44 protein-coding genes and 3 pseudogenes (2 of these 47 running past the window's edge) are annotated in these 57,671 nt (G+C 67.0%); 26 read left to right on the top strand and 21 right to left on the bottom strand.

Going from position 1 to position 57,671, the window contains the following annotated elements:
* Together ACQ860_RS23220 and ACQ860_RS23215 are read left to right on the top strand one after the other, a co-directional pair.
* A pseudogene (locus ACQ860_RS23220) lies at positions 1 to 1,446 on the top strand (sulfatase-like hydrolase/transferase); it begins 676 nt to the left of the window's first position.
* 68 nt (positions 1,447 to 1,514) lie between these two features.
* Entirely contained in the window at positions 1,515 to 3,857 is a 2,343-nt protein-coding gene (locus ACQ860_RS23215) for a cytochrome c3 family protein (RefSeq protein WP_431305669.1), read from the top strand.
* A gap of 15 nt (positions 3,858 to 3,872) precedes the next feature.
* Here ACQ860_RS23215 and ACQ860_RS23210 read toward each other — a convergent pair whose 3' ends face one another.
* The gene (locus ACQ860_RS23210) at positions 3,873 to 4,655 is read right to left on the bottom strand and encodes a hypothetical protein (protein ID WP_431305668.1); all 783 of its coding nucleotides are present in this window, start codon (positions 4,653 to 4,655) and stop codon (positions 3,873 to 3,875) included.
* A 232-nt stretch (positions 4,656 to 4,887) separates the two neighbouring features.
* On the opposite strand from ACQ860_RS23210, the gene ACQ860_RS23205 reads away from it, so the two are divergent.
* Both ACQ860_RS23205 and ACQ860_RS23200 read left to right on the top strand, forming a co-directional pair.
* Positions 4,888 to 7,335 (top strand): arylsulfatase, encoded by a 2,448-nt coding sequence (locus tag ACQ860_RS23205; RefSeq protein WP_431305667.1) that lies wholly within the window; start codon positions 4,888 to 4,890, stop codon positions 7,333 to 7,335.
* Positions 7,336 to 7,863: 528 nt separating this feature from the next.
* Positions 7,864 to 8,502: a helix-turn-helix domain-containing protein gene (locus ACQ860_RS23200; protein WP_431305808.1), complete on the top strand. Its 639-nt coding sequence runs from the start codon at positions 7,864 to 7,866 to the stop codon at positions 8,500 to 8,502.
* 146 nt (positions 8,503 to 8,648) lie between these two features.
* Here ACQ860_RS23200 and ACQ860_RS23195 read toward each other — a convergent pair whose 3' ends face one another.
* Positions 8,649 to 9,047 carry a hypothetical protein gene (locus tag ACQ860_RS23195; RefSeq protein WP_431305666.1) on the bottom strand — a complete coding sequence of 133 codons (399 nt, stop codon included), beginning with the start codon at positions 9,045 to 9,047 and terminating at the stop codon, positions 8,649 to 8,651.
* A gap of 636 nt (positions 9,048 to 9,683) precedes the next feature.
* Between ACQ860_RS23195 and ACQ860_RS23190 the strand changes: the two genes are divergently transcribed.
* The 7 genes and pseudogenes from ACQ860_RS23190 to ACQ860_RS23160 all read left to right on the top strand — a co-directional run bounded on the left by ACQ860_RS23190 (position 9,684) and on the right by ACQ860_RS23160 (position 19,207).
* Positions 9,684 to 10,547, top strand: coding sequence for a hypothetical protein (locus tag ACQ860_RS23190; protein WP_431305665.1), 864 nt, complete (start codon positions 9,684 to 9,686; stop codon positions 10,545 to 10,547).
* 162 nt (positions 10,548 to 10,709) lie between these two features.
* The gene (locus tag ACQ860_RS23185; protein WP_431305664.1) at positions 10,710 to 10,889 is read left to right on the top strand and encodes a hypothetical protein; all 180 of its coding nucleotides are present in this window, start codon (positions 10,710 to 10,712) and stop codon (positions 10,887 to 10,889) included.
* Between the two features lie 555 nt (positions 10,890 to 11,444).
* On the top strand, positions 11,445 to 16,220 hold the full coding sequence (locus tag ACQ860_RS23180) for an FG-GAP-like repeat-containing protein (RefSeq protein WP_431305663.1): 4,776 nt from the start codon (positions 11,445 to 11,447) through the stop codon (positions 16,218 to 16,220).
* A gap of 92 nt (positions 16,221 to 16,312) precedes the next feature.
* A complete protein-coding gene (locus tag ACQ860_RS23175; RefSeq protein ID WP_431305662.1) occupies positions 16,313 to 16,846 on the top strand; it encodes a hypothetical protein in 534 nt (177 codons plus the stop codon).
* A gap of 41 nt (positions 16,847 to 16,887) precedes the next feature.
* Entirely contained in the window at positions 16,888 to 17,928 is a 1,041-nt protein-coding gene (locus ACQ860_RS23170) for a TIGR03032 family protein (RefSeq protein WP_431305661.1), read from the top strand.
* Positions 17,929 to 17,983: 55 nt separating this feature from the next.
* Positions 17,984 to 18,155: pseudogene (locus ACQ860_RS23165) on the top strand (IS3-like element ISMamg1 family transposase); the annotation flags it as partial.
* A 93-nt stretch (positions 18,156 to 18,248) separates the two neighbouring features.
* A protein-coding gene (locus ACQ860_RS23160) for an IS630 family transposase (RefSeq protein WP_431302838.1) occupies positions 18,249 to 19,207 on the top strand; the annotation gives its coding sequence in 2 pieces (ribosomal slippage) (positions 18,249 to 18,600 and positions 18,600 to 19,207; 960 coding nt in all).
* A 169-nt stretch (positions 19,208 to 19,376) separates the two neighbouring features.
* On the opposite strand, the gene cysN is transcribed toward ACQ860_RS23160, so the two are convergent.
* A complete protein-coding gene (gene cysN / locus ACQ860_RS23155; protein ID WP_431305660.1) occupies positions 19,377 to 21,236 on the bottom strand; it encodes a sulfate adenylyltransferase subunit CysN in 1,860 nt (619 codons plus the stop codon).
* Entirely contained in the window at positions 21,236 to 22,132 is an 897-nt protein-coding gene (gene cysD / locus ACQ860_RS23150; protein WP_431305659.1) for a sulfate adenylyltransferase subunit CysD, read from the bottom strand. The genes cysN and cysD overlap by 1 nt, the downstream gene beginning before the upstream one ends.
* A gap of 678 nt (positions 22,133 to 22,810) precedes the next feature.
* Here cysD and ACQ860_RS23145 point away from each other — a divergent pair.
* From ACQ860_RS23145 to ACQ860_RS23110, 8 genes and pseudogenes are all read left to right on the top strand, one after another.
* Entirely contained in the window at positions 22,811 to 23,158 is a 348-nt protein-coding gene (locus ACQ860_RS23145; RefSeq protein WP_431305658.1) for a hypothetical protein, read from the top strand.
* Positions 23,159 to 23,642: 484 nt separating this feature from the next.
* A complete protein-coding gene (locus tag ACQ860_RS23140) occupies positions 23,643 to 24,143 on the top strand; it encodes a site-specific integrase (protein ID WP_431305657.1) in 501 nt (166 codons plus the stop codon).
* A 39-nt stretch (positions 24,144 to 24,182) separates the two neighbouring features.
* Positions 24,183 to 24,329 (top strand): annotated as a pseudogene (locus ACQ860_RS23135) (IS3 family transposase); the annotation flags it as partial.
* Between the two features lie 232 nt (positions 24,330 to 24,561).
* Entirely contained in the window at positions 24,562 to 25,248 is a 687-nt protein-coding gene (lexA, locus tag ACQ860_RS23130; protein WP_431305656.1) for a transcriptional repressor LexA, read from the top strand.
* A gap of 657 nt (positions 25,249 to 25,905) precedes the next feature.
* A complete protein-coding gene (locus ACQ860_RS23125) occupies positions 25,906 to 27,036 on the top strand; it encodes a TRAP transporter substrate-binding protein (protein ID WP_431305655.1) in 1,131 nt (376 codons plus the stop codon).
* Positions 27,033 to 29,933, top strand: a complete 2,901-nt coding sequence (locus ACQ860_RS23120) for a response regulator (protein WP_431305654.1) — start codon at positions 27,033 to 27,035, stop codon at positions 29,931 to 29,933. The genes ACQ860_RS23125 and ACQ860_RS23120 overlap by 4 nt, the downstream gene beginning before the upstream one ends.
* Positions 29,914 to 30,741, top strand: a complete 828-nt coding sequence (locus tag ACQ860_RS23115) for a response regulator transcription factor (RefSeq protein ID WP_431305653.1) — start codon at positions 29,914 to 29,916, stop codon at positions 30,739 to 30,741. Before ACQ860_RS23120 ends, ACQ860_RS23115 begins: the two co-directional genes overlap by 20 nt.
* Before the next feature lie 112 nt (positions 30,742 to 30,853).
* Positions 30,854 to 31,915: a glycosyl hydrolase family 8 gene (locus ACQ860_RS23110; protein ID WP_431305652.1), complete on the top strand. Its 1,062-nt coding sequence runs from the start codon at positions 30,854 to 30,856 to the stop codon at positions 31,913 to 31,915.
* Between the two features lie 64 nt (positions 31,916 to 31,979).
* On the opposite strand, the gene ACQ860_RS23105 is transcribed toward ACQ860_RS23110, so the two are convergent.
* On the bottom strand, positions 31,980 to 32,804 hold the full coding sequence (locus tag ACQ860_RS23105; protein ID WP_431305651.1) for a Bug family tripartite tricarboxylate transporter substrate binding protein: 825 nt from the start codon (positions 32,802 to 32,804) through the stop codon (positions 31,980 to 31,982).
* Positions 32,805 to 33,079: 275 nt separating this feature from the next.
* On the opposite strand from ACQ860_RS23105, the gene ACQ860_RS23100 reads away from it, so the two are divergent.
* Genes ACQ860_RS23100 through ACQ860_RS23085 form a run of 4 tightly spaced genes read left to right on the top strand, consistent with a single transcriptional unit; the run spans position 33,080 to position 38,689 of the window.
* Positions 33,080 to 34,729 (top strand): hydantoinase B/oxoprolinase family protein, encoded by a 1,650-nt coding sequence (locus tag ACQ860_RS23100; protein ID WP_431305650.1) that lies wholly within the window; start codon positions 33,080 to 33,082, stop codon positions 34,727 to 34,729.
* Positions 34,726 to 36,750 (top strand): hydantoinase/oxoprolinase family protein, encoded by a 2,025-nt coding sequence (locus ACQ860_RS23095; RefSeq protein ID WP_431305649.1) that lies wholly within the window; start codon positions 34,726 to 34,728, stop codon positions 36,748 to 36,750. Before ACQ860_RS23100 ends, ACQ860_RS23095 begins: the two co-directional genes overlap by 4 nt.
* Entirely contained in the window at positions 36,747 to 37,325 is a 579-nt protein-coding gene (locus tag ACQ860_RS23090) for a cysteine hydrolase family protein (RefSeq protein WP_431305648.1), read from the top strand. The genes ACQ860_RS23095 and ACQ860_RS23090 overlap by 4 nt, the downstream gene beginning before the upstream one ends.
* Positions 37,322 to 38,689, top strand: coding sequence for an FAD-dependent oxidoreductase (locus tag ACQ860_RS23085; protein WP_431305647.1), 1,368 nt, complete (start codon positions 37,322 to 37,324; stop codon positions 38,687 to 38,689). The genes ACQ860_RS23090 and ACQ860_RS23085 overlap by 4 nt, the downstream gene beginning before the upstream one ends.
* A 482-nt stretch (positions 38,690 to 39,171) precedes the next feature.
* Here ACQ860_RS23085 and ACQ860_RS23080 read toward each other — a convergent pair whose 3' ends face one another.
* The 11 genes from ACQ860_RS23080 to ACQ860_RS23030 all read right to left on the bottom strand — a co-directional run bounded on the left by ACQ860_RS23080 (position 39,172) and on the right by ACQ860_RS23030 (position 50,161).
* Complete coding sequence (locus ACQ860_RS23080; RefSeq protein WP_431305646.1) at positions 39,172 to 39,765, bottom strand: PilZ domain-containing protein; 594 nt, start codon at positions 39,763 to 39,765, stop codon at positions 39,172 to 39,174.
* 11 nt (positions 39,766 to 39,776) lie between these two features.
* Complete coding sequence (locus ACQ860_RS23075; protein WP_431305645.1) at positions 39,777 to 40,934, bottom strand: methyl-accepting chemotaxis protein; 1,158 nt, start codon at positions 40,932 to 40,934, stop codon at positions 39,777 to 39,779.
* Between the two features lie 67 nt (positions 40,935 to 41,001).
* Entirely contained in the window at positions 41,002 to 41,358 is a 357-nt protein-coding gene (locus ACQ860_RS23070; protein WP_431305644.1) for a response regulator, read from the bottom strand.
* An 8-nt stretch (positions 41,359 to 41,366) separates the two neighbouring features.
* Entirely contained in the window at positions 41,367 to 41,600 is a 234-nt protein-coding gene (locus ACQ860_RS23065) for a hypothetical protein (protein ID WP_431305643.1), read from the bottom strand.
* A 2-nt stretch (positions 41,601 to 41,602) separates the two neighbouring features.
* The gene (locus ACQ860_RS23060; RefSeq protein WP_431305642.1) at positions 41,603 to 43,795 is read right to left on the bottom strand and encodes a chemotaxis protein CheA; all 2,193 of its coding nucleotides are present in this window, start codon (positions 43,793 to 43,795) and stop codon (positions 41,603 to 41,605) included.
* On the bottom strand, positions 43,792 to 44,178 hold the full coding sequence (locus ACQ860_RS23055) for a response regulator (protein WP_431305641.1): 387 nt from the start codon (positions 44,176 to 44,178) through the stop codon (positions 43,792 to 43,794). Before ACQ860_RS23055 ends, ACQ860_RS23060 begins: the two co-directional genes overlap by 4 nt.
* The gene (locus ACQ860_RS23050) at positions 44,175 to 45,038 is read right to left on the bottom strand and encodes a CheR family methyltransferase (protein WP_431305640.1); all 864 of its coding nucleotides are present in this window, start codon (positions 45,036 to 45,038) and stop codon (positions 44,175 to 44,177) included. Before ACQ860_RS23050 ends, ACQ860_RS23055 begins: the two co-directional genes overlap by 4 nt.
* Entirely contained in the window at positions 45,035 to 45,610 is a 576-nt protein-coding gene (locus ACQ860_RS23045) for a HEAT repeat domain-containing protein (protein ID WP_431305639.1), read from the bottom strand. The genes ACQ860_RS23050 and ACQ860_RS23045 overlap by 4 nt, the downstream gene beginning before the upstream one ends.
* 3 nt (positions 45,611 to 45,613) lie before the next feature.
* Positions 45,614 to 46,690, bottom strand: coding sequence for a chemotaxis-specific protein-glutamate methyltransferase CheB (cheB, locus tag ACQ860_RS23040; RefSeq protein WP_431305638.1), 1,077 nt, complete (start codon positions 46,688 to 46,690; stop codon positions 45,614 to 45,616).
* Positions 46,691 to 46,697: 7 nt separating this feature from the next.
* Complete coding sequence (locus tag ACQ860_RS23035; RefSeq protein WP_431305637.1) at positions 46,698 to 48,191, bottom strand: chemotaxis protein CheW; 1,494 nt, start codon at positions 48,189 to 48,191, stop codon at positions 46,698 to 46,700.
* Positions 48,192 to 48,205: 14 nt separating this feature from the next.
* The gene (locus tag ACQ860_RS23030; protein ID WP_431305636.1) at positions 48,206 to 50,161 is read right to left on the bottom strand and encodes a methyl-accepting chemotaxis protein; all 1,956 of its coding nucleotides are present in this window, start codon (positions 50,159 to 50,161) and stop codon (positions 48,206 to 48,208) included.
* A gap of 587 nt (positions 50,162 to 50,748) precedes the next feature.
* Here ACQ860_RS23030 and ACQ860_RS23025 point away from each other — a divergent pair.
* The 3 genes from ACQ860_RS23025 (at position 50,749) to ACQ860_RS23015 (ending at position 53,170) form a co-directional block, all read left to right on the top strand.
* On the top strand, positions 50,749 to 51,003 hold the full coding sequence (locus ACQ860_RS23025) for a thiamine pyrophosphate-binding protein (RefSeq protein ID WP_431305635.1): 255 nt from the start codon (positions 50,749 to 50,751) through the stop codon (positions 51,001 to 51,003).
* 239 nt (positions 51,004 to 51,242) lie between these two features.
* The gene (locus ACQ860_RS23020) at positions 51,243 to 52,487 is read left to right on the top strand and encodes a thiamine pyrophosphate-binding protein (protein ID WP_431305634.1); all 1,245 of its coding nucleotides are present in this window, start codon (positions 51,243 to 51,245) and stop codon (positions 52,485 to 52,487) included.
* Complete coding sequence (locus ACQ860_RS23015) at positions 52,484 to 53,170, top strand: GntR family transcriptional regulator (RefSeq protein ID WP_431305633.1); 687 nt, start codon at positions 52,484 to 52,486, stop codon at positions 53,168 to 53,170. Before ACQ860_RS23020 ends, ACQ860_RS23015 begins: the two co-directional genes overlap by 4 nt.
* A 27-nt stretch (positions 53,171 to 53,197) precedes the next feature.
* On the opposite strand, the gene ACQ860_RS23010 is transcribed toward ACQ860_RS23015, so the two are convergent.
* The 5 genes in view from ACQ860_RS23010 to ACQ860_RS22990 are tightly spaced (at most 27 nt apart) and all read right to left on the bottom strand, a layout consistent with a single transcriptional unit that may run on beyond the window.
* Positions 53,198 to 54,685 carry a tripartite tricarboxylate transporter permease gene (locus ACQ860_RS23010; protein ID WP_431305632.1) on the bottom strand — a complete coding sequence of 496 codons (1,488 nt, stop codon included), beginning with the start codon at positions 54,683 to 54,685 and terminating at the stop codon, positions 53,198 to 53,200.
* Between the two features lie 12 nt (positions 54,686 to 54,697).
* Positions 54,698 to 55,180: a tripartite tricarboxylate transporter TctB family protein gene (locus ACQ860_RS23005; protein ID WP_431305631.1), complete on the bottom strand. Its 483-nt coding sequence runs from the start codon at positions 55,178 to 55,180 to the stop codon at positions 54,698 to 54,700.
* Positions 55,180 to 56,127, bottom strand: a complete 948-nt coding sequence (locus ACQ860_RS23000; protein ID WP_431305630.1) for a Bug family tripartite tricarboxylate transporter substrate binding protein — start codon at positions 56,125 to 56,127, stop codon at positions 55,180 to 55,182. Before ACQ860_RS23000 ends, ACQ860_RS23005 begins: the two co-directional genes overlap by 1 nt.
* Before the next feature lie 11 nt (positions 56,128 to 56,138).
* Positions 56,139 to 57,083: a Bug family tripartite tricarboxylate transporter substrate binding protein gene (locus ACQ860_RS22995; protein WP_431305629.1), complete on the bottom strand. Its 945-nt coding sequence runs from the start codon at positions 57,081 to 57,083 to the stop codon at positions 56,139 to 56,141.
* 27 nt (positions 57,084 to 57,110) lie between these two features.
* Positions 57,111 to 57,671 carry the 3' portion of an SDR family oxidoreductase gene (locus tag ACQ860_RS22990; protein WP_431305628.1) on the bottom strand. Its footprint extends 198 nt past the window's final position, so 561 of the gene's 759 nt are visible here — the last part of the coding sequence; its start codon lies off the right edge, out of view; it ends in the stop codon at positions 57,111 to 57,113.

The raw sequence follows: 57,671 nt of genomic DNA, 5'->3' as shown, positions 1-57,671 counted from the left end.
TGGTCCAGACTCTCCGATGACCAGAAGCGGTTGTTCATGCGCCAGGTGGAAGTCTATGCCGCCTTCCTCGCCTACACCGATCATGAACTCGGGCGCGCCATCCAGGCGGTGGAAGATGCCGGGCAGATCGACAACACGCTGATCATCTACATCAGCGGCGACAATGGCGCCCCCTCCGAGGGCCGGCTCAATGGCACGCCGAATGAAGTGGCCTATTTCAACGGCATCGAGACGCCGGTCGCGCGGCAGCTCGAACTGCTTGATGCCTGGGGCAGCGACCGCACCTATAACCACATGGCCGCCGGCTGGGCCTGGGCCTTCAGCACGCCCTATCGCTGGGTGAAACAGGTCGGCTCGCATTTCGGCGGCATGCGCAACGGCATGGCCATCTCCTGGCCCGCGCGCATCACCGACCGCGGCGGCATCCGCCACCAGTTCCATCACGTGACCGGCGTGGTGCCAACCATCCTGGACGCGATCGGCATTCCCAAGCCGAACAGCGTGAACGGTGTGCCGCAGCGCCCGATCGAGGGCGTCAGCATGGCCTATACCTTCGACCGCGCGAATGCCGCTGCCGCCACACGCCGGCGCACGCAGCACTTCGAGATGTTCGGCCATCGCGGCATCTATCATGATGGCTGGTACGCCAACACGACGCCGCCGAACCCGCCCTGGGACAGCGCTTCGCAGCCGCCGGCGGACGTGATCAACGGCTATGCCTGGGAGCTCTACAATCTCGCCGAGGACCCGACGCAGTCGTGCAATCTTGCGGAACAGCATCCTGACCGGCTGCGCGCCCTGCAACAGCTCTATCTGGTGGAGGCCACGCGCTATGGCGTGCTGCCGATGGACAATTCGACGCTGCCCCGCCTGCTGGTCCAGCGCCCCGGCTTCTCGGCCGGCCGCACGGAATTCACCTATAGCGGCACGGGCGTGGGCCTGACCTCGGACAGTTCGCCCCCGATCCTCAACCGCGCCTACCGCGTCACGGCGGAGATCGAGGTTCCTGCGGGCGGTGCGAACGGCATCCTGGCCGCGCAGGGTGGACGCTTCGGCGGCTACGGCTTCTATCTCCGGGAGGGGCGCCCGGTCTGGACCTGGAACTTCCTCGACATCGAGCGAACGAAGTGGGAGTGGACGGAGGCGCTTCCCCCTGGCCGCCACAACATTGTCTTCGAGTGGCGGCCTGACGCGTCGGGGCCACCCGGAGGGCTCGGCGGGGTTGGCACGCTCTCGGTCAATGGCCGCAGCGTGGCCGAGCGCCGCAAGGAGCGGAGCATCCCCTTCTACATGCAGTGGGATGAGCCCTTCGATGTCGGGCAGGACACCGGCACGCCCGTGGATGACCGCGACTATCAGGTGCCCTTTGCCTTCACCGGCACCTTGCGCAGCGTGCAGTTCAGTCTTGGCGTCAGCACACTCCCTCAGCCTGCAGCTCGAAATTGAAGCAACACTCGCCATGACACGGCCCCGCATGGAAACATGCGGGGCCGTGATCGGTTCCGGTGCCCAAAATGAAGTCTTTTCCGCCTTTGCGTGACACGCGCCTCGCACTGCTGGCCGGCCTTGCGGTGCTGATTGCCCTGCCCTTCCTGCTCGCCGCGCTGCTGGTCAACCCATCCGAGCCACGCGCCATGGAAAGGGCGCGCCAGGGCTTCGTCGGCTCATCCACCTGCGCTTCATGTCACGCAGCGCAAGCCGCCGACTGGCGCGAGAGCGACCACGCGCGCGCCATGGCGGTGGCATCACCCGAAAATGTGCTCGGCGACTTCTCGGGCGTGGCCGCCACAGATGGTCGCCACACCGCGACCTTCCGGCGCGAGGGTGACCGCTACGTGATCCGCACCGATGGTCCAGACGGATCGTGGATGGATTTCACGATCACCGAGACCTTCGGCGCCGATCCGCTTCAGCAATACCTTGTGCTCTTCCCCGATGGCCGTCGCCAGGGGCTCCCCTGGGCCTGGGACAGCCGGCCGCGCGAGCAAGGCGGCCAGCGCTGGTACCATTTGATGGCCGATGATCCCCTGCCCGCCGGTGACCCGCTGCACTGGACCGGCCGCGAGCAGAACTGGAACTTCATGTGCGCCTCCTGCCACACGACCGGGCTGGTGCGCGGCTACGATGCGGCCAGGAATCGGTATGACACGAGCTGGACCGAGATCAGCGTCGGCTGCGAGAGTTGCCATGGGCCGGGTGCCGCGCATGTGGCCTGGGCACGGGCCGGTGCCCGCGCGGAAGACCCCCATCGCGGACTGTCCGTCCGGCTCCGTGACCGTTCCGGCGGTGCCTGGCGCTTCGCCGCGAATGACCCGCGCGGCATGGCGCGCTGGGAGGGACCGCCGCGTCAATCCACCGCAGCGCAGGTCGAGACCTGCGGCGCCTGCCACGCCCGCGCCCGCCCGCTTGTCGCGGACCCGCTGCCCGGCGCGCGCTTCCTGGACACCCATGCGCCGATGCTGCTCGAGCGCGGCGAATATCACGCCGATGGCCAGATCCAGGGTGAGGTTTTCGAATGGGGTTCCTTCGCGCAATCCCGCATGAGCCGGGCCGGCGTAGTCTGCGCCGACTGCCACGACCCGCATCGCGGCTCGCTGCGCGCCGAGGGAAACGCGGTCTGCACGCAATGCCACCTGCCCGCCCGCTTCGACACGGCGGAGCATCACCGCCATGCGGCCGGGGGCGCGGGCGCGCAATGCGTCTCCTGCCACATGCCTGCCGTGACCTACATGGGTGTGGACCGGCGGCGTGATCATGCCTTCAGCATCCCGCGTCCCGATGTCGCGGCGCAGATCGGCGCGCCCGACACCTGCACGTCCTGCCACACGGACAGGCCGCAGTCCTGGGCCTCAGAGCGGATCGCGGCGTGGTTCGGGCCACGCCGGCGCGATGATCCGCATCCCGCGCTCGCCATAGCCGCTGGGCGGAGCGGCGAGACGGGCGCCGATGCGCTGCTGGCCGCCGTCGCCAACAACCGGGCGCATGCGCCGATCCTGCGCGCCACCGCCGTCTCTCTCCTGCCCATGCCGCCTTCACCCGCCACGGCGCAGGCGATCGGCGCCGCGCTGCTCGACCCCGAGCCGCTGGTGCGCGCGGCGGCGCTGCGCACGCTCGAGGGCCTGCATCCGCGGAACCGGCTGCACGCCGCACGCTTCCTAGCCGATGAGACGCGCTTCGTTCGCATCGAGGCGGCGCGCGCGCTCGCGCCCGTGCCGCTTGAGGCCCTTCCAGAAGCCACTCGCCCGGCTTTCACGCGGGCCTGGGCGGAGCTGATCGCCAGCGAGCGCGTGGCGGCCGATCGACCGGAGGCGCATGTGAACATCGCGGCGCTACTCGCCGCGCGCGGCGACATGGCGGGCGCCGAGGCCGCCTATCGCGATGCGCTGGCGCGCGATGCCGCGCATCTGGGCGCGCTGGTGAACCTCGCGGATTTCGAGGCGGGGCGCGGGCGCCCCGCGGCCGCCGAGGCGGCGCTACGCCGCGCCGTCGCCGCCCATCCCGGCGAGGCCGAGGCACATCACGCGCTGGCGCTGGCCCTCGCGCGCCAGGGGCGCGCCGCGAATGCGGTCGCGCCCCTGGCGGAGGCGGCGCGCCTACGGCCCGATGAGCCGCGCCATGCCTATGTGCAGGCGATCGCGCTGAACCAAGTGCGCCGGACGGAGGAGGCTGTGGTGGTGCTGCGCGGCAACCTGGAACGCCATCCGCGCCATCGCGACAGCCTGGTCGCGCTCGCCACCATCGAGCGGGAACGGGGGAATGTCACAGAAGCCGAGCGCCTCGCTGCCATTGCGGCCGCGCTCAACCCGGCGGATCGCGAGGCCGCCGCGTTGCTCACGCAGCTGCGGGCACGGCGGTAGCGCGGCGCGCGCTGTTCAGAAGCGGTAGCTGGCGCCGATGATCGGGCCCGAAAGATCGATCCCGATATTGGCGCGCCCCTTCTCGTAATCGATGTGGATGTGGCGGTAGCCGATGGACGCGCTGAGCCGCTCGTTGATCCGCCAGTCCAGCGTGCCCATGGCCTGCCAGGTGAATTGCGCCCCGACGCCGAACCCGCCCATATCGCCATAGGCCGTGAAGGAGAGACTGTCGGTCAGGCGCAGGACGCCGCGCGCTGAGAGGATGGGATCGAGCCAGTTCGTCGTGCTGTCGCGGCTGCGTGCGGGCAACAGGCCGGCATTGTAATTGATCGCGGTGTTGAACCACCAACCGCGCACGCCGCCGCCAAGTTCGATGCGCCCGCTCTGAGCCTCGGCGATCGTGTAGAGGCCGATGGCGGTGAGCTCGGCCGATTGCGTCCGAGCGCTGCCGCCGCTCCAGGTGCCGTGCGATGCGCCCGGCACCGGGATGCCCTGTTGGAGGTTGAGGTAGAGCGTGTCCACCACCACGCTGACATTGCCGCGTCGTGCCTCGAACAGCCCCATCGCGGAGAATTTCAGCGTCTGGAAGATGTCGCCGAAGCTCGCGCTGAAATCCACCGAGCCGGCGGGGACGGAGATGTCGCCGCTCATGCCGGAGAACCAGACATAAGGGGAGAGCACCATGTTCCACTCGTTGGTGGTGGGCACAGGGGCTTGCGCCATCGCGGGCGGCGCCGCGAGGAACATCCCGCCGATCGCACCCGCCATCACCCATCCGCACCGACGCTGTGTGTGCATTCCCATTCTTCCTTCTTTTGATCTTGCTCAGTGCTGGACAACGCCCCCACGATAGTCTCAACGCGCGTCCTATCACAAGGCGCGAAGAACAAGCTAAGGAACGTCACGGCATGTCGGGAAATCTTTACAATCGTGGGAAGATTTCTTTGTCTGAATCGTCTGGAAAAGGAGCGAACGTGCCATGAATTATTTTACCCCGTACGCAGGCTTTTTTCTTCCAGGCGTCGCCCGCGTGGCGCGTGTCGCGGGGCGGGCGATGGCCAGCGCGCTGCTGACCGCGGCCTGCCTCACTACAGTGCCCCGGCCCGGTGCGGCGCAGGAGCTACGCGGCACACGAGGTTCGCCGACGGCGCTGGAGTTTCCGGACTCGCGCGTGCTGCCGCAGGCGCCCGCACCTTTCACCGGCACGATCAACCCGACGGCGCGCGACAGCGTACCCGCCTGGCCGCCCACCCTCGCCGCGCCCGAGCTCGCGCCCAACGTCCTGCTCATCATCACCGATGATGTCGGCTTCGGCTCGCCCTCCACCTTCGGCGGCGTCATCCCGACGCCAGCACTCGAGGAGATCGCGCAGGCCGGGTTGCGCTACACGCAATTCCACACCACCGCGCTCTGCTCGCCCACGCGCGCCTCGCTGCTGACGGGACGCAACCCGCACTCGGTCGGCTTCGGCGCCGTGGCCGAGCTATCCACCGGCTTTCCCGGCTACAACGCGATCATCGGCGCGGACACCGCCACCATCGCCGAGACGCTGCGGCAGAATGGCTATGCCACCGCCTGGTTCGGCAAGAACCACAACACGCCGCCCTGGGAGACGAGCCCGGCGGGCCCCTTCACCCGCTGGCCCACCGGCCTGGGCTTCGACTTCTTCTACGGCTTCATAGGCGGCGAGACGAACCAGTGGGAGCCCGGCAACCTCTACCGCAACACGACGCGCATCCTGCCCTTTGAGGGACGGCCCGGCTGGAACCTGACGACCGCCATGGCGGAGGAAGCCATCGCGCATATCCGCCTGCTGACCGAGGTAACGCCGAACCGTCCCTGGTTCATCCACTACGCGCCCGGCGGCGCGCATGCCCCGCATCACCCGACACCCGAATGGATCGCGCGCTTCCGCGGCCAGTTCGACGAGGGCTGGGAGGTGCTGCGCGAGCGCATCTTCGCGAACCAGCAGCGCCTGGGCGTGCTGCCGCCCAACGCCGTGCTTCCGCCCTGGCCGGACACGCTGCCGCGCTGGTCGAGCCTCTCGGCCGAGGAGCGGCGCCTCTTCGCGCGCCAGGCTGAGGTCTTCGCCGCTTATCTCGCCTACACCGACCACGAGATCGGCCGCGTGATCCAGGCGGTGCGCGACGCGGGGCAGATGGACAACACGCTCATCATCTACATCAGCGGCGACAATGGCGGCAGCGCGGAGGGGCAGTTGCGCGGCACGCCCAACGAATTCGCCTTCTTCAACGGCGTCGAGATCCCAGTGGAACGGCAGCTTCCCTTCCTGGAGGCCTGGGGCGATGACACCACCTACCCGAACCTCGCCGTGGGCTGGACCTGGGCCTTCGGTACGCCCTATCGCTGGACCAAGCAGGTCGCCTCGCATTTCGGTGGCACGCGCAACGGCATGGCGATCTCCTGGCCGGCCCGCATCACTGATCGCGGCGGCGTCCGACATCAATTCCATCACGTGACCGACATCGCGCCAACCATCCTGGAGGCGACGCGCATCCCTGAGCCGCGCTCGGTCAATGGCGTGGCGCAGCGGCCGATGGAGGGCATCGGCATGGCCTATACCTTCGATGCCGCCAATGCCCTCGCGCCGTCGCGCCGCCGCACGCAGCATTTCGAGATGCTCGGCCATCGCGGCATCTATCACGAGGGCTGGTATGCCAATACGACGCCGCCCACGCTGCCCTGGGAGAGCAGCGGGCACGCGCCGGAGGATGCGCTGAACGGCTACACGTGGGAGTTGTACAACCTCATCGAAGATCCGACCCAGGCGCGCGACCTCGCGGCGCAGCAGCCCGAGCGTCTGCTCGATTTGCAGCAGCGCTTCCTGGTGGAGGCGGCGCGCCACCAGGTGCTGCCGCTCGACAACTCCAGCCTGCCACGCCTCATCGCGCCCCGCCCAGGGCCGGCGGCCGGGCGCCGCGAATTCATCTTTCGCGGCCTGGGTGGCGGGCTGCCGGCGAATGCCGCGCCCTCCTTGCTGAACCGTGCCTATCGCCTGGAGGCGGAAATCGAGGTGCCGGCCGCTGGCGCGCACGGCGTGATCGCGACGCATGGCGGGCGCTTCGCCGGCTGGGGCTTCTACCTGCTGGAGGGGCGGCCGGTCTTCACCTGGAATCTGCTCGACCTGGAGCGCATCCGATGGGAGGCACCGGAGGCGCTGCCGCCGGGGCGCCACAGCGTCGTTTTCGAATTCACGCCCGATGCGGCCGGGCCGCCGGTGGGGCGCGGTGGAACGGGTACGCTCCTCGTGAACGGCCGCGCCGTCTCGCGGCAGGCCATGGCGCGCAGCCTTCCCTTCGCAGTGCAGGGCGACGAGAGCTTCGACATCGGGCACGACACCGGTTCGTCGGTAGACATGCGCGACTACCGGCCGCCTTTCGCGTTCACCGGGCGGATCGAACGCTTCGCGGTGACGCTGGGGGATTCGACGCTGCCGACGTCGGCCCCGCGGGACTAAAGCCGAGGGCTCCGTTGCCGCATGGGGCGCGCCCAACTATCGAGGCGCGTCCCAGGAACACCAGAGCAAGTTAGACTCCGGTTCCCACCGCTGCTCCAGTATCTCCCCGAACAACCAATCACCATGTATCAGGCGGCGCCGTGAACCGCAGGTTTCCTGGGGTTTTGCCGCGACGGCTTGAGGGTTGGAGAATGCAACGAGCCCGGAAATGTCTCTCCGGAGGCCCGAAAGTCTCCGAAGCTCGGGAGTAGCCCGATTTAACCTTCAAGCCTTATCTTCTTGATTCGGCGAAAATTTCTTTGCGCTGATCTTGGGAGCTTTTCGCAAGCCGACCGCCTATCGGTCGCCCCTCGGAGCGCGAATACATTCAAGTCGTCCCCGACCTTTCTCAGTAGGTCCAGTCCACATGGCGCACGGGCAGCCCGTTGAGCTGGTCGCGCCGATGCTCCCAACCAGGCAGAAACTGATCCACCAGTGCCACGAAACCTGAATTATAACGAATCATTCTGACGGAGACTCACGAAGGGGATTCCCCGACGCGGCTGTTTTCTGATTCAAGGTGGCGGGCATCGGAACATCGCCATAGGACAGCCGCTTCCCCTTCGCCATGACTTTGACGTTTGGGCGCTTCGAGCGGCGGCGAGGCGGTCCAAAGATGCGGCGCAGGTTCGTCGGCTCCTGACGCTGGCGGCGATCTACGATGGCGCCTCCCGCAGCGAAGCCGCGCGGGTCGGCACCGTGACGCTGCAGATCGTGCGGGATTGGGTGATCAAGTTTAACGCCCAAGGGCCCGAGGGCCTGCTGGATCGCAAGGCGCCGGGCCAACCACCGACGTTGACCGAAGCCCACCGCGCGGCCCTGGCCGCCTTTCAGCCACCGCCGCGTGTTGTCGAGGTCGCCTGGGGCCGCAACTGGTCGCCGCTCTCCAACATGGCTGGCAGCGTCCCCGCCGCGGACCGCCAGCGGCTCGAGGCCGCGCAATCCATCGCCCGGGCGGAGAGCGCGCTGGTCACCAGCCGAGTGGCACGGCAGCGCAGCCTGACGCTCCCCGGCCTCTACGCGACGGAGGCGGCTGCCCGCAGCACGGGCCGCACGCTGGCGCGACTGGGTCGAGCGCGGACCACGGCTCGTGGCCGTCACCACCGACCGCTACCTCGGCCAAATTGAGATCGGCCAGATCGGCCGCATCGCCTACCCGGCCTATGGCGTGGACGCCGGCCTGACAGGGGTCGTCGTAGGCTGGCGCGAGGCGCTGGCCGGGCGGCGCGTCGAAATCATCCTCGCAGGATCAGACCGATGCCCGGTGCCTTCCTCTACGACGAGCGGGTGCGCGACGCCGTCGCACTCACCGCGCTGACGCCGGCCGCGGCCGGCATGCCCGCGGCCAATCTGCGCGATCCGCAGCCGCGGCTGCGCGCGCGCTTCACCGGCGGGGCGGCGTCCATCCTGATCGACTTCGGCGCCGCGACGCCGGTGGAGGCCGTGCCGCTGATTTCCACCAACCTCACCACCAGCGCAACCGCGCGCTGGCGGCTCGGGACGCTGGAGGCCCTCGTGGATGCGACGCCGCTCGTCGGGCTCGACTTCCTGGCCGCCACGCCTTCAGCCATGACCGGCTGGTCCGGCACGCGCGGCGGCGCCGGGACCGGCGAGGCGACGTTCTTCAACGCCGCCGGCGACCTGGCCATCGCCACCGGCTCGGAATGGCGCATCGCGCACGACCCGGCCACGCTCACCCCCCCTCGGGCTGCTGGTCGAGCCGGCGCGCACCAACAATTTACGCAATCCGCGCGGCGCAGGGGCCGTCGCCGGAAACCCCGGCACCGCGCCGACCAACTGGGCCAGCGCCGAGGCCAACGGCATTGCTGCGTAGATTGCAGGCTTTGGCACCGAGAACGGCATGCCCTACGTCGCCCTGCGCTTTACTGGAACCGTCCCCTCCGGCACCGGCAGCGGCACCGTCTGGTTCGAGACCACCACCGCCATCGCCATCGTGAACGGCGACAGCTTCGCTCACTCCTACTTCGCCAAGCTGGAGTCGGTGGTCGTCGGCGGCATCGCCAAGCACCAAGCGGGGATCGCCGAGCTGACCAGCACCGCGACGTTGGTGCGGCAGCGCTTGGAGAACCAGGCGGTCCCGGGCACAGGGCGGCTCGCTGCGGAACGTGCGGTGCAGGTGATGACCCTCTCAGGTGGCGCCACGGTTGCGCGTATCCGGCCCTTTGCGGTCTTTAGCTTCAACGCCGGCACCCACGACGTAACCATCCGCGTCGCGCTGCCCCAGCTCGAGCTAGGCACCTTCCCGACCATGCCCATCCTGCCCGCCGCGGGGGGCGCCAGCGGCGGCGATGCGGGCGGTGGATGGCGGCTCACTCACCGTGGCGGTCTCCGGCGCCGTGACACTGAATGCCGAGCAGGTCACCACCGCCACCGCGGCCACTGGCTTTGTCGGGCACGTCAGCCTCGACAACGGCAGCAACGTCGACGCCGTCCAGCTGCGCGTCACCGCCGCCAGCACGACCAGCGTCAGCCTGGCCCATCGCGTTGTCCGCTCCAGTGCGACCCAATTCCAGCAGACCGTAGCGCGCATCACCGGCGTCGCGACGCGGGGCACGATTGCCGCGGCGACCAACGATGCGGCCGTGGCCGAGAACGGCACCCTACTGGGGTCGTCGGCTTCCGTCGTGATGTCGCCGTCGAACCGGCTCGACATCACCGCTGGCGAGCGGCGGGTCTTCTACCGGGTGGTCCGAGTCTACGCCGCGCGGCTCACCAATGGCCAGGTGATCGCGCTGTCCGCCACCGGCTCCTCCATCGACGCGACGGCGATCGCACACGACACCGGAGCGGTGCCCGCGAACACTGGCGACGAGGCCAACGGCAATGTCATCCTGCTGCGGAGCAGCCCAGCGACGGCGCGCTACCTGCTGGTCGATGTCGCCGACGCCTCGCTCCCCGCCATCGACGTCGGCATCGTCGCGGCGGGCCCACTCTGGCGGCTCGGGCGCGGCATGGCCTACGGCCTGCGGGAGGGGCGCGTCGTCCTCGACCAGCGCGACCGCAACCCGCTCACTGGCGCCGAGTTCGTCGTGCCCGCGCTGGCCAACCCGCGCTTTGCGGGCTTCACGCTGCCGGCGCTCTCGCGCGCGGAGGCCACAGAAGCGCACCGAGACCTCGTGCGGCGGCTCGGTGCGGCGCGGGACGCGCTTTAAATCCCGGAGACCGGGGACAGCCGGGCGGAGACGAACCGGCGTGCCATCTAGGGCGCGGTGAACCAGCCGGGCGAGGAGGCCGCCGGCGCGCGCGGGAGCTTCCCACTGCTGAACCGGGCCTTCCGGATTCTCGAGCGGCTATAGGGGACAGGGGACCAGACAATGAGCGAGGATGATGTCGCGGCGAGGCTCGCCATGCACGAGGCGGTCTGCGCCGAACGCTGGAAACAAGCTAAAGACAGGCTCGGCAGGATTGAAATGGTGTTCGCGGCGATCGTGCTGTTGCTGCTGGTCGGCGAGGGCAGCGTTGTCGCGTTGCTGCGGCGGTTGATCGACGGATAGGCGGGCCCAGCCGCGCCGCCATGCCCCATCCCTCTCGGCTGGCCCTATGACGGCCGGCCTGATGAGCAGCAGCGGGTTCGCCACCTGAACCGCCCCGGGTTTGCAAGGCAGATCGGAGGCGATGCGTTGCAAGGCATTGGGGCCCGCACTGCATCAGCACCGATCAGAAAAGCGGCCGTATATGTTAATTTTGTCTTGGCAACCTTGGTCTTGATCACTTGCGTCCGGCTATCGTCATGGGTGTCTCTCGTGAAGCAGTCAAGGCGCTGCGTTGCGCCCCTGGCGCAACGATCCGGTCTCCAATCCCACCGATACTAATTGACCGCCGGTACGGATCAAAATATCTACATTCAATACAATGAAGTTACATCGAAGCGTACCTTTTCGGCATAAATGATCTTAATTCCCGCGACTGCAAGGGCTCGAAGCCCCGACATCGCGATTACGATGAAGTCGTAGGGGCTACCCGAGGTTCCAACTCGCGCCGTCTCTTCACTTCCCCGTTGGGCTATCGGCCCGATCAATCACTCGAGTTCCGGAAGAGGTTAGGCAGCGATGAGCGGTACAATCACGGGTAGGGCCGGCAGGAACGATCTGCTGCGCGGGACGTCATTGGCCAACTCCATCGACGGGTTGAGCGGGAACGACACGCTCATTGGTGGCGGCGGCGATGATAGACTGACGGGCGGCGTCGGCAACGACACCTTCGTCTTCGAAAGCACGCTCCAGCGCAACGGCTTCGACGTCATCACCGACTATCAGTACAGCGCATCGGCGAGCGGACAACGAGACGTCCTCGACCTCACCGCCGTGCTCACCCGGCTCCCGGCGAATAGCCGGATCGCCGACTACGTGCGGGTGACGCAGGACGGCAACGGCGCCTTGCTCTGGATCGACCGCGACGGCGCCGGGGGCGCCCAGGCACAGGCCTTTGCTCGCCTCGAGGGCCTCAAGGCCGGTGATCTCGTCCGCATCAACATCGGCGGCAGCGAGCGTGAAGATACGCGCGGCTTCACCCTGTCGGTCCAGCCCCCGCCCAACCAGGCGCCGAGCGTCACCTCCGGCGCGACGGCGAACTTCGCGGAGAATGGCAGCGGCACCGTCTACACCGCCACCGGGACAGACCCGGAAAACACTGCCCTGACCTGGACGCTGGGCGGGGCAGATGCCGCGCTGTTCAACATCAATGCCGCAACCGGCGTGGTGACGTTCAAGACGGCGCCGAACTTCGAAGCGCCCACCGATGCCGGCGCCGACAATGTCTACAACATTACCGTAACCGCCTCCGATGGCAGCAACTCCAGCGCTGCCAGGGCGGTCGCCATCACCGTCACCAACGTCAATGAGGGGCCGAGCGTCACCTCTGGCGCGACGGCGAGCTTCGCGGAAAATGCCAGCGGCACGGTCTACACCGCCATCGGGACAGACCCGGAAAACACTGCCCTGACCTGGACGCTGGGCGGCGCGGATGCCGCGCTGTTCGACATCAATGCCAGCACCGGCGTGGTGACCTTCAAGACGGCGCCGAACTTCGAGGCGCCCGCCGATACCGGCGCCGACAATGTCTACAACGTCACCGTCACCGCCTCCGATGGCACGCTCTCCAGCGCGGCGCAGGCCGTCGCCATCACCGTCACCAACGTCAATGAGGGGCCCAGCGTCACCTCCGGCGCAACGGCGAACTTCGCGGAGAATGCCAGCGGCACGGTCTACACCGCCACCGGGACCGACCCTGAGAGCAACGCCCTGACCTGGGTATTGGGCGGGGCGGATGCCGCGCGGTTCGACATCAATGCCAGCACCGGCGTGGTGACCTTCAAGACGGCGCCGAACTTCGAGGCGCCCGCCGATGCCGGCGCCGACAATGTCTACGACATCACCGTCACCGCCTCCGATGGCAGCAACTCCAGCGCGGCGCAGGCCGTCGCCATCACCGTCACCAACGTGAATGAGGGACCGACCGTCACCTCCGGCGCAACGGCGAGCTTCGCGGAGAATGCCAGCGGCACCGTCTACACCGCCACCGGGACCGACCCGGAGAACAACGCCCTGACCTGGACGCTGGGCGGCGCGGATGCCGCGCTGTTCGACATCAATGCCAGCACCGGCGTGGTCACCTTCAAGACGGCGCCCGACTTCGAAGCCCCGGCCGATGCCGGCGCCAACAATGTCTACAACATCACTGTCACCGCCTCCGATGGCACGTTCTCCAGCGCGGCGCAGGCCGTCGCCATCACCGTCACCAACGTCAATGAGGGGCCCAGCGTCACCTCCGGCGCAACGGCGAGCTTCGCGGAAAATGCCAGCGGCACCGTCTACACCGCCACCGGGACCGATCCGGAGAACAATGCCCTGACCTGGGTGCTGGGCGGGGCGGATGCCGCGCGGTTCGACATCAATGCCAACACCGGCGTGGTGACGTTCAAGACGGCGCCCGACTTCGAAGCCCCGGCCGATGCCGGCGCCAACAATGTCTACGACATCACCGTCACCGCCTCCGATGGCAGCAACTCCAGCGCAGCCCAGCCTGTCGCCATCACGGTGACGGACGTCAGCGAGGGGCCCGCGATCACCTCCGGCGCTGCCGCCACGGTGTCAGAGAACATGACGGGCACGGCCTATCAGGCGGCCGGAACCACCGGCGTCTGGTCCCTGAGCGGCACCGATAGGGCGCTGTTCAACATCGATGCCGCCACTGGCGCTGTGACCTTCAAGGAGTCGCCCGACTTCGAAGCGCCGCTGGATGCCGGCGTCGACAATATCTACGACCTCACCGTCACGCTGACGGCTGGTACGCAGAACGTCACCAAGGACGTCACCATCACGGTGACGGACGAGAATGAGGCGCCGGTCATCACGTCAGGCTCGGGCTCGGGCCAGCCCTTCACGCTGGTCAATTCCATCCTGCCGGCCGATGTGCGTGCGACCAGCATCGCGCGCCCCGTGCTCGTGGACCTCGACGGCGATGCGCGGCTCGATCTGGTGGTCGGCGATGGCCTTGGCGTCCTGCATGCCTTCCGCAACACAAGGGATGGCTTCACTCCCTTCGCCAACAACCCGTTTGCCAGCATCAACCTGGGTTCGGGAACGACCGCGGTGTCGACCGCACCAGCCTTCGTTGATCTCGATGACGATGGCGATCTGGACCTTGTCGTTGGCACCTCTGTCCCCTCTGCAACCAACCCGTCCACAACTGTCGGTGACCTGCTTTCTTACGAGAACACGGGTAGCGGCTACGTGGCTTTCGCGACCGATCCCTTTGCCGGGGTCGACTTCCCCACGACCTCGGACAACCCCGCGCCGGCCTTCGCGGATCTGGACAATGACGGACGGCTGGATCTGGTCATCGGCACCGCTGACGGGTCACTGCGGGCTTTGCGCAACACGGATGCCGGCTTCGTCGCCTTCGCGGTCGACCCCCTGGCCAGCCTAAACAATGGTGCGTTGGCATCAGTCGACGACACGACGCCCACCTTCGTCGATCTCGATGGCGACACCGATCTCGATCTGGTGGTCGGCCATGGTCTGGGTGGGGCGGGATCGAAATATGGTGCTTATGGAGCCGGCGCGCCCCCAGCCCTGTTTGCCTTTGAGAATAAAGGTGCCGGAGGCTTCGCGCCCTTCACCCAGGATCCCCTCGCCAATATCGGCGTCCCGGCACTCGGAACCGCGCCCACCTTCGGTGACATCGACGGCGACGGTGCACTCGATCTCGTGGTTGGCACGAAATACGGCGGCCTCCGCAGCTTTGAGGCAACCAATGCCGGCTTCGTGTCAACCGATCCCGCCAATCCTCTGGCCGACGTTTTCGGCTCGCTGCAGTTTGTCGATCTCGATAATGATGGGGATCTCGACATCTTCTCGGATCGTCTGCTGGGTAACAGCACTATTCCGGGAAACGTCATCGCCCTGGAAAACACAGGCACCGGCTACGACGTCTTTGCCGCAGACCCGTTCGCCAATGTCTTGCTGCCATTTGTCGGCGCCACCGTGTTTGGCGACATTGATGGTGATGGCGATCTCGACGCCCTTCTGACCTCGTCTTACTCCGGCTTCGGACGCGTGGTCGAGAACACAGCAGGCTCCTTCGCGGCCTTTGCTTCCGACCCGCTCGCGGGTGTCGACATCAACAATCTCATGGGCGGTGTGCTGGTCGATATCGACAGTGACGGTGCTCTTGATATTGTTGCCTTCCGCGAAAGCACGGTCGGGGCACCCGCGGCGCTTGTCGCTTTCCGCAACGTCGGCGGCACCTTCGCCAACTTCGCGGTTGATCCCTTCGCGGGTGTTTCCGTCGCCGGGGGCGCCAGTCCCATTCCCGTCGCCGCGGTGGACCTGGACGGCGACGACGATACGGACATCATCATGTCCAATGGGAAATATGGCGAGCTGTCCTCGCTCGAGAATGTGGATGGCAGTTTCCAGGAGTTTGCCGGCGGCGACCCGTTGCAGGGCGCCTCGGTCGGCCTTTTCGGCAAGCCCACCTTTGCCGACCTGGATGGCGACGGCGACCTGGATCTGATCGTCGCGGGCGATGGCCCATTGGGGTCGGGCGCACCGCGGTTGTTCGAGAACACCGGCGCCGGCTTTGTCGCCACCGTGGACCTCGGAGGCATCTCCAGTGGCGTCATGACACGCTATGCCGTGGCGGATGTGAATGGGGATGGCGAGTTGGACGTCGTGGCGACCGAGTGGTTCGGCCAGTCACGCGTCTATGAGCGGACCTTCGTGGACTTCAGGGAAAATGCCACCGGCAGCATTTACCTGGGAACGGCGACCGATCCGGAAGGCGATGCCATCACCTGGTCGATCTCCGGCACTGATGCCCTCCTGTTCGACATCAACACGACGACGGGCAATGTGACGTTCAAGGCGGCGCCGGACTTCGAAGCGCCGGGCGATGCGGATGGCAATAATCGCTACGAACTGACGATCACCGCATCGGATGGGACGCTCTCGACCGACAAGGCGATCATCCTTGCGGTCGCCAATGTGAACGAGGTCTCGACCATCACTGGCAATAGGACCGGTAGTGTCGCCGAGGATGGGACGCTGACGGCAACCGGACAGTTGACGGTCACGGACCCCGATGTGGATGCGGCGCGCTTCGCTCTGCTGGGCGCGGAGGGCTCCGGGACCTATGGCGATCTCGACCTGGATCCGGTGAGCGGCCAATGGACCTATTTGCTGCGCAACACCGCAGCGAATGTACAGGCCCTGAATGACGCCGAGTTGGTCTTCGACACCTTCGACATCTGGTCGCAGGACCGCACGGCGAGCGTACAGATCTCGATCGGCATCGCAGGCGCAAGCGATATCGTGCCCGGGTAGTCTTGCCTTTTGCCGGAGGCCGGCCCGCATGGCCTCCGGCAGTTTGCAGTCACGTTCGTACAACCGGGTCCTTGGGGCCACAGGATTTTTCAATGCAGCTTCTGGCGCGCGTCGCCCTGCCGGAACCGGCGGCCTCCACGCTGGCGTTACGGCAGCCGCAGTTCATGGTGATGCGGTGCGTGAACCTGGCTTTCGGCCTCGGCCTGGTGCTCCCGCTTCTCGCGCGCAGCCAGCCCTTCTCTCGTGCGCCACTTGGACTTCGGGTGCCGCTGACAGCGGGCGAGCTGAGCCGTGGGCACCACCTGCTCGTGGTCGAAGGCACCCAACCGGTCGGCTATCTCGGCTGGGCGGCATGCACGCTCGATCAGGGCCGCCGCTACCTGGGACCGGAGGGCATCCGGGCGCTCGATCAGACGGCGATTGAGGGCGAAGCCATCGCATTGCAGACCGTAGCGGCGCTCTCCCCCGCGGCCTCCAGCATTCTGCGCACGGCGATGCGCGCGCTTCATCCAGGGTCCCCCTACTTCGGCCGGCGCGTCAGCGGGACGGGCCCTCAGGATGCGAACCGGATCGCCCGGCAGGGCATCATCCGACCCCTTGCCGGCGCTGCTGCGGACGGCGCATGAGCGAAAAGCCCGGCACAGTGCAGCCTGAGGCTAGGGGCCCCATGCTCACCGCTTCGCCCGGCTTCGCGGGTTGGATGGCGGAGCAGCATGTCAGCTTCGCGGTCAGCAGCTACCAGGCAGGTCGCATCTTCTTCATCGGACGGCGGGCTGACAATAGCCTCCGCGGCCATGAGCGCGCCCTGGAACACTGCCAGGGCATATGCACGGATGGCCAGACTCTCTGGGCCAGCAGCCGCTCGATGCTCTGGCGCTTCCAGAATGCGGTTCCCCCTGGAAAGGTCACCCAGACCGGTGCCGACCGGTTGTTCATGCCCCGGGAAGGCCGCGTTATGGGCGGCCTGGACATTCATGACATGGCAGTCGGCCAGATGGCGGGAATGACGGGATCCGGGCCGATCTTCGTCGCGACGCGCTATAATTGCTTAGCAACGATCAGCGAGACGATGAGCTTCCGTCCGCTCTGGCGCCCACGCTTCATTAGCGCCATCGTCCATGAGGACCGCTGCCACCTGAACGGGATGGCCATGAGCGAGGGGACTCCTGCCTATGTGACGGCCATTGCGGCCTCAGACGTCGCCGATGGATGGCGGGCGCAGCGCAGGGAAGGCGGCGTGCTGATCCACGTGCTGAGCGGCGAAACGGTCGCCACGGGTCTTTCGATGCCGCATTCGCCACGCATCTGGAATGGCCGGATCTGGCTGCTGAATTCGGGCCATGGCGAGTTGGGCTGGATTGAGCCTGAATCAGGACGCTTCAGGCCTGCAGCCTTTTGTCCCGGATATGCTCGAGGCCTGGCCTTTGCCGGCCGCTTCGCCGTGGTCGGGCTTTCCCGGCCGCGCGGCGAGGGAACGTTCCAGGGGCTTCCCCTCGACGAGCAACTGCAGCGTCGCCAGGAGACGCCGCGCTGCGGTCTTCTCGTCATCGACACCGAAACGGGAGCCGCGCTGCACTGGCTGCGGTTCGAGCATACGATCGAGGAACTCTACGACGTGGTTGCCATGCCAGGCGTCACCCAGGCCGAGGCGATTGGCTTCCGCGGCGAGGATTTGGAGCGCCTGATCCTGCCGGAGGCGATGCCCTGAAGCGCCTACTCGAAGAGGAAGGACGGATCCGATCGCTGACCAAATTCGATTGGATCACAAGCCGGCGGAAGCGATGCTCGACATCGCCGTCCTGAAGGCCATCTCTACAAAAAATGGTGACGCCCGGCGCGAAGCGGAACGCGGTCGCGCACGCCCGTGAATGCCACGGGCTGAGCGAGCGCCGGGCGTGTGATCTGATCGGCATTACCCGGCGGGTGGCGCAGTATTAGAGCGTCATCCGGTCTGACTGAATCGTGGGGATTCCCGGAACGGCTGTTTTCTGATTCACGCTGTCTTCCGGAGCGTGGAGGCCGGGCTGGATGTCGAAGGCGCTCTCACTGGATCTACGGCAGCGCACGCTGGCTGCGGTGTTGGAAGAAGGCCTCACGCACCGCCAGGCGGCCGAGCGGTTCAAGGTCAGCGCAGCCAGCGTCAGCCGCTGGCGTACCCTTGCCGCCGAGGGTGCGGTGCCGATGCACGGTCCGCTTGGTGGTGATCGGCGCAGCCATGTTGTGGAGGCCGAGGCTGAGACGATCCTCGAAGTGTTTCACGCGCAGCGCGACATGACGCTGCTGGAACTGCGCGTAGCCCTTGCCGAACGGGGCCTGCGCTTCGGCTACGGCACGCTTTGGCGCTTCTTCGACCGTCGCGGCTACACGCGCAAAAAAAGACCGCGCACGCAGCCGAGCAGCAACGCCCCGACGTCCTGAGCCGGCGCGAAGCCTGGTTCGAGGCGCAGCTCGACCTCGATCCTGAGCGCCTGATCTTCGTCGACGAGAGCTGGGCCAGCACCAACATGGCCCGACGCCATGGCCGCTGCCCGCGTGGCGAGCGCCTGCGCATGGCAATCCCCCACGGCCATTGGAAAACCACCACGCTGATCGCCGGGATGCGCAGCAGCGGCGTGGTCGCGCCCTTCGTGATCGACAGCCCAGTCAACCGGCTCATCTTCGAAGCCTGGGTGGAGCAAGCGCTCGTGCCGGAACTGCGGGCCGGCGACATCGTGGTGATGGACAACCTCAGCAGCCACAAAGGCCCGGCCGTGCGGGCCCTCATCGAGGCCAAGGGTGCGCATCTGCTCTACCTGCCGCCCTACAGCCCGGACTTCAATCCAATCGAGAACCTGTTCGCCAAGCTGAAGGCGCTGCTGCGCCGCGAGGCTGCGCGGACCATCGACACCCTGTGGAACGCCATCGGGCGCATTCTCGACCGCGTCACCCCGCGCGAGTGTCAGCGCATGTTCGCCGCAGCAGGGTATGATCCAGATGGATGGGATTAAGCTCTAGCCGAGCCGGGCGGACGATGCTGGCCTGCGGCAGCGGCTGCGAGAACGGACTGCCGAGCGTCGGCGATTGTGGGAGCAAGAGAGCGCCATGAACAGCTAAAAAGGAATGCAGGCACCGTAACGATAGGCAGATCTTTCCTAGCGAAACGCCCCTCCTTTTGCATTACTGCCCTATCTGCGAGCGGATATGGGCAAGGACGATCTCAGCTGCGGCCTCGGGCGTTCCGCTCTGTATGCCTATGCAAATCTCCGGGCTCTCCGGCGTCTCGTAGACGCTAGAAATCCCAGTGAAGTTCTGGATCTCACCTTTGCGGGCCTTGGCATAAAGCCCCTTCGGGTCACGCCGTTCGCACTCCTCGATGGGGGTGTCCACGAAGACCTCTATGAATTCGCCGTCGGCCAGCATCTCCCGCACCATGCGCCGCTCCGCGTGGAAGGGGGAGATGAAGGCGCAAAGCACGATCAGCCCAGCATCTACGAAGAGCTTCGCCACCTCCCCCACACGGCGGATATTCTCGACGCGGTCGGCATCGGTGAAACCGAGGTCGCGGTTGAGCCCGTGGCGAAGATTGTCGCCATCCAGCGAATAGGTGTGCCGCCCCTCGGCGTGCAGCGCCTGCTCCACCAGCTTAGCGATCGTGGACTTGCCCGAACCCGAGAGGCCGGTGAACCACACCACCAGCGGCCTCTGCCGGGTGAGCGCAGCGCGCGCCCGCTTGTTCACCGGAAATTCTTCGGTGGAGATATTGGTGGCGCGGCGCAGCGCGAATCTGGTCATGCCCGCGCCGGCCGTGCGGTTGGTGAAGCGGTCCACCAGCACGAAGGCACCCGTAGCGCGGTGCTCCGCATAGGCATCAGCCGGCACGCGACTCGCCAGCGCGAGGTTGCATAAGCCAATCTCGTTAAGCTCCAGCTTCTTCGCTGGCGCCTTCTCCAGCGTGTTCACGTCCAGGCGATGCTTGATCGCCGTCACCGAGGCGGTGGTCCAGAGATGGCCGAAGCGGGCGAGATATTGCCGCCCCGGCAGCATCGCCTCTTCGTCCATCCACAGGATGTGCGCGGCCAACTGGTCCGCAATCTCGGGCCGCTCGCCGGGCGGGGCGAGCAGGTCGCCACGCGCGACATCCACCTCGTCGGCCAGGCAGATCGTCACCGCCTCGCCCGCCGTGGCGGTTGCCTGGTCGCCATCCGGCCCCAGGATGCGCGCGACGCGGCTTTGCCGCGCCGAAGCCGCGACCACCACGCCGTCCCCGAGCGCGATCTGCCCAGAGGCGACGGTGCCCGAGAAGCCACGAAACTGGGGATTCGGGCGGTTCACCCACTGCACAGGGAAGCGAAAGGGTTTCTCCGCCTCGCCCTGATCCACCTCCACATGCTCCAGATGACCGAGCAGCGCGGGGCCGCGATACCAGGGCGTGTTCTCGCTACGCGTCGTCACATTGTCGCCGAAGCGCGCCGAGACGGGGATCGGCGCCAGCGTGGCAAAGCCTAGGCCCGCGGCGAAGCGCGTCCAGTCCTCCACGATGCGGTCAAAGGTCGCCGCGTCGAAACCCACCAAGTCGATCTTGTTCACCGCCAGCACGACGTGGCGGATGCCGAGCAGCGAGCAGATGGCGGCGTGCCGCCTGGTCTGGGTGAGAATGCCTCGGCGCGCGTCGCACAGGATGATGGCGAGGTCGGAGTTGGACGCGCCGGTCGCCATATTGCGCGTGTACTGGTCATGGCCAGGCGTGTCGGCGGCGATGAAGCTGCGCCGGGGCGTGCCGAAGAAGCGGTAGGCGACGTCGATGGTGATGCCCTGCTGGCGCTCGGATTCCAGCCCGTCCACCAGCAGCGCGAGGTCGAGCTCCTCGCCAAGCGTACCGTGCCTGCGGCTGTCCTTGGCGATGGTCGCAAGCGTGTCCTCCATGATCAGGCGGCTATCATGGAGTAGCCGGCCGATCAGGGTAGACTTGCCGTCATCCACCGACCCGCAGGTCAGGAAGCGCAGGAGCGAGCGCGCGGCGCCGGCGGTCCCGTCCATTAGAAATAGCCCTCACGCTTCTTTCTCTCCATCGATGCGTCCTGGTCCTTGTCGATCAGGCGGCCGGCGCGTTCCGAGACGCGGCTCTGACGCAGTTCGAGGATCACCTGTTCGATGGTCTCGGCGCGGCTTTCATGGGCGGCGGTCAGCGGCCAGTCGCCCATCGTGCGGAAGCGGATCCATATCTGCTCGATCTTCTCACCGGAGGCGAGCGGCATGCGGTCATCGTCGCGCATGAGGAGCGCACCGTCGCGGCGCAGGACGGGCCGGGGCGCAGCGTAATAGAGCGGCACGATCGGAATGCTCTCGACGGCGATGTAGTCCCACACGTCGAACTCGGTCCAGTTGGACAGCGGGAAGACCCTCATGCTCTCGCCCGGGTTCATGCGGGTGTTGTAGAGGCCCCACAGTTCGGGGCGCTGGTTGCGAGGCTCCCAGACGTGGCCGGCGGTGCGGTGGCTGAACACGCGCTCCTTCGCCCGGGCCTTCTCCTCGTCGCGGCGGGCGCCCCCGATCGCGGCGTCGAAGCCGTGCCAGTCTAGCGCCTGCTTCAGTGCCTCCGTGCCCATCACATTCATGTGAAGCTGGCTACCATGTTCGATCGGGTTAATGCCGCGCGCCAAGCCCTCCGGGTTGGTATGCACAATGAGCTCCAGCCCGAGTTCCGCCGCACGGCGGTCGCGGAAATCCAGCATCGCGCGAAAATCCCAACCGGTGGCGATGTGCAGGCATGGAAAGGGCTGGCGCCCCGGCGCGAAGGCTTTGAGCGCCAGGTGAAGGACGACCGAACTGTCCTTGCCGATTGAATAGAGTAGGACCGGGTTACGGAAACTCGCCGCGGTTTCTCGCAGAATCCCAATAGCTTCGGCCTCAAGTCGCCGTAAATGCGGGGGCATCACACAAACTCCGGGTCTCACCTTCAGCACCTCCGAACCGAGAGCAACGTTTATGGCCAAAGACTCATACATTCATTCGCTTCGGCGTGGCTGTCGTTCGACTGCTTACATTCTTCTTGTGCGTCAGCGCCATCCGCCCAACCACGGCAAGACCTTGTCCAACCCGCCTTCCGTGAGGGCGAGATCCTTCCCTTGCCCGCGCGCTCACGCCGGATTGCGCGCCCGGCGGCCATACGGCGCCGCTCGGCCTGTGCTGTGTGCCCGCCGGCACGCTGCCAGGATTTCCGGAAGGCATGGCGATAGGGCAGCACGGGTCCTGGAACCGCAGCAGGCTCAGCGGCTACAAGCTCGCGTTCTTACCATTCAAGAATGGCCGCCCATTGAGCCCGGCGGGTGATACTCTGACCGGCTTCTTGGCACCGGACGAGAAGGTCTCGTATGGGTGCCCCGCTGGCGCGTCACCGGTGTCTGATCGCCAGGTACCCAATGCCGCAGGGAGCAATGGGGTATGCATCGGGCACGCCTCAGCCAGCGAGGCGCGTCTGACGAACACCAGAGCAGGTTAGATTCCGGTTCCCACTCCCGCTCCAATCCGAACATATTGAAATTCCCTCATAGATTTGGTGCTGTTGACCGGCATAGCTTATCGGTGGCTTCCGTCGTGCGGTAGTTTTCCGCGTGGCGGTTTACAAGCGAGGGGGAAAGAAGGGCGTCGCCTTCGTGTGCGACTTCGTTGTCGCGGGGCAGCGCGTCAACCAAACCATTCCAGGTGTCTGCAACCTCAGAGCGGCAAAGGCCGCTGAGGCTCGGATGCGGACTGAGGTCGCGGCGCGAATCAACGCGTCCGGCACTCTGGTGAAGATGAGCCTCGAGGTAGCGATAGAGCGATACGTCGTGGAACGCCTCATGCCCCGGTCTAAGCCGGCAGCGGTCGCCAGTCACCTCATCTATCTCGGCATGATCCGGAACTATTTCGGACCGTCACGGCCAGTTTCCGCGATCAACAACGCGGCCTGTGCCGAATGATGGGGTGCCCTTTTGGCCGGGCGGGGTGATGGCAAGGGTCCCGTCAAGGCGAACACCGCGAAGCGATACCTGGGGCAGCTCAAGGCGGTCCTGGCCTTCGCCGCTGAGGCAGGCGCCGGCAACACGGTCCCGATATTTTTCCCGACAGTCGCGGATGACGCGCGGGTTCGCTGGCTAACGACAGAGGAGAAGGATGCCCTTCTGGCTGCCTCCCCGCCCCTGCTTCAAGACATGATCGTGTTTGTCATCGAGACGGGCGCTCGCAAGGGAGAAAAGACGGACCTGCGGCGGCGCGACGTGCATTTGGAGCAGCAGCCCCGCAAGATGGCGCGACTCCACTTCACGTAGGGCGGCGAGCCCCGGGGCATCCCCATGTCGAAGTGGCTTCGCGCCTTGTTGGAGCTATTGAAGGAAGGGGCGCAGGACACAAGGCCCGACACCCCCGTTTTCCAGTGGCAAGCGCGAGGGCCGAAATCTGGCCCCAATGGGTGACTTCAAGAAGTCTTGGGCGGCTGCACTGAAGGCGGCCGGGATCGTGGATTTGCACTACCACGATCTGCGGCACACCTTCGCGTCGCGCTTAGCGCAGCGGGGCGTCCCCCTGCTTCAGGTCGGCAAGCTGTTGGGACACAGCTCGCTTCGCATGACGCAGCGATACGCCCATCCCGCACTGGAAAACCTTCGTGACGCGATTGCTGCTTTGGCCAGAGCCCGTGACGCTGCATCAGGCTTTCTCGCTACGAGCGGGCGTCCCTCGCCTTTGCGCCAAGACCGGAGAGGTCAATGCGAGGTCGGGCCGCGCCGGCCGATCGGACAAGGGCCTCCTGGCGTTCAGGCTGCACGGTCGCCCCCTGCATCAAGCTCTGAAGGGCGCCCCGTGCGAAGCGGGGGCTGCGCGGGCCAGCCGCGTAGCCTCGAGGAAGAGGCAGCCGGTCCAACTGCCGCGGGGAGATGCGCAGCAGCTCGGCGGCCTCTTTCCGCGTGAGCCAGGCCGCCTCAGAGGCCATCGCCGTCCAAGGCGCCCTCGCTCGAGGCCGTGGAATTCGCCACCCTCGAGCAGGTAGCCTGATTCAACCATCGGCGGCTGTTAAAGCCCATCGGAAACATCCTGCCGGCCGAAGCGGAGGCACTCTACCAAGTAGGACAGGACAATCGGCCACTGGCAGCGTGACTCAAACCAAACTGCCTCCGGCGAACCCGGGGCGGTTCACCTCACGCCACGTGGGAGGGCTTCGCAGGATGTTGAGTAGGCCAGTTGGCGGGATGAGCCCGACCGCGGCAATCAGTTCCGAAAAAACTCTGTTTGACCTCCGGACAGAACCTTTATAGAACAAAGGGGATGTTTATGGTTTGTACCGCAGAGAGGCAGTTCGCCCCTGCCAACGCATGAAAGTCTTCGTAGCATGCTTACCCGCAAGCAGCATGAGTTACTCATGTTCATCCATCATCATCTCGAGACGACAGGGTTTTCTCCGTCTTTCGATGAGATGAAGGACGGTCTCGATCTAAGGTCAAAATCCGGTGTCCACAGACTCATTACTGCTTTAGAAGAACGAGGCTTCCTGCGCCGTCGAGCCCATAGGGCACGAGCTCTCGAAGTTGTTCGCCTGCCAACACAAAAGTTTGCAGCTGATCGGCAGACCAACTCCACCCAATCCATGCGGACGATCGAGCCTTTTGCAGATTCGTTTGTGGATAGACGGCCCCTCAAGATTCCTCTTCTCGGGAATATTGCAGCTGGTAACCCGAAGGAGGCAATCGGTGAGACGACTTCTTATATCGATGTCCCCTCCGACCTCCTTCACTCAGGGCCGCACTATGCGGTCAAGGTCAGTGGGGATTCGATGTGCGATGCGGGCATACTGGATGGCGACATTGCCATCATCCGCCTAGGCTCAAACTTCGATAACGGTGACATCGTGGTCGCCCTGGTCGACAAAGCGGAAGCGACGCTGAAGAAAATCAGGAAGAGAGGCAACTCTATCGCACTTGAACCCTGCAATCCGCTCTATGAGACAAAAATCTTCGGGGCGGATCGCGTTGAGGTCCAAGGGATGCTGTCGGGCCTGATTCGTTCCTACAGAAAATAAGTTCCTCTTCGCCTCGCGGTGATGTTGGGCTCCGTCACCTAGGTTGAAGTTGCCTCGCTTCCGTCGACGATTACCGTGTAGAATCGTTTTTTTGGCAGGGGTTATGGCTTCGTATCCGATGGCCGAGGTCGCGGGGGGAAGCGTAGCGCTTGGCCGGAATATAGAGCCTCTTGATGAAGCCGCACACCACCACCCGCGCATCAGCCTGGGAGCGGAAACTGCGACGGTTCAGCCGCGGGCACTTGAGGATGACGAAGACTGCTTCGGCCACGACGCTGCCGTAGGCGCCTTCGACCGAGCCGGTTTGAGAGGGCAGAAAACGCCAATTTCTTCGTGACTCAAGCCGAGGGCGACCGATGTGTGCGGGTCCTTCCTTATCCGAGTCGTGCTCCCCATGCCCCTCCGCACAACGGATTGCGATGGCAGTCAACGGGCCGGTACATCCAACGGCAGTTGGTTGACCACGCACGTGTCGAGTTTGATGGAGGCTCGCTCGCGCCTCCCGAGAGCGCGATCGATCCAAGCGTGAGGTCACCACGCAACATCCAACCACAAAACTCGACATTCTCTGACGGCCAAACACTGGAAAATCGGCAACCGCGGTGATACAACTTTAACGTGTTAACTCTTCATTAATGCAATCAGAGATGGCACCGCATGACCGTCGAACCGAGGCGCAACGGCCCGCCGTCGCAGCGAGGCCACATGGCCGAAGCCGGACCCGGCGGGATGCGAAGACTGGGGGTGACCCTTCTAATATTCCTCACCGTCTCGCTCGTCCCAAGCCTGGCACCAGCGCAACAGCCACCTATCCATCTCAAGATCGTGGGAGGCTTGGCCGGCGTCACGCAGTTTGACAGATACGAAGTGCCCTTCTGGCTTGAGCGCGTGCCGAGGCTGACCAGCGGGCGGGTCCAGGCCGAGATCGCCACCTTCGACCGCAGCGGTATCCGCGGCAATGAATTCATTCACCTCATGCGCGTGGGCGTCATCCCGTTCGGGACGTTGATCCTCACAATCGCGGGCGCGGATGAGCCCGAACTCACGGCTTCCGACCTCGCGGCCCTGAACCCGGATATGGCGCATCTGCGCCGCAACGTGCAGGCATTCCGTTCTGTATTCACCCGCACGCTGCGCAGAAACCACAACCTCGAAGTCCTCGCCGTCTACGCTTATCCGGCGCAGGTTCTTTTCTGCACGAGACCCTTCACGGGGTTGGGCGACATCCTGGGCCGCCGTGTCCGCACCTCCTCAGCCACTCAGGCCGACCTCATAGAGGCGGTGGGCGCAATCCCAGTTGTCATTCCCTTCGCCGATATCGTCAGCTCGATCCGCCGGGGTGCGGTGGAGTGCGCCATCACCGGCACACTTTCTGGAAACTCAATCGGGCTACATGAGGTGACGAGCCATGTGCACGCAATGGCGCTTTCCTGGGGCGTCAGCGTTTTCGCAGCGCATGGTCCCAGCTGGGCGGCCTTGCCCGAAGAGGTGCGGAGCCAGATCAGCTCCGGCCTAGCGAGCCTGGAGCAGGAGATATGGGCCGCCGCGGAGCAGGACACCCTGCAGGGGCTGCGCTGCAACGCGGGAGAGGCGGATTGCACAGCAGGGCAGCGCGGACGCATGCGCGTGGTTCCGGTCAGCGAGGCCGATGAGGAGATCCGCAGGCGGCTCGTGCGGCAGGCTGTGCTGCCGCGCTGGCTGGACCGATGCGGGGAGGACTGCATCACAACCTGGAATGACAGCCTTGCAGCCACGACCGGAATGCGTGCGATGGGGTTGGCCCGATGACGCATGGCCGTCCCCTTCGCCTCGGAATCGCCATCTGCGGCATTGCCCTCCTCCTCACCCAGGCCCTTGCCGTAGCTGCCTTGCTGGATGCCTCGCGCCGGAATGCTATGGAAAGCGCGACCGGCCTGACCGAGCGCGCGGGCCACGCTGTTCGTGACGCCATCAATCGTACGCTCTTCCAGGTCGATGCGACGCTCACCAGCCTTCCAGCTCTGCTTGCACCGGTGCTGAGCGCCCCCGGCCTGAGTGCTCAGCCGCGCGAAGGCGGCGAGGCGGACGGAGTGAACGGCCAGCTGCGCCACATCAACAGCCAGAACTTTGCCTTCAGGGACCTCCTTTTGGTCGACGGCACCGGACGCATTGTAGCGGCCGCCTTGCCAGCTTCACGGCGCCGTCCCCTCGCGGCGCCGATCGGGCCCAACTATGTCAGCGCTGGTCTCAGCGCCGGCGGCTTGCTGGTGAGTGAACCGGTTCGCAACGCAGCGAATGGCGAGTGGTCGATCTTCTTCGCGCGCCCGCTGGATCTTGCAGGCCTGGGCAATGTGCATGGTGTGGCCGAGGTGCAGGTTCCCATGCTCGCCAATCTGATGGCACCAGGGATCGAGACCCCCGGCTTGCGAATTTGGCTGGAGCGCGCGGGCGGCACCATCCTTGCGGCCACAGCCCAGAACCAAGGCCTTCGCCTGCCGGCGCCTCCCGGAGAAAACAGCGCTCCGTCCATCCATCCGTCGCGCCTGGATGACCGCGAGGTGATCGGAACCTCATGGCAGACCCTCTATCCCGCACTGCGGCTCACGACAGAGATGGAGGTGGATGCCGCGCTGGCGACCTGGCGGGCCGATCGTGACCGGACGGTGCTGATCTCGGCGGTCTTTGCCGCGCTCACCATCGCTCTCATGATCGCCCTGATCGTCTGGCTCGCCCAGCGCGATCGCGCCGAGGCAGACCGCTTGGCCTGGCGGCGCCAACTGGAAGACGCATTGGACAGCATGACGGACGGCTTCGTCATGTTCGATGCGAAAGACAGGCTGGTGGTGTCCAACCGCAGCTACCGAGACATGTACAGCATCTCCGCTCCGTTCATTCTGCCGGGTGCGCGGTTCGACGACATCATCCGGGAGGGTGCCAGGCGCGGCCAATATCCCCAGCTCCAGGGCGAGCCGACCGAGGCAGCCATTGAGGCATTCCTGCAAGATCTTAAGCCGCGTCGCCGCAGGGGCGAGTTGCAGCAATTCGAGCGTCTGCTGCCCGATGGCCGCTGGCTGCTCCTCACCGAGCGCCCCATGCCGGATGGCGGCATTGTGGGTATCCGCACTGATATCACGGAGATGAAGCGCGCGATGGCGGAACTCAGCGTCGCCCGGGACGTGGCGCAGCGCGCCTCGGCCGCCAAGGGCATGTTCCTGGCCCGCATGTCGCACGAGCTTCGGACACCGCTGAACGCCGTGCTCGGCTTTGCAGAATTGCTCCTGCAAAATGGCGATCTCGGCACGGGCCAACGCGAGCAGTTGGGGCTCGTCTACAATGCCGCTGCCCACCTCCGCGATGTGGTGAATACCCTCCTGGATCTTTCAAAGGCGGAAGCGCGGAGCCTCGACATGAAACCCCGCGCCACCGCCCTTCGTCCACTCGCAGAGGTTTGCGCCGCCCTCGTCGCTCCCGAAGTGGAGCGGCGGCGCATCGCGCTCGCACTCGACGTGGATGCCGCCCTGCCCACGACAGTTCTCGTGGATCCGCTGTGCCTGCGGCAGATATTGCTGAACCTGCTCTCCAACGCGGTCAAGTTCACGCCGGCCACCGGCCGCGTCGTGATGCGACTGAGTCAGCCCCGCTCCGGCTGGGTGCGGATCGAGGTTGAGGATTCCGGTACTGGCATTCCCGAGGAAAAGCGCAGCCTTTTGTTCCGCGACTTCAGCCAGATTGGTGCGCCGGTTGAGCCGGGCGCACCCTCCACGGGCCTCGGGCTCGCGATCTCCGCGCAACTCGTGGCCGCGATGGAAGGACGAATCGGCTGCGGCTCCGCACCTGTGCGCGGCGCGCTCTTCTGGGTCGAACTGCCCATGCCCGCAGCGACCGAGCCTGAAGTCGTAGAGCCGGCGCCCGCTCCGGAGCCGCCGCCCCCACCTGAACCGATGCCGGCACGGCCGCTGCGTCTGCTGGTCGCGGACGACATACTGGTCAACCGCAGCCTGGCTCGCGTCATGCTGGAGAAAGCCGGGCATGTCGTGGATCTCGTGGCGGACGGCATGGCCGCCGTGGAAGCCGTGCAGCGCACCCCCTACGACGTGGTCCTGATGGATGTGCAGATGCCCGGGATGGATGGGCTGGAGGCGACGCGCCGCATCCGCGCGCTGGAAGGGCCTGCCGCACGCGTTGTCATTATCGCCCTCAGCGCGTCGGCCATGATCGACCAGGTGGAAGCCTGCCTTGACGCGGGAATGGATGGGCACCTGGCCAAGCCGATCAATCGCGCGCAGCTTCTCGAGAAACTCGCCGATGTGACGCGCCGCCGCAGCGCAACGCCAACCGAGCCAGCGGAAGGGCTGACCCAGGGAGCGGCACGGCTGCGCGCACGCATGGGGGCGGCCGCCGAACCCGTCATTCGCGGCTTCATGCAGGAGATCCGGGCGGGGCTCGATCTCCTGCCGGGACACGCCGCACGTGGAGATATGTCGGGCCTCGCCGCCGCAGCAACGCGCCTTGCGCCGATGCTGCGCGAACTTGACGCAGGCTTGGCTGCCGAGGCGACAACAAGGCTCGCGCATGTGGCTGTGAACGGCGGCGAGGTATCGCGGGCCATCCTCGACTGGCAGCAGGCGACTGCAGGCCTCCAGCGCGAACTCCAGGAACAATGCCTGGCAGTCATGGAGGAAGGAAATGCGGCCGATCGAGCCTGACGCCAGCCAGCCAGACCCAGCGGCAGGGTCGCTCCGAGTGGACCGTACGGCACGAGCGGGCCAGGACAGCTTCGGCGCCGCACCACCCGCCCGGCCGGGTCCGATCGAGATATGCTCTCCACGACACAGTTCGGCCGAGCGCATCCTTCTGCTGGACCTGGACGCGCAGCATCTGCGGCGGCTGACGCAATATCTAACCGGACACGGCTACCGCGTCATCGCGATCCAGGACGCCGGTGAGTTGCCCCTGCGGCTGCATCTCGAAACGCCGGACCTGATCCTGCTGGAACAGCGCCTGGGTGACGTCACCGGTACAGAGGTGCTCGGACAGATTCGCGCCGTCTCAAGCGTGCCGGTGATCATCCTCACGGCACAGTCGGATCCTGTGGACCGGATCATCAACCTTGAGATGGGCGCTGACGATCAGGTCCATAAATCCGTCCCCGAGCGAGAGATCATGGCGCGGATGCGTGCGGTGCTGCGCCGCGTCCAACCCGCCGCTGACCGTCCCCCGATCGGGTGGGCCATATCGGAGATTCGGCGGGATGTGGTCCGCCCCGATGGCTCAGGCTGTGGGCTCACGACTGCAGAGTTCGGCGTACTGCATGAACTGGCGATGGCCGGCGGTGCGGCCGTGAGTCGGGGCAAACTTTCCCAACGCGTCTTCGGCCGGCCGCTGCATCCCGGAGACCGAGCGGTAGACACCGTGATCTGCAAGCTGCGCCAGAAGCTTGGCCCTGGCGTTATCGTGACCGTCCGACCTGCCGGTTATGCCTTTGTCGGCTTTCCGGGCGCCGGTCTGGGCTGAGGGCGAGGACCGGTCGCCTCAACACAACTCTACTATTATCTACATTATTGCGATGTCGAATACAACTATAGGTTGTTAATACTAAATTAACGCTCTGCCGGAATAGCTCCCCATGTCAGCTTCCATCCGTCGACGTGCCGCTCTTGCGCTGCCAAGCATCTGGGCAAGCCTCTCTCCCGCTGCGCTGCATGCGGAACAGACGCCCTGGAGCCGCTACAAGCAGCGCTTCGTCACCTCCTCAGGACGGGTCGTGGATACCGGAAATGCAGGCATCTCCCATTCCGAAGGCCAGGCCTGGGGGATGCTCCTGGCGACCATCCACGATGACCGACCCACCTTCGAGCGCATCTTCCGCTGGACGCGCGCCAATCTCGCCATCCGTGGCGACCGCCTCCTCGCCTGGCGCTTCCGGCCAATAGGCGGAGTGGATGACATCAACTCAGCGACAGATGCGGACATCTTTCATGCCTGGGCCCTGTTGCGCGCAGACGAACGCTGGCCCGGCGAGGGATACCGCGCCATGGCGCTTGCCATCGCCCACGATATCCTCCGCGTCTCCTGCCGGCAGATCGGGGGGAGGACGGTCCTGATGCCGGGGGCCTGGGGGTTCGACCATGGCACTCACCTGGTCCTCAACCCATCCTACTATGTGTTTCCTGCCCTCGAGGCTCTGGCCGCTGCCCATCCGCATCCCGCCTGGCCAGCGCTTATCGCCGAGGGCGAACGGATGCTGCTTGAGGCACGCTATGGCCGCTGGTCGCTTCCGGCTGATTGGGTGATGCTTCGCCGTCGTGGGGGGCCGATCGAACCTGAGCCGGTTCGTGGCGACCGCTTCGGCGATGACGCGGTCCGCTTGCCCATCTATCTCGCGTGGAGCGGCCGTTGGCAGGCGCCGCTGATGCGACAAGTCGACAGCTTCTGGACAGACCCGGCACACCCCTACGTGCCGGCCTGGGTCACGCTGAGCGAGAACCGGATTGCGCCTTATCCCGCGAGCCTCGGGCACGCTGCAATCCTCCGTCTCGCGCGGCTGCGCGTCGCGGTGACGGAGTCGGGGCAAGCAGCCGCAACCGACCTCGGGTACTACAGCAGCAGCTTGGCTCTCCTGGCCGCGGCAGCGGCAGCGGAAGGAACCGACCGGGGCGAACGCCGCATCGCTGCTCTACGTCCCTGAACTCGAAGTGAGCCTGCCGAGCGGGTGGGCGTCGAACATGCGGCGGGTCTGCATCAATCCCGCGTCACCCCTCCTCGAAGCGGAGGTTGCGGGCGCGGATCACGGCACTCCATTTGGCACCCTCGGCCGCGACGAAATCCTGCGCGCGCTCCGTGCTGGTGCCCTCAGCCAGGAAGCCGAACTCCTGGATGCGCGCCTGCACGTCCGGCTGGCCCAGCGCGTGCAACGCCACCTGGTTGAGGCGGCGCACGGCGGCATCGGGTGTGCGGGCAGCCACCCACCAACTCACGAAGCTATATGCTTCGAAGCTGGGTAGGATGGCCTCGCCCATCGTCGGCACATCGGCGATGGCGGGGACGCGGCGATTCGTCGTCACCGCCAGCGCGCGCAAGCCTCCCTGGCGGATCTGTCCCAGCGCTGCGGCGAGGTCGGCGAACATGAAATCCACCGTCCCCGCGCGGATGTCGGTCAGCGCGGGGGCCGTGCCGCGATAGGGCACATGCGTGACCTGCGCGCCGGTGAGGTTGGCATACAGTTCAGCCGCCATCTGGTGCGGCGTCCCGATGCCGGCCGTGGCATAGGTGAACCGGCCCGGATTGCCGCGCAACGCACGGTCCCACTCTGCCGCATTCTGCGCCGGGAAGTTCTCTCGGACGACGAGGACCAGCGGCGTGACCGTGAGGATGGAGACGGGGCGGAAATCCTCGATGCGATAGCCGGGCTCGCGCGCCATAAAGGGCGCCAGCACGGCAGAGATGGCGGCCAGGAACACCGCATGTCCATCAGCCTGCTGCTGCGCGGCGTAGCGCGCGCCCACCATGCCGCCGGCGCCGGGCCGGTTCTCGACCACCATCGGCTGGCCCAGCATCTGTTGGACATGCGGCGCCATAGCACGCGCAAGGATATCGGGGCTACCACCGGGCGCGAAGGGATTGATCAGGCGCACCGGCTGGCTTGGTGCCCAATCCGCGCCGGAAGTGCCCCCCTGAGCGACCGCAGGAGCGGCAAGGAAACTCGGCGCCAGGAGCGCGGCGCGGCGGGTCAGGGGACGCATTGATGGAATCCTTGTCATCTGTCGGATGCTAGTGAAGCCAAGTTGCGTACAATGCAAGCAAGGTTTTCCGGGGGCTTGCGCCATCCCCCACATCATGACAGTCCCGCCACATGATGACCCTGCCTGATCCAGTGACGCTCGCCATCCTGAAGGGGCGCCTTGAGCAGATCGCCGACGAGATGGACGCAACGCTCTATCGCAGCGCCTTCAACCCCATCATCGCCGAAGCCCGAGACGCATGCCATGGAATTTATCATCCAACCAACGGCGATACGCTCGTCCAGGGCACCCAAGGCCTGCCGATCTTCGTGGGTGCCATGTCATTCGCTGTGCGGGCGGTGATCGAGAAGGTGGCGCGCGAGGGCGGGCTCCACCCCGGCGACACCTTCCTCTTCAACGACCCCTATGCCGGCGGCACCCACCTGAACGATTTTCGCCTGGTGCGGCCCTTCTTCCATGAGGGCCGCCTCTTCTGCTGGCTGGCGAGCGTGGGGCATTGGCTCGACATCGGTGGCAATGTACCGGGCAACTTCAACGCTCGCGCCACCGAAAGCCACCAGGAGGGCGTGCGAATCCCGCCGGTGAAGCTGATACGCGCCGGCCAACTGGACCAGGACATCCTCGACATCCTCGCCGCCAATTCGCGCGTGCCGCAATCCAACTGGGGCGACCTGAACGGGCAGCTCAACGCACTCGACCTCGGTCAACGCCGGCTCGATGCACTGCTCGCCGAGTATGGCGCGCCCCTGCTGGAGGGCGCTTGGTCGGCCTTGCTCGACAGCGCCGAGGCACTGATGCGCGCCGAGATCGCCGCCCTGCCCGACGGCACCTATTCCTTTGAGGATTTCCTCGACAATGACGGCATCAGCGACGCAGCGCTGACCATTGCGCTTGAGATGACCGTGGACGGAGATGCGCTGCATCTCGACTTCTCTCGCAGTTCTCGGGCCTGCGCGGGCCCGCTCAACATCGCGCGCGCCACCGCCATCGCCTGTTGTTACGTTGCCCTCAAGCACGCCTTTCCCGAGGTACCGGCCAATGCTGGCGTGCTGCGCGGCGTCCGCTTCACCCTGCCGCCCACCTGCCTGCTAAGTGCCGAGGCGCCGCGGCCGGTCGGCGGCTATACCGAGACGATCTTGCGCGTCATCGGCGTGGTCTTCGGCGCGCTGGCCAAGGCCGACCCGGTGCGTGCCACGGCCGCGCCCTTCGGAACCATCAACGCGCTCTCCATGGCGGGTACCCGCGCCGATGGCTCGCGCTTCGTGCTCTTCTCCTTCTTCGGCGGCGGCCTGGGCGGCAATCCGGAGGGGGACGGCCTCGCGCATGCCAACAATCCGATCAGCACCGCCACCATGCCGCCGGCCGAGATCCTCGAGGCCGCGCATCCCGTGATGTTCACCCAATGGGCACTGCGACCTGACAGCGCTGGCGATGGCCGTCATCGTGGCGGGCTCGGCGCCATCTACGAGATCGAGGCTCTCGCGCCTGGCACGACGGAGGTGTTTCTGCTCGGCGAGCGCGGTCGCTTCGCCCCCTTCGGCGTGGAGGGCGGACGCCCCGCCGCGCTCAACCGCTTCAGCTGGACCATCGATGGCGCCGCCTGGCACAGGCCGCCGCTCGCCAGCAAGATCGTGGGCGTCACGCTGCCGACAGGCGCGCGCGTCCGCCTTGAAACACCGGGCGGCGGCGGCTGGGGCGATCCGGCCGAACGTGACCCCGCGGCCCGCGCCGAAGATCTTCGTCAGGGCTATATGACATGACTGCGATCATCGGCGTGGATGTCGGCGGCACCTTCACCGACCTCTTCCTCTTCGATCCTGGGAGCGGCGCCTTCCGTACCGCCAAGGTCCCCTCGCAGCGCGGCGACGAGGCAGCCGGCTTCCTCGAGGGCCTCTCGGCACTAGGCGATGTCGCGGGCTTCAACGCCATCGTGCATGGCACCACGGTCGGCACCAATGCGCTCCTGGAGCGCAAGGGCTGCCGCCTCGGCGTCATCACCACCGAGGGCTTCCGCGACGTTCTGGAAATGCGCCGTCGTGACCGGCCCCGCGCCTGGGGCCTCTGGGGCAACTTCACGCCGATCGCCGAGCGCGCTCTGCGCCGCGAGGTACCAGAGCGCACGCTGGCCGACGGCACGATCCACACGCCCGTCGACCTGGACGCCGTGCGCGCGGTGGCCTCGGCCCTGCTGGCGGAGGGGGCGGAGGCCGTGGCGCTGATCTTCATCAACAGCTACGCGAACGCGGCCAATGAACGCGCGGCGGCCGACGCGCTGCGCGCCCTCTGGCCAAATCAGCATGTGAGCGTCTCGAGCGAGATCCTTCCCGAGATCCGCGAGTTCGAGCGCGCCAGCACCACGGCGCTGAACGCCTATCTTCAGCCTAAAGTGGCTGATTACCTGGAGCGACTGGAGGGAGCACTCGCCAGCCGCCGCTTCGCCGGCCGCTTCCACATCGTGCAGTCCAATGGCGGCATCATGTCCACGGCGCGGGCGCGCGCCACGCCAGCGCGCACGGCGCTCTCCGGCCCGGCCGCGGGCGTGATCGCGGCGGCTGCCATCGCGCGTGCTGCTGGCTTCGCCAACGTCATCACGGGTGACCTCGGCGGCACCTCCTTCGACGTCTCGCTGGTGGTGGAGGGCGAGATGGCGCTCGCCGCACAGACCACGGTGGATTTCGGCCTGGTCATCCGCAGCCCGATGATCGAGATCACCACCATCGGCGCCGGCGGCGGCTCCATCGCACGGGTCGATGCCGGCGGCCTCCTCCAGGTCGGCCCTGAGAGCGCCGGCAGCCGGCCGGGCCCGGTCTGCTACGGTCAGGGCAACACCCGCCCCACGCTGACCGACGCCAACCTCGTGCTCGGCCGCATCAATGCGGCGCGGCCGATCGGTGGCACGCTGGCGCGGCTGGATTCCGCGGCGGCCGAGACCGCAATCCTCGAGCATATCGGCCGCCCCCTCGGCCTCGATGCAGCGAGCGCGGCCGAGGCCATCATCCGCGTCGCCAATGCGCGCATGGCGGGCGCGATCCGCCTCGTCTCAATTGAGCGCGGGCATGATCCGGGGGATTTCGCCCTGCTGCCCTTCGGTGGCGGCGGCGCGCTGCATGTGGGCGCGCTGCTGCGCGAAGTTGGGCTGCGCGCGGCGCTGGTGCCGCGCTTCCCGGGTATCACTTCGGCGCTAGGCTGCGTGCTGGCCGATGTGCGACATGACGCGACGCGCACGCTCAACCTCGACCTCACGGGCCTCGATGCCGCAGCGCTGAGCTGCCACCTGGCCGAGACGGCGGCGGCGACGCGCACCGTCGTGGAGGATGCGGGCCTTCCACTCACCGGCATCGAGAGTTTCTTCGAACTCGACATGCACTATGTCGGCCAGACGCACACGGTCGCTGTGCCACTTCCCGGCGCGGAGGTGACGGAAGAGGTGATACGCATCGCCTTCGAGGCCGCCTATGGCCGTGCCTTCTCCCGCCTGCTGCCCGGCATCGGCGTGCGCATCCTGGGCAGCCGCGTCACCGCCATCGGTCGCCGCACGGCCTTCGATATGGCGGCCCTCGCCCCGCCTGCCACGGGCCAGAGCGCGCCCGTCGAGACGCGCCAGGTGCGCTTCGACGGCGCCTGGTGGCCCACCCCCGTCTTCGCACGGCTGGACCTGCCGGCCGGCCATGTGGTGCGGGGCCCCGCATTGCTTGAACAGCCCGACACCACAATCCTCGTCGAACCCGGCCTCGCCGCGCGCACCGACACGCTCGGCAACCTGATCCTGGAGCGCGCATGAAGGACACCGCCCTGCTGCTCTGCGATCTGCAGAACGACTTCCTGCACCCCGATGGCGCCTATGGCCGCGCGGGACAGGGGGCGCCCGCCATCGCGACGCTGCCCGCGCGCCTCGCCCCACTGGCCCGCCATGTGCGGGCGGCGGGCGGCGTGGTGGTCTCCACCCATTTCACCCTGGTGCCCGGCCGCGATGGCGAGCCGATGATCGACCCACATCTGCGCCGCCTGCGCCCCTTCCTCGCGCGCGGCGATTTCGCGGCCGGCGGCTGGGGCCATGCGCTGGTGGAGGAACTCCAGCCGGCGGATTTCAGCGTGGAGAAGGTCGCCTATTCCGCCTTCCACCAGACACGCCTCGAATGGGTGCTGCGCAAGGCCGGCGTGACGCGCCTGCTGGTCGCCGGCATCGTCACCAATGGCGGCGTCACCTCCACCGCGCGCGACGCGCATGTGCGCGAATATGAGGTGACGGTGCTCAGCGATGGCTGCGCCACCTTCACCCCCGCGCTGCATGAGAGCGCGCTGGCGAGCCTCGCCTCTATCGCGCGCATCTCGACCGTCGCGGAGGCCATGGCTTGAGCGTCCTGCGCGATGCGGTGAGCCCGGAATTCACTGCGCCGGTCCTGATCATCGGCGGTGGCGCGGCGGGCCTTGTGGCAGCCCTGGCCGCCGCCGGGGCCGGCACAGCGCCGGTGGTCCTGGAGCGTGATGCGCTGCCACGCGGGTCAACCGCGCTCTCCGCCGGCCTGATTCCTGCGGCGGGGACGCGTTGGCAGAAGGCGTTGGGAATCGCGGACGATCCAGCCGCTTTCGCTGCGGACATCCAGAGAAAGGCGGCCCAGGCGGCCGATCCCAGGAGTGTCGCCGCCGTGACCCAGGGCGCGGCGCCCACCCTCGAATGGTTGGCGGATAGCCACGGGCTCGACTTCTCCCTGGTGTATGACTTTGACTATCCGGGCCACCATCAGCGCCGGATGCACGGCCTGCCGACACGCGCCGGCGGCGAGTTGATGGACGCGCTTCTGGCTGCGGTCGAACGCGCGGGCGTCACCTTGCTCACCGGCGCCACTGTGAGGGAGTTGCACGCTGACGCGACCGATGCGGTGCGCGCTGCTACGCTGACCCGTCCGGACGGCAGCACCGAGCTGATCGGTTGTGACAATCTCATCTTGGCCTGCTCGGGCTACGGCGGTGACCCTGCCCTGGTCGCGCAACACATCCCCGAACTGGCGGACGCCGTCTATTTCGGCCACGCCGGCAATCGTGGTGATGCGCTGCGTTGGGGGCAGGCGATGGGCGCGGCCACGCGCCATCTCGGCGGCCACCAGGGCCATGGCTCGGTGGCACATCCGGCTGGCATCCTAGTCACCTGGGCCGTCATCATGGAGGGTGGCTTCCAGGTAAACCAAGCCGGCCGGCGCTTCTGGAACGAAGCGTCCGGCTATTCCGAAGCGGCAGCGGCCGTTCTGGCACAGCCCGGCCGCATCGCCTGGAACATCTTCGACGGACGCATCGCCGCCGTCGCCAGACAATTCGAGGATTTCCGACAAGCCGAGGCGCACGGAGCCATCGTAACGGCGGAAACACCGGAAGCCTTGGCCCACCGGATCGGGCTGCCCAAGCTGGAACTGCCGCCCACCGGCGGTATGGATTGCTTCGGACGCGACTGGTCGTCCACACGGCACCTCGCCGCGCCGTTCCACGCGGTGCGCGTGACGGGCGCGCTCTTCCACACTCAGGGGGGACTGGTCGTCGATGAGATGGCGCGGGTGCTGCGGCAGGACGGCAGCGCACTCCCGAACCTGTTCGCGGCAGGGGGCGCGGCCTGCGGTGTCTCGGGACCGCTCGCCGCGGGCTATCTCTCAGGCAACGGGCTGCTGACGGCTGTTGTGCTGGGTCGACTGGCGGGCCTCGGCGCCGCCGCCCGAGCGACAGCCGGTTGATCCTGCCGCAAGGTCCATTCCCTGCCTCGGCGAGGAACGCCCAGGTTGGCGTTCACCCGCCGCTGATTAGGCGTGAGCCCGTCGCCAGTCCGACTGGCTGCCGGTCGGCCGAAGAGCAATCGTTTGCGGAAGCCGGCGGCCGCCGAGTCAATATCGCTGAAGGCCTGCCTTATCTCTTCGGGTTCCCGACCCAAGCGCCGCGATAGATCGCATATGCGACTGGGTCGTGCGCCCGATCTGCGGGTCGCAAGGGATTTCGGTTCGGTGGCTGGCCTCCCGGGCAGGGTCGCATTGCCGGACGGGGACCAGACCAAAGCGCTGGCTGGGCTTGGCGACCAACAGCACCTTCGCGCAAAGCCTGTCCCAGGATGTAATGACCGGAAACGGGCCATCCGACGACGACGGGCGACCAAACCGGGCAGCCTGCCTTCTGCAGCCGGCTCCGCACGCTCAGCCCGCATCCCGCACGGAATCCACGACGTTCAGACGCGGCCAGTCCCCTCGCCCTCCGCGGTCAAGGCCTGGAGTTGCTGCTCGAGTTCGTCGAGACCCATCCCCTCCAGGTCAAAGCGAATATGTAGACCGGTGACTGGACTGGAGGCGACGATGGTGAAAGGCACGGGCAGGCTGAGGCCGGGCACCAGCAGCAAGCCACGCCGCCCTGACGGCACTTGACGCGTATGGACCAGGCGAGCGCCGCCACGCGAAAGGTCTTGCAGCCGCGTCGCCTCTTCGCCGGCTTGATGCCAAACGATCTTGCCCGGCCAGTCCACCGAAAGACGCGGATGCCGCCGCCGCTCCGCCTGGACACCAGGCGGCAGAGCTCGCGGTGGCGCGACAGGGAGGGGACACGCAATTGCAGACGGCGGCGCAGGCATGGCCCTCGCGTCCTCCAGGTCATGGTGGGGGCGTCGCTGACTGATCTGCCAGATCGCGAGGATGGCGAAGCCAAGAGCCAGAACACACGAAGCCACGACCGAACCTCTCCCAGGGCCGGTCAGCAAGATCAGTAGAAGCTGCCCCGTAAAGAGAATGCAGAGCATCAGAGGCAGCCAGATGGTCCAGCCGATACGCATGCGGTCCACCGTCAGAACAGCTCGACCGCAGGCCCGCCGGAGCTGGCAGTGTTGCCATGTGCGAGGCGCTGGCCATGCATCACGTAGGATTCCTCCATGCGCCTCAAGAGAGTGCTTTCCACGCTCTCCACGCAGCGCCGCTCATGCAGAGCCTCAGCGAGCCAACCCGCGTGCAGCCCAAGGCGCTCAATGGCCTCGCCCACCTGCTCGAGCCGCTGGCGGACGATGTCCTGGAACTGCATGGCGCCCAAAGCTTGTGTGATATGCCCACCGATGCTGTGCCCGTGAAGCGAAGTGGATTGCAGAGCGCCTGACGAGCCGGACGCGATGCGCTCGAAGGCGAGCACCGCACCTGCCGCCTGCTCGCGCGCGGAGTCCAGCAGTGAATGGTCGGCGGCTGTATCGAGCGCGTCGGACATGCGCGCCTGCATCAGGTCACGCAAGCGCGCGAGCCCCGATGTCACGCCGTCCGCCACCTTGGAAGTCTGTCCAGCGAGCTCGCGCACCTCCTGCGCCACGACGGCGAAGCCCTTGCCGGATTCACCCGCGCGGGCCGCCTCGATCGTCGCGTTGAGGGCCAACAGCCGCGTCTGCTGCGCGATGCTGCCAATGTCACCAATGGCCCGCGCGAAACCCTCCGCTTCCTGGGCGATGCGCTCATAGATCGCGCGGTCACCCTCGATCTGGGCGGTTCGCGCAGCGAGCCTGTCGCGGAGCTCGGCCATCGCCGCGCCCATGCGTGCCACATCCTGCTGGCCTTCCTGGTTGAGGCGCGCGCCGGCGGCCTCGGCCTCGGCGAGGTCTGCCATAAGGACACGGGTCGCGGCCTCTAGTGCGTTCAACTCCTGAATGAGGCCGAGCGCCGCGCCTTCTGTATCGGCGATCGCGCCATCCACTTGTGCGTGGAGGATTCCCGCCACCTCCCGGTATCGCTCCAGCTCCGCCGCGACAGCCGGCGCCGAAGGCGCGGCCGGTACCTTTTCCATGACCGGAGAGACAAGGGCAGCAGCGACCGGCGGAGGCTCCGGCTGGGCCCTGCGCGCGAGCAGCGGCAGCATGGCCGTCGCGAACGCCGCGGCCGCGAACAGGTCGGCCAGCATGCCGGTGCCAAGAAGCGCGCGCGCAGCGTTCGCGGCCGCCACGCTCAAGATCAAACCGAGCGCGAGCACTGCCAGGATGCGACTTCGGAGCGCGGCTGCGGCGGCCGTAGGGGACCCGTCATGCGGCATGGTGCGATCAGACCGGCGCAACCTGACGCAATACCTCCATCAGCTTGTCCGGTGCCACGGGCTTCACCAGCCAGCCGGTGGCGCCCGCAGCCCGCGCCTCATCCCGGCGCGTCTGCTCGGACTCAGTCGTCAGGACGAGGATCGGCAGGAAGCGATATGCGGGCAGCTTGCGCATCTCGCGTACCAGCGCTGCCCCGTTCATGCCAGGCATATGGTAGTCGGTGATCATTGCTCTGAGCGGCGGCGCAGCCTTGAGCTTCGCAAGCGCCTCCTCGGCGCTGGCTGCCTTCTCGACGGCCTGTCCGGCCTGGCTGAGTACGCTGGCCATGCTGGCAAGCATGGTCGGGCTGTCGTCCACGAGCATCACGGGCTTCATGCGGGCACCTCGGCGGGCAGGATGAAAAGCAGGGCGGCCAGGACCTGGTCGGGCGGCGGAGCGGCACAACGTGGCAAGGCAACGAGGAGCACCTGCAGCACCGCACTGTGCAAAGCCTCGCAGGCGGAGAGATTTACCACGGCGTCGGGCGTCGCGCGCAGCCATTCGGCCAACGCTTCCGCCTCTTCGATTGCGACATGGCCACAGAGGCTGGCGATCGCGCCCTCCATGCTCAAGGGCATCGGCGAACGAGCTCCGGAAGGTCAAGGACGAGCAGAACACGGCCGTCACCAAGCAAGGTTGTGCCGGTGAAACCGCGCAGTCCGGCCAGGACGCCTTCGAGCGGCTTCACGATCGTTTCCAAGACATCCTGGAAGGCCGAGACAGCAATACCGAGCCGCTCGCCATTCAGGCAGACCACGAGGATGGCTTCCGGCTGCGGCTGAGGCCCGGGCTTGTCTGGCAGATCGAGAAGGCGTGCGAGGTGAAGGAAGGGAACGACCCGATCGCGCAGCACGAAAGCGTCCGTCCCGCCAACGCGACGCAACTCTTCGCGCGCGACGCGCACGGTTTCCACCACCAGCCCCATGGGAACGCCGAAGAGGCGTTCACCACAGGCCACCGTCATGATACGCGTGATTGCCATGGAGAGGGGCAGCGCGATTTCGACCATTGTTCCCTCCCCTGACCGAGAGAAGAGCCGAACACGCCCCCCCGCACGCTCGATCGTGCTGCGGACGACATCCATGCCCACGCCACGCCCGGAAAGATCGGAGATAGCGGCGGCTGTCGAGAATCCAGACAAAAAGATGAGCTGGAAGGCCTCCTCATCGGTCAATGCCGCTGCCCGTTCCGCATCCATCAGACCCTTCTCGACCGCCTTCGCCCTCAACCGCGCGGCGTCGAGCCCGCGACCATCGTCGATCACCCGGATGACGACGTGATCATTCTCATGCTGGGCGGTCAGGCGCAGGGTACCCTGCTCCGGCTTGCCGCCAGCCAGCCGCTCGGCCGGAGGCTCGATCCCATGGTCGAGGCTGTTGCGGACCATGTGGATGAGCGGGTCCGCCATAGCCTCGATGACTGTCTTGTCGGCCTCAGTCTCGGCCCCTTCGAGCTGCAGTTCCACCTCTTTGCCCAGACGCCGGGCGATGTCACGGACAAGCCGGGGAAAGCGCTGGAACACATGATCCACCGGCAGCATGCGGACTGACATGATCGCCGCCTGCATGTCCTCTGCGATCCGGTTGAACAGCGCATGGCGATCCTTGATCTCGCGCGCCAGCTGGCGTGGCGACATCTGCTCACCAGCCGCGCGCCGGGCGAGCCAGGCCAGCGCGTTCTTTGCGACCACCAGTTCACCCGTGAGGTTCATCAGCGCGTCCACTTTGCCTTGCTCGACGCGCAGAATCGGGGTGCCGGCAACGCGAGGGGCCTCAGGCACCGCCATGCGCGTCTCCGCTGCCGGAGCGTCCTGCGACGCGAGCAAAGCCTGTAGGGCTGCACGCAGACCCGTTACGTCCTCCGGCAGGATGGCAGATCGGCCGGCGGCAATGAGCCCACGGCGCGCCGTCTCCCGTGCCGCGACCAAGCGGCCATCGGCGATCGGGTCAGGCGTCGGCGCTGCATCCAAAAGGCGGACCTGCGCAGCAAGGATTGCACGCCAGACCTCCTTCCCGGCGGGAGAAGAGTCACCGCCGAGGGCTGCGAATTGCACCTGGTCGGGCACGTAGCGGAACAACTCCGCCGCCTCTGCTGAACGGCAGCGAGCAACGGCGAGGTAACGCAGGTTCGAATGGTAGGGATCGAGTGCCCCAAGCTCAGGCCATGGGGCCACAGGCTCAACACAGAGCCAAAAGAGGCCCGGAAGCTGCCGGACCAGGCCCAGCGGGTCCTCGCCCCGAAAAAAGCAATGAGCATCTGGTGTATAAGTGACCGCCAATAGCGGACCGGCTGGCAGCGGGCCGACGCGCACGAGCCAGCCGGGCGGGTCATCCATGGCCATTTCGCTGGCCACGCCAGCCGAGCTCCCGCCCATGAGCGGTGCAAGCTGCTTGATCAGCGCGTCAGCGATACCGCCCGCGTCGGCTCCAATCGCGCCCTCGTTGGCAAGCGCGTCCACCCAACGCCCCGTCTGGTCAAGCGTATCCAGCAAAACATCGGCCAATGCCGAGCTTAGCACGACACGGCCCGCCTGGGCGGCGCCCAGCAGATCCTCCATGGCGTGCAGGCTGCGGGTGACCGCTGGGATCTCGAACAACCCGGACGTGCCCTTCAGCGTGTGTACAGCCCGGAACAGCGCGTTCATCGCTGCGACGTCGCCCGGCGCGCGCTCAAGCGTGAGAAGACTGCGGCCGGCGTGCTCCAGAAGTTCCCGCGCCTCCGGGATGAACTGCGCAAGCAACGGATTGTCGAGCCGCTTCACGCCCCAGGCTCCGCCATGGCCAGGACGAAGGCCGACAGGCTCTCCGGTCGTACGGGCTTGACCAGGAACAGGTTGGCGCCGGCCGCGAAGCCCAGCTCCGCGTCACGCGGCTCGCGCTCGGAGCTGATCATGATGACGGGCGTCGCAGCAAGGGACGCCTCGCCCCGCAGCCGCGTGACAAGCGAGTAGCCATCCAATCCCGGCATGTTCACGTCAACCAGCAGCAGTCCGAATGGCCTTGATGCCGACAGCGCCCGCTCGAGCGCCTCGACGCCATCCATCGCCTCCTCCACCGCAAAGCCCGCCCCCTCAAGAACGGCGCGGTGGAACTTGCGGACGGTCATGGCATCATCCACGACCAAGACGGTACAGGGCGTACTCATGCAAGGGGCCTCTGGTAGACGATCGCATCCGCGCATTTCCGAACAGTGAAGAGCGCCGACATTCGGCTCATGGATTCCGAATGCCCGAGGCAGAGGAAGCCCCCAGGGCGCAGGCTGTCATAGAGAGTCTCCGCAGCTTGGCGGCGAGAAGGATCGTCGAAATAGATGAGCAGATTGCGGCAAAAGATGACGTCGTAGCGCCCGCGATGAGCCCGCATTGCCGCTGCGTCCGCTAGGTTGACAGTGCTGAAGGCTAGCGCTTCGCGCATTGCACGGCTGATCCGCCATTTCCCTGGGCTCGACGCCTCGAAATGCCGCTCCAGGACCGGCGCCGGGAGATTTTGCACAGCTCTTGCGTCATAAACGCCCTGGCGCGCCTCGGCGAGCACGCGCGTGTCGATGTCCGAACCCGTGATTTCCACCTCGATGGTTTCGAGATCGGGCCAGTTCTCGCTCAGATGGAGTGCGATCGAATAGGCTTCCTCTCCCGTGGAGCAGGGTAGCGACCAGATGCGCAGCCTCTCGCCCGGCCGCAGCTTGGCGAGCGTGGGCATCAGTTCCCGCGACAGACAGCGGAACTGATACTCTTCCCGGTAGAAATAGGTTTCGTTGACTGTCATCGCGTTGATGAGCTGCTGGAACTCTGCCCCATTCGCATCTTCAAAGCGCAAGGCGAGCAGATAGGCGCGCAAACTCGGCGAACCAGTCGCTTCGATGCGCTCCTGCAGCCGACGATCGAGGAAGTAGCGCTTTGCCTGCCCGAACTGGATACCGGTCCTGCGATAAAAGAATTCCTGGAACCGCGCGACATCCTCCGCGGGGAAGCCGGGGGCAGGTCGCTCCGCGGAGAGATGGCTCACATCCCTTCTCCGATGGTATCCAGCGCGAGGGCAACGGCAAAACCGAGCCCCGGCTCTCCGGGGAAGCGGTCACGCAGCGCGGTGAGCGAGGGAACATCGGCGGAAGTACCGATCTGCGCGAGTGCTTCTACCGCTGCCAGGCACACATTCGCGTCGCCCTCCTGCGCGAGAAGATCGATGAGAAGCGCGCGGGAGGACGGCGCCGGAATTCCTTCCAGCGCGTTCGCGCCGAAGATTCTGACATCCGGATCAGGAGATCTGAGTGCGCCCCTCAAAGCCGGCACGGCCGAAACGCCACAACGCCGCAATGCAAGGATGGCGTCATTGCGCTGAGCGACCTCCTCGGAGCCGAGAAAGCTCACTAGACGCTCGGCTACCTCGGTGTCGGCGAGGGAGCCGAGCCGCGTAAAGATGGCGTGACGCACGCCGACATCGCACTCGCGCTGAAGCTGCGCGAAGAGGACCTCTGCATCCGTGCAATCCGCGACGGCAAGCCGCCGCTCGCTCGCGTCAATGCTATGAAGCATGGCGGCCGGCGCGGCGCGGAGCTTTCGTGAGCGAGCGAGGGGCATGGCTCAGCGACCTCGCCGCGCCCAGGCCTGCAGCTGCGTGCCCACACGCTCCGCCGGAAGGACAAGTTCAGCGCCGCCGCGGCGGATCAACTCGGCAGGCATCCCAAAGACCACGGCGCTATCCTGCGACTCGGCGATGGTGCGGCCGCCCCGCTGACGCAACTCGGCCATGGCCGCCGCCCCGTCATGACCCATGCCGGTCAGCAGAACGCCTGTCAGTTGACTTGGAGGCATGACCTGCATCGCGCTTACCACCAGCCGGTCGGCGCTCGGGTGCCATAGCGACTCGTCCGCGGGAAGGCTGTTGACGATGATCCGCCCAAGACGCCGCTCGAGCACAACATCGGCATCGCCACGACCGATGTAGATGCCACCAGTGGCGAGCGGCATAGGCCCATCCACCTCCCTAACCTCCAGGGCGCAGACGCCGTCCATGCGGCGCGCAAAGACGCCCGTGAAGGTGGATGGCATGTGCTGGGCCACAACAACCGGGTAGGGGTAGTCGGCTGGAAGAACAGGAAGGATCTCCTCGAGGGTGCGTGGCCCCCCGGTCGAGACGCCAACCAGCACTGCACCCGAAAGGGCTGCCCCCGCTGGCGGTCGTATCGTGCCGCGCGCCTCCAGTTCGCGCCGCCGCGCGGAGACGCGCGCGCGGAGCCCAACGACGCGGCGTGGCTTGGCGCGCGCCGCTGCGCGCACTTTGCTCAACAGCATGGGCCGGATGCGGTCAATCGAGAGCGAGACGGTTCCATCGGGCTTCGGCACGAAGTCCACGGCACCCAGCTCCAGCGCACGTAGCGTGACCGCTGCCCCCTCCTCGGTCAGGGAGGACACCATGACAACGCGTGCAGCCGCCCCCCTTTCCATGAGCTGCTCGAGGCAGGAGATGCCGTCCAGCTCGGGCATGTTGACATCAAGCGTCACAACGTCCGGCTCGAAGGAACGAGCCTGGTCCAGCGCCTCGCGTCCGTTGCGTGCAAAGGCGAGCGTGAAGTCGCCCTCCGCCTCGAAGATCTGGCGCATATGCTTGCGCATTAATGCGCTGTCATCGACGATGAGGAGACGGATCGCTTGGCTCATGGTGCACTTATGCAGCCTCGAGTGCTGCGATCTCACGCGCTTCCAGCAGACGCGTGGCCTCCAGGATGAGGACCATGCGCCGGGCGGCCGCGAGGTTGGCCACGCGCGGGACGAGACCTGTCTGGCGCTCGGACAGCACAGGGGCTGGCTCGATCGCGGAGAGCGGTATCTTCAGCACCTCGACGACCTGATCCACGATGAAGCCGGTTCGCATGTTCCCGATCCCAAGCACCATGATGCGCTGGCGGTCGTTGCGCCCAGCCTCCGCAAGAGCGAAGCGGCGTCGCTGGTCCACCACGGGCAATACGCTGCCCCGCAGGTTGACCACGCCCTCGATGAAGTCGGGGGATTGCGGCACGTGGGTGAGTTCATCGGGGACCCGCAGGATCTCCTGCACCGCCTCGATCGGAATTCCGTATTCCTCGCGGGCCAGGCGGAAGACAACGAACTGCTCCTCCTCCCCGCTTGTGGCAGCGTGAGCCTTCGCCGTCATCTCATTGTCCCGGCCTGATTCAGCCGCCTCCAGCGCAGATTGCATGAGTCCCGCCTCGAACAGTCGAGCGACGGAGAGAATGCTGACCAGCCTCTGCCCGCGTTCCAGCCGACATACAGACTCGAGAAGGCCTCTGGCGCCTGAAAGCAGGGGCGGAAGCGGATCCACCACCGCCCGTGGTACGCGCAGCACCTCTTTCACGCTGTCCATCACGAGGCCGACGGAGAGCTCCGGCTGGCCGGGTGCGGAGATAACCAAGACACGGGCGCTGCCGGTCGCCTCCGTGCTTGCCTCACCGAAGAGCATTCGCAGCGAAACCAGCGGCAGCAGCCGCTCACGCAGGGTCATCAAGCCCAGGACATGAACCGCTGCGCCCGGCACGCGGACAACTTGAGGCGGGAGCTGGACAATCTCCTGCACCTCGGCGATGGGGATGGCATACTCGCCGTCAGCCGAGACGAAGCTGACGAGTTGCAGCTCTTCCTGAGTCGCCGGATCATCGGCTTCAACATCGCCAATGGCGCGGGCCGGGCGTTCTTCGCCTGCGTCGCGCCGAGCTGTGCCCATCCGGGCGAGGCGCGCTGCGTCGAGCAGAAGGACCATCCCGTCGCTGCGCTTCACCACACCTCGGAGGAGGCTGGGCTCAGCACCCTCGGTCAGTTCAGGCGCGGGTTCGATCTCCTGGGGTTCCGCCGTCATCACGCGCCCCATCCGGTCCACGACAAACCCAAGCGTCACCCCAGGCTCACGGACGACGACCACGCGCGTTGCCTCGTCGGTTGGCTGTTCCTCGGCGCCAAAGCTTCGGCGCAGGCTGGTGACAGGCAGGATGCCGCCGCGGAGGTTGGCAATCCCGCGCAGCACATCTGGGCTATGCGGCACCTCCACCAGGGTGGGCATGCGGATGATCTCCTGGACCTCCGCCATCGGCAGGCCATACAGCGATCCATCCACCTGGAAGGTGACGAATTGCCGCGGCAGATCGCCGTGCTCCGCTGTCTCGTCCATGAGGATGCTCCTGATCAGACGGCGTCGGCGGTCTGCAATTCGTCGGCGAGGGAGGCGATTTCCTCCACGGCCGATGCCAGTTCCTCGGCTCCCTTGGACTGCTCGCGCGCCGCCTGGGCAGCCTGTTGGGCCGCCTGGGAGGCCTGAGCGGCCGCAGCCGCCACCTGCTCCACGCCGCGCTTGGCTTCCTCAATGCTGGTGAGGATGTCGCCAGCACCGGCCGAGATGGTTCGGCTGCCCTCCAGAACCACACCAATATCCACGGTAACGGCGGCCAGGTTTGCGGTGATGGCGCGGTTCTTCTCCACTTCTGCCTTGGCCAGGGCTGCCGTGTCCTCCAGGTCACGACGGACGGCCACGATCTGATCCTGGACGGATTTCACGAGGTCCTTGATTCGCTCGGCATTCTCGGCGCTGTCCCGGGCCAGGTTGCGGATGTCGGTCGAGACGACCATGAACCCCTTGCCGAACTCACCGGCGCGTGCCGCTTCGATCGAGCCGTTGACCGCAAGCATGCTGGTCTGGATCGAGACGGTCGTGATCGCGTCCACGATCTTGTCAATCCGACGGCTCACCTGCTCGAGCGCATTGATCTGCTCGCGCGAGGCATCGTTGTCCCGCACGGACTGCTCCACCCCCGCAATCATCTGCTCCACCGCGGCCGCGTTCTGCGACAGGCGCGTGGTCATCTCCTCACCCTTCTCCAGGGCGAGCACCGCGCGCTCGTTGGAGAGGCGCGCACCGCGCTCAATCTGAGCGAGTGCCGCGGAGGATTGCTGCGTCGCGGCCGATTGCTGCTGGGCACCCCGGCTGATCTGCTCGATCGCCGTCATGATCTCGCCCGCCGCACGGTTGATCTCTTCGACAGCCGCCGAGAGTTCCTCCGCGGCGGAGGCCACTTCCTCCGCGCTCTTGCCGATGTCGGTGCTGTTCTTGAGGTCGTCGGCAAGTTCGGAGAGTTCGCCCACTGCGCCCTCGCTCTGGCCAAGCGCCGTCGTCTGCTGCTCGACCGTCTTCACCGCCTCCTCGCAGGCGGCGGACTGCTCCTGGGCCGCCGCCGAAATCGCCTCGGCGCCCTTCTGGGCTTCACCCGCGGCTGCTTCCGCCTCCTCGGCGGATGCGCGGATTTCTTGCGCGCCAGCGACGATGACGCCCATATCAGTGCGGATCCGCTCCAGTTGCTCGGCGACGGCGCTTCCGTTACCGGCTTCCTGCTGGGCCATGGACGCGGAGGCGTTGATGCCCTCGGCGATGAGCTTCACGTCGGATTGAATCTGCCCGACCAGTTCCTGAATATCACGCGCGCTTTTCTCCGATGTCTCGGCCAGGGTGCGCACCTCGTCGGCGACCACGGCAAAGCCCTTGCCATGCTGCCCGGCGCGGGCGGCCTCGATGGCGGCATTGAGCGCGAGCAGGTTCGTCTGGTCGGCGATATGAGCGACCGCCTTGACGATCTCGCCGATATTCGCGGCCTGGCGGTCGAGTTCCTCGACCATCCCGACCGAGGCGCCCTGGCGCTCGGCGGCACGGCCCACCGAGACGACCGAGGCGGTGATCTGGGCATTCACCGCGCCCAGCAACTCGCGCAGCGCTTGCGTCTTCTCAAGGGACAGTCCCGCTGCGGTGGCGGATTGACGGATGGCCGCCGAGATGCGTGTCACGGAGCGCTGCGACTGCTCAGCCGCGGAAGCAGCCTCGGCCGCGCCGGACGCGATGTCCGTCATGGCCTTCCGCAGCTGCTCCGAGGCAGAGGCCGCCTCGGCAATTCCCGACGAGACCTGCGTGGTTGCGGAAGCAACGCGTTCCGCCGCCTTCTGCTGTCGTGCGAAGGTGCGCTGTCGGCGCTTTGGCTCGCCCCTTGGCGCGCTTGGCGCCGGGGGCGGCGACTTGGGCGCCCATTGCGCCGCCTTGCCGTTCATGTGGCCGTTGGTCTTGGAGGGGGCATGGCCGTTGGCCGCGATGAGGGGCATGACATTTCCTCGTTGCAGAGGAAGTCAGTCATGACGGAAGAGGATTAAATTTCCGTTGCACCTCTCAATCTCAGACCAAGCCCGATCGCGGCCCTTTGGTGCTGGCGCGGGAGCGGGCGCGGGCGCCTTGGTGCCTCCCCCAGGAGTTTCCGGCGATCTAGGCTTCGAAGCCATGCCTTCGGTAGTTTCGTGCCTTCGCGTTCGATTCGCTTGCGGCGCGACGGCCATGATGGCTCCATCCCGCTTCGTTCGATTGGGACGATGCAGGGCAGTTGCAGCGTCGCTGCTGGCGGCAGCTTGGCCGGGCAGGTGAGCTTCGCTGGACCAGGCGCCTGTTCCGATGCCACGAGGGAGTAAGCGCAACATAAGGCTGGTCTCACAGCCTCCGGAGCCTCACAGAGGTCGGTAAAGTCCCAGGGTTCGCTTAGCCCTGCCGCCACCGTGATCTGCACCTGCCTGCCCGACATGCACTCTACTGAACGGCCAGACTTGCGATGCACCGGTCGACGCAACCCTCGGACCGGCTGGACCGAGTTGATACGCGATATATCCTATGCGTCTGGACCTTCGGCCGAGGAGCGCTCCGCATGCTCATCCATCCCCTCCTTGCGGAGCCCATGGCCGTGCCGGACGCGATCGCGCTCGTGCTCGAGGGAGCTGGCATGGACCTTGTGTTTGGAATCTCGGGAGGGCATACGGGCACGGTCTTTGGGGCGCTTTCTCGCCGCCAGAGCGCCATCCGCACCGTGCTGGTGCGCGAGGAATCCCTCGCCGGCGTCATGGCGGAGGTCTATGGCCGCCTAACGCGCAAGCCCGGCGTCATTCTTGGCCAGGGCCCCTAGGTGCTCGGCAATGGGCTCATCGGCACCATCGAGGCGCTGCTCTCCTCCAGCCCCATGCTGCTGCTGAGCGATTTCAGTGACACTCCCTCGTTCTCCCTGCACGGCCCTTACCAATCGGGAACAGGGGACTATGGATCCTGGATGCGAGGCAAGGCTTCGGCGGGGTCGCCAAGCAGGTCTTCTCGGCGCTCGATCCAGGGCAGGCGGTGCAGGCGACGCAAGTCGCCATCAAGCATGCCATGGCCGGGCAGCCGGGCCCGGTGGCCGTCCTGCTCTCGCTGGCCGCCCTCACGGGCGAGGTTGGCCCTCAGACACGGCCACGGCTCTATCCCACGGCGCATTACCTTCCGCCGTCCGGGGCGGGCGCGGAGCCGGACGCGATCCAACACGCGGCCGAGCTTTTGGTCGGTGCTGACCGGCCCATCATCGTGGCCGGCAACGGCGTCCGCATCGCGCAGGGCTACGCGGCACTCCAGGGCCTTGCCGAGCGCCTCGGCGCGCCCGTCGTGACCACGCCCTCTGGCAAGGGCGTCCTGGCGGAGACGCACCCCCTCGCGCTCGGCGTCTTTGGTACCTATGGACTTCCCGTCGCCAATGCCGCCGTGACCGAGGCGGACGTCGTGCTCGTTATCGGCTCGAGGCTCACGGCTTCCGACACCGCACGGGCAAATCCCGCGCTCCTCGATCCTGTGCGCCAGACCTTCCTGCAGGTGGATATCGAGCCGCGCAACGCCGCCTGGACCTTTCCTGCCGAGTGCCAGTTGATCGGCGATGCCGCCACCATCATGGAGCAACTCCTCGCGGCCTTCCCGGAGATGCCCGCGCGCGATGGCACGGGCCGGGCGGCGGCCCATCGGCGAGCCCGTGGCTGGTTCGACGAGGCTGCCTACCACGCCGCCGAAGCACCGCTCATGCCGCAGCGGATCATCGCCGGCCTGCACGCGACTCTGCCCGAGGACACCATGGTGACCTGCGACACGGGTGAAAACCGCATCTTCATGAGGCGCTTCCTCCAGGTACGCCGTGCCGGCCACTTTCTCCAGGCAGCGGGCGCCGGCCCCATGGGATTCGCCATTCCTGCCGCGCTTGCGGCCAAGCTCATTCACCCGGAACGCCCGGCAGTGGCGGTCTGTGGCGATGGCGGCTTCGCAATGACGATGAACGGACTGATGACCGCACTGGAGCATGAGCTGCCCATCATCGTCGTGGTGTCCAACAACAGTGCCTTGGGGTGGTCGTTGCACTCCGGAGGCCCTTCGCCGCGGAGTTCAAAGATTTCGACCACGCCGCCATCGCCGAGGCCATGGGCTGCCGTGGCTTTCGGGTGGAGCGGCCGGACGAGTTGGAGCCTGCCTTCCGCGCGGCGCTGGCCGCTGGCGTGCCGGCCGTCGTGGATGTGCGCACCTCGCTCGCCGCCTCCTACCTGGACGTCACATCGCCACTTGCGAGGGGATGAGGAACAGTGCCAATCCGGCCGGCGATGACCAACGCGAAGGACAAGCCGGGCGCGCCGGCACTCGAACAGGTGGTGCGCGCCAACCTGGCAGCCCAGGCACATGGCAAGCTGCGCAAGGCGCTCTCGACCGGCGAACTTCGCCCAGGCGAGCGGCTGAACGGCCGCGCACTCGCCGCGCGCCTCGGCACCAGCTTGACGCCGGTGCGCGAGGCGCTGCTGCAACTCGTCGCGGAGGGCGGTCTGGAGATGCAGGCCGGCAAGTCCTTCACAGTGCCGGTGCCGACCCGCGCCGCCTATCTCGAACTGCGCGACCTGCGCCTGGTGCTGGAGGGCATGGCGGCAGAGCGCGCGGCGGCCGCGGTGACGCCCCCTGTGCTGACGCGCCTCGCCACCGCGCACCGCAAGCTCTGCACTGCGAAGGAGCGCGGCGATTTCGCGAGCGCGCTGCGCTGGAACGAGGAGTTCCACCTGGGCCTCGCCGGGGCCGCCGGCATGCCCCGGCTGCTGCGCCTGATCGAAGGGCTCTGGATCCAGAGCGGCCCCTTCCTGAATGATCTGCGCGCCGATTGGCCGCACACGGTGGCCGAACCACACCCGCATGTGCTGGTCCTGCAGGCGCTTGAGGCGCGCAACGGGCCCGCCGCCGCCGCCGCCATCCGGCGTGACATCCAGGAGGGCGGCGAAGGTCCGCTCAGCCGGCTGGAGGGCTGAGCCGACCCGCCCACAGCCCCCGCTGTCCTACACCACCGCGGGCCGTCGGCGCACCAGCAACCCGCTCAGCAACACCAGCACCGCGACGACGAGGAAGCCGAGCGCGATCGGGTGGTTCACGATCTCGGTCAGGTCGCCATCGGCGATGAGGAGCGCCTGCCGGAGAGAGCGTTCCAGCGTCGGCCCCAGCACATAGGCGAGCACCAGCGGGCCGAGGTCGAACCCGCCACGGCGCAGCACGAAGCCCAACAAGCCGAAGATCACCGCCAGCAGCACGTCGAAGGCGTTGAGCCCGGTGCTCCAGGTGCCGATCACACAGACCAGCAGGATCGCCGTCGCCATGAAGCGGCGCGGCACCTCCAGCGCGCGGACGAAGAGGCCGACGAAGGGAAGGTTCAGGATCAGCAGCACGACATTGCCCATGTACATGGAGGCGATGACGCCCCAGTAGAGCTCGGGCTGCCGCTCCATGATCATCGGGCCGGGCTGCACGCCGTGCACCAGCAGCGCGCCCAGCAGCAGCGCGGTGACGGCATTGGCGGGAATGCCCAGCGTCAGCAGCGGGATGAAGGCGCCGGCCGTGCCGCTGTTGTTCGCGCTCTCGGGCCCCGCCACCCCCTCGATGGCGCCCTTGCCGAACTGCTCGGGATGTTTGGAAAGGCGCTTCTCGACCCCGTAGGAGAGGAAGGAGGCCAGCACCGCGCCGCCGCCCGGCAAGAGCCCGATCAGGAAGCCCAGCACCGAACCGCGCGCGATGGGCATGGCGCTGCGCCGCCATTCCTCGCGATTGGGCATGAAGCCGAGCAAGGTCGAGGGCGGGCGCAGGATCTCGGGCCGCTGCTCCTTGCCCAGTGCCAGGAAGAGCAATTCCGAAAGGCCGAACAGGCCCAGCGCGAGGGGGGCGATGCTGATGCCGTCCACCAGCGCCGGGATGCCGAAAGTGAAGCGCGGCGCCCCGTTGATGGGATCAAGCCCGACCAGGCCGAGGAACAGTCCGAACAGCGCCATCAGCGCCGCCTTGGCCACGCCCGATGCGGCGAAGAAGGCGATGAGCGAGAGCCCCGCCAGCATGAGCGCGGCGTATTCCCACGGCCCGAAGGCGATCACCAGCTCGGCCAGCGGGGGCGAGAGCAGCATCACGCCCAGGATGCCGAAGGTGCCCGCGATGAAGCTGCCGATGGCGGCGATGCCGAGCGCGGCCCCCGCCCGCCCGTTGCGCGCCATGGCATGGCCGTCCAGGCAGGTGACGACGGAGGAGGCCTCGCCCGGAATCCGCATCAGGACCGAGGTGATGGTCCCGCCATAGGCGACGCCGTAGTAGATGCCCGCCAGCAGGATGATCGCACCCGTCGGGTCGAGCTTCAGGCTGATCGGCAACAGCAGCGCGATGGTGGTGGCGGGGCCCAGTCCGGGCAGGACGCCCACCAGCGTGCCCAGCACAGCGCCCAGCACGCAAAGCCCCAGATTCTGCGCCGTCAGCAGTACGCCGAAGCCCTGGATCAGGCCATCCATCATGGCGCGCGCCCTCTAGCCCAGCCGCAGCAGGCCGAGCGGCGCGAGCAGGCGCTCCGCCGGGCCGGGTGGAAAGGGCACGCCCAACGCCGTGCCGAAGAGCAGCGTGACGGCGCTGACCAGCACCAGCGCCCAGAGGAATGCCGCCGTCCAGCCCACGCCCTCCGCAATGCGCATGACCAGGAGCGTGGCCAGCGCGCCCGCGAGGATGAAGCCCAGATGCGGCAGCGTGAGCGCCAAGCCCAGCATCGCTCCGCCATAGCCCAGGAAGCCGCGCGAGCGCAGCGGGGATGCCGCGCCGCCCTCCGGCTCGCCATGCCCCGGGGCCGCCAGCACGCCGAGCGCGGTCACCGCGATCAGGGCCACCAGGATCTGCGGCAGCAATCCCGGCCCGGGCCCATCAAAGGCCGACCAATTGGGCAGGCGCGCGGCCTCGAACCCCGCCAGGGCGCAGAACACCAGGGCGCCCAGGGCGACCGCGCGCGCGGTCCAACTCATCAGCGGCGCGCCAGCCCGGCCTCGCGCAATTGCTCGCCGAACCGCGTGAAGCCGGCGCGGATCGCCTGCTCGAAGGCCGCCGCCTCCAGCACCTCGGGCACCATGCCGAAGCGGGTAAGCGTCGCCTCGACCGAGGGCGCGCGGGCGGCGCGCAGGAAGGCATCGGCGAGGATGGCCAGGCGCTCGGGTGGCGTCGCGCGGGGGGCGACGAAGCCGAGCAGGCTCTCAATCGTCACGTCGAAGCCGGCCTCCCGCAGGGTCTGCACCTGCGGAAACTCCTTCCAGCGGCCGGGCGAGGAGGAGACGAGCAGCCGCATCCGCCCGGACTGGATGGCCGGCAACATCTCGGGCGGGGTCTGCGAGGTGCATTCGACATGCCCGCCCAGCACCGCCGTCACCGCCTCGGCCCCGGACTGGAAGGGAATGAACTGGAAGCGCGTCCCGTAACGGCGGTTCAGCTCGAACATGCCGAGGTTGTTGGGCGGGCCTGTGGCGCTGAAGGTCATGCGCCGCGCCTTGGCCGCGTTGATCAGGTCCTGAATGGTGCCGTAGGGGCTCTCCGCCCGGACGCCGATGCCGTAGAGGAAGCGCGCCGCGCCCGGCAGATAGGCGAAGCTGTCCAACGTGTAGCTGACGTCCATGGTGTGCGGCGCGATGGCGAGGCCGGACATGGCGCCGCTGCCCAGCGTATGCCCATCCGGCCGCGCCTGGGCCACCGCGGTCAGCGAGGCGGTCCCCTGCCCGCCCACGCGGTTCACGATCTGGATCGGCACGCCCAGGTGCTTCTCGGCCTCGCTGGCGACCGCGCGCACCGAGACATCGGTGGAGCCGCCGGCGCCGAAGGGGACGAGGATCGTCACCTCGCGGTCCGGCCAGCGCGGCTGCGCGCGAAGCGCAGGCGCGGGCAGCAGGGCGGCACCGCCCAGCAGGATGGCGCGTCGTTGCATGGTGTTCCTCCTCATCGCCGGGCCAGGCCGGCTTCACGCAGGTGCGGGCCGAACTCGGCGAAGGCGCGGCGCTGCATCGCCTCGAAATCGGCGGCCGGCACCGGGGCCGGGATCATGCCGAAGCGGCTGAGCGTCTCAGCCACCACAGGGCTGCGCGCCGCCTGCAGGAAGGCGCGTGAGAGGATCTCGGCGCGATCCGCCGGCACGCCGCGCGGCATGACCAGGCCGAGCACGCTGTCCACCGCCAGATCCACCCCCTGCTCGCGCAGGGTCGGCACGTTCGGGAATTCCTTCCAGCGTGCGTCGCTCGCGGAGGCGATGAGGCGCAGCCGGCCCGATTGCAGCGCGGGCAGCATCTCGGGCGGGTTCTGGACCACGAAATCCACATGCTTGCCGATCGCGGCGGTCACCGCCTCGGCCCCACCGGGGAAGGGGATGAAGGCGAAGCGCGTGCGCAGCCGGGCGTTCAGCTCGAACATGCCGACATTCTGCGGCGCGCCCGCCGCCGCGAAGGTCACGCGGCGCTGCCGGCCGGCCGCGACCAGCTCCTGCGCCGTGGTGACCGGGCTGTCGGCCGGCACCGCGATGCCATAGAGGTAGCGCGCATAGCCCGGCAGGAAGGCGAAGCTCTCCAGCGTATAGGGCAGGTCCAGCACATGCGGCAGGATGGCGAGTGCGGCCATACCGGCGGTTGCCATCACATGCCCGTCGGGGCGCATCGTCGCCGCCTGGGCCGGCGCGGTCGTGCCCTGCCCACCCGTGCGGTTCACGATCTGGATGGGCACGCCCAGCAGCTTCTCGGCCTCCGCCGTCATCGCGCGCGTCGAGACATCGGTGGAGCCGCCCGCGCCATAGGCGACAAGGATCGTGATCTCGCGATCCGGCCAGGCGGCGCGGGCGATGCCGGGTACCGCGAGCATGGCGCCTGAGGCGATGAGGGCCTGCCGTCTTTTCATGTCGTCTCCCCTGTTGTTGCGCGCCGGTCAGGGCATGAAGCTGCCGCCGCCGACGTCTATCGTTGTGCCGTTGAGGTAGCCCGCCGCATCCGAGGCCAGGAACGCCGCCACCTCGGCCACGTCGCCCGGCGTGCCGAGGCGGCCCACGGGGATATTGGCGAGGAAGCTGTCATTCGCCCCCGCCGCGGCGCCCGCCGCCATCGGCGTCTCGATGCGCCCGGGCGCGATGCTGTTCACCGTGATGCCATGCGGGCCCAGCTCGCCGGCCAGGCTGCGGGCGAAGCCCATCAGCCCGGTCTTGGAGGCCGCGTAATGCGCGCCCGCGATGCGGCTCATGGTGCGCGAGGCCTGGCTCGTGATCATGATGACGCGCCCCCAGCCGCGCGCGCGCAGCGGCGGAATGCAGGCCTGGCTCATCAGGAAGGCGCCGGTCAGGTTCACCTCCAGCACGCGGCGCCATTCAGCCGGGGGCATCTCCGCGATCGGCCGCCGGCGCCCCTCATGCTTGGGCGAGATGCCGGCATTGTTCACGAGGATACCAAGCCGCGCCCAATCGGCGCCCAGCACGCCCGGCAGCGTGGCCACCGC

It is taken from the genome of Sediminicoccus sp. BL-A-41-H5 (assembly GCF_050632405.1).
Classification (GTDB): domain Bacteria; phylum Pseudomonadota; class Alphaproteobacteria; order Acetobacterales; family Acetobacteraceae; genus Roseococcus.
This window is presented reverse-complemented; position numbering and strand designations above follow the sequence as displayed.

What these genes read in the sequence shown, in the direction of transcription:
- ACQ860_RS23215 (WP_431305669.1), top strand. Translation starts at nt 1,515, where the DNA reads ATGAAGTCTTTTCCGCCTTTGCGTGACACGCGCCTCGCACTGCTGGCC.
- ACQ860_RS23210 (WP_431305668.1), bottom strand. Translation starts at nt 4,655, where the DNA reads ATGCACACACAGCGTCGGTGCGGATGGGTGATGGCGGGTGCGATCGGC.
- ACQ860_RS23195 (WP_431305666.1), bottom strand. Translation starts at nt 9,047, where the DNA reads ATGCGCCATTCCGAGCCGGTGGCGATGGCCAGGTCGCCGGCGGCGTTG.
- ACQ860_RS23190 (WP_431305665.1), top strand. Translation starts at nt 9,684, where the DNA reads ATGCGGGCGGTGGATGGCGGCTCACTCACCGTGGCGGTCTCCGGCGCC.
- ACQ860_RS23185 (WP_431305664.1), top strand. Translation starts at nt 10,710, where the DNA reads ATGAGCGAGGATGATGTCGCGGCGAGGCTCGCCATGCACGAGGCGGTC.
- ACQ860_RS23180 (WP_431305663.1), top strand. Translation starts at nt 11,445, where the DNA reads ATGAGCGGTACAATCACGGGTAGGGCCGGCAGGAACGATCTGCTGCGC.
- ACQ860_RS23175 (WP_431305662.1), top strand. Translation starts at nt 16,313, where the DNA reads ATGCAGCTTCTGGCGCGCGTCGCCCTGCCGGAACCGGCGGCCTCCACG.
- ACQ860_RS23170 (WP_431305661.1), top strand. Translation starts at nt 16,888, where the DNA reads ATGCTCACCGCTTCGCCCGGCTTCGCGGGTTGGATGGCGGAGCAGCAT.
- cysN (WP_431305660.1), bottom strand. Translation starts at nt 21,236, where the DNA reads ATGGACGGGACCGCCGGCGCCGCGCGCTCGCTCCTGCGCTTCCTGACC.
- cysD (WP_431305659.1), bottom strand. Translation starts at nt 22,132, where the DNA reads ATGCCCCCGCATTTACGGCGACTTGAGGCCGAAGCTATTGGGATTCTG.
- ACQ860_RS23140 (WP_431305657.1), top strand. Translation starts at nt 23,643, where the DNA reads ATGGGTGACTTCAAGAAGTCTTGGGCGGCTGCACTGAAGGCGGCCGGG.
- lexA (WP_431305656.1), top strand. Translation starts at nt 24,562, where the DNA reads ATGCTTACCCGCAAGCAGCATGAGTTACTCATGTTCATCCATCATCAT.
- ACQ860_RS23125 (WP_431305655.1), top strand. Translation starts at nt 25,906, where the DNA reads ATGACCGTCGAACCGAGGCGCAACGGCCCGCCGTCGCAGCGAGGCCAC.
- ACQ860_RS23120 (WP_431305654.1), top strand. Translation starts at nt 27,033, where the DNA reads ATGACGCATGGCCGTCCCCTTCGCCTCGGAATCGCCATCTGCGGCATT.
- ACQ860_RS23115 (WP_431305653.1), top strand. Translation starts at nt 29,914, where the DNA reads ATGCGGCCGATCGAGCCTGACGCCAGCCAGCCAGACCCAGCGGCAGGG.
- ACQ860_RS23110 (WP_431305652.1), top strand. Translation starts at nt 30,854, where the DNA reads ATGTCAGCTTCCATCCGTCGACGTGCCGCTCTTGCGCTGCCAAGCATC.
- ACQ860_RS23105 (WP_431305651.1), bottom strand. Translation starts at nt 32,804, where the DNA reads ATGGCGCCGCATGTCCAACAGATGCTGGGCCAGCCGATGGTGGTCGAG.
- ACQ860_RS23100 (WP_431305650.1), top strand. Translation starts at nt 33,080, where the DNA reads ATGATGACCCTGCCTGATCCAGTGACGCTCGCCATCCTGAAGGGGCGC.
- ACQ860_RS23095 (WP_431305649.1), top strand. Translation starts at nt 34,726, where the DNA reads ATGACTGCGATCATCGGCGTGGATGTCGGCGGCACCTTCACCGACCTC.
- ACQ860_RS23090 (WP_431305648.1), top strand. Translation starts at nt 36,747, where the DNA reads ATGAAGGACACCGCCCTGCTGCTCTGCGATCTGCAGAACGACTTCCTG.
- ACQ860_RS23080 (WP_431305646.1), bottom strand. Translation starts at nt 39,765, where the DNA reads ATGCGTATCGGCTGGACCATCTGGCTGCCTCTGATGCTCTGCATTCTC.
- ACQ860_RS23070 (WP_431305644.1), bottom strand. Translation starts at nt 41,358, where the DNA reads ATGCTCGTGGACGACAGCCCGACCATGCTTGCCAGCATGGCCAGCGTA.
- ACQ860_RS23065 (WP_431305643.1), bottom strand. Translation starts at nt 41,600, where the DNA reads ATGGAGGGCGCGATCGCCAGCCTCTGTGGCCATGTCGCAATCGAAGAG.
- ACQ860_RS23055 (WP_431305641.1), bottom strand. Translation starts at nt 44,178, where the DNA reads ATGAGTACGCCCTGTACCGTCTTGGTCGTGGATGATGCCATGACCGTC.
- ACQ860_RS23045 (WP_431305639.1), bottom strand. Translation starts at nt 45,610, where the DNA reads ATGCCCCTCGCTCGCTCACGAAAGCTCCGCGCCGCGCCGGCCGCCATG.
- cheB (WP_431305638.1), bottom strand. Translation starts at nt 46,690, where the DNA reads ATGAGCCAAGCGATCCGTCTCCTCATCGTCGATGACAGCGCATTAATG.
- ACQ860_RS23035 (WP_431305637.1), bottom strand. Translation starts at nt 48,191, where the DNA reads ATGGACGAGACAGCGGAGCACGGCGATCTGCCGCGGCAATTCGTCACC.
- ACQ860_RS23030 (WP_431305636.1), bottom strand. Translation starts at nt 50,161, where the DNA reads ATGCCCCTCATCGCGGCCAACGGCCATGCCCCCTCCAAGACCAACGGC.
- ACQ860_RS23025 (WP_431305635.1), top strand. Translation starts at nt 50,749, where the DNA reads ATGCTCATCCATCCCCTCCTTGCGGAGCCCATGGCCGTGCCGGACGCG.
- ACQ860_RS23020 (WP_431305634.1), top strand. Translation starts at nt 51,243, where the DNA reads ATGGCCGGGCAGCCGGGCCCGGTGGCCGTCCTGCTCTCGCTGGCCGCC.
- ACQ860_RS23015 (WP_431305633.1), top strand. Translation starts at nt 52,484, where the DNA reads ATGACCAACGCGAAGGACAAGCCGGGCGCGCCGGCACTCGAACAGGTG.
- ACQ860_RS23010 (WP_431305632.1), bottom strand. Translation starts at nt 54,685, where the DNA reads ATGATGGATGGCCTGATCCAGGGCTTCGGCGTACTGCTGACGGCGCAG.
- ACQ860_RS23005 (WP_431305631.1), bottom strand. Translation starts at nt 55,180, where the DNA reads ATGAGTTGGACCGCGCGCGCGGTCGCCCTGGGCGCCCTGGTGTTCTGC.
- ACQ860_RS23000 (WP_431305630.1), bottom strand. Translation starts at nt 56,127, where the DNA reads ATGCAACGACGCGCCATCCTGCTGGGCGGTGCCGCCCTGCTGCCCGCG.
- ACQ860_RS22995 (WP_431305629.1), bottom strand. Translation starts at nt 57,083, where the DNA reads ATGAAAAGACGGCAGGCCCTCATCGCCTCAGGCGCCATGCTCGCGGTA.